Consider the following 48,213-nt stretch of genomic DNA (forward strand, 5'->3'; position numbering starts at 1 on the left):
CCTGGGACAGCAGGGAAATCAATACGTTTCATCAATTACGAAGCACTACACTAGCTTAGGGAAGCGTTTTTGAGGAGATTAACCTGGTCCCGTTCTTGTCGCCGCCTGGTGGTGTGGCGCGTGCTCGTCGAGTCGCGCTGGCGTGACCTTCGCTATCTGAAACCGTGCCAGCCGCTCATCGTAGTCCCAGCGCTCCACCTGGCAGGCGCGTGGTCGGGCAGCGGCGTCGTAACGGATCAGATTGACGGAATTCGGGGCGCCGCGACGTATGCGCGTGGATACGGCGGTGCCCGCCTGGACGGCCCAGGCATTCCTGCTCGATCCGGCGCGGCATTCGCGCAGGGCTTGCACATAGGGCAGGTGGATATGGCCCCCGAGGATCAGATCCATGCCGGCATCAGTCCACTGCGACAGCGCAGCATCGGCGTTATGCAGACGGTTTTCTTCGTCCTCCGGCAAGATCACCCATGCTGGCTGGTGCGTGACCACGACACGAAGCTGATCCGGTCGTGCCTGTCGCAGCCTTGCGGCAACGCGTGCGATCTGTTCCGTATCGACGACACCGTCCTTATGCCGAGAGGGGCGCGTCGTGTTGACCCCGATCAACAGCAGGGAGTCGACATCCAATACCGGCTCCAGTTCTGCACCGAAGGCGGCGCGATAGTTGCCGTACGGGTAAAACAGTCGTGCCACGAGATTGAACAGCGGAATATCATGATTACCGGGCAGAACCAGAACCGGCCGCGGCCGCCAGGTTTCGACGAACGCGCGGGCTGCGTCGAACTGGTCGCGGCGCGCGCGCTGGGTGATGTCGCCGGAGAGCGCTACGGCATCGGGCCGGCATTCCGCAACGAGGGCATGGACGGCGGCAACGCAGGCGGGACGTTCCGTACCGAAATGCAGGTCCGACACGTGCATCAACAGACTCACGGTGCAGATTCCTGGTGTGGAACCAGCAGGCACAACCGTTGTGGTGCGATGCGAAATTCCAACGGCAGCCGTAACTGCGTAATCTCACCATCCATTGCGACCTTGACGCGGCGCCCGCGCGGCAGGCGCAGGGACACGGTCATGCGCTGGAACGGAAACGTCACGACGTTCTCTGCTTCACCGAGGCGTCCGACGGCACCGCGTATCAGCAAACCGAACATTGCCATACGGCTCATTGGCCGCAACGCGATCGCGGCGAGCTGTCCCTGGCGCACGGCTTCCGCCTCGGCAATCCCCACCTGATCCAACTGCAGCGGATTGTTGCCGATGAACAAGGTCGGTGTGCGCAACACCTGCGTCTGGCCGTCATGTTCGATCTGGACGACCCAGCGGCGATGATCACGCAGCAATGCCATGGCGCTTGACCACAGCGCCACGAAACGATTGCGGCCGAACTGCTGCTTGTACGCCTCGCGCTCCTCGAGCACTTTCGGATAGAGACCGAAGCTGGCGTTGACCAGGAAAACGCGATCGTTGACCAGCCCGACCTGGGTCGGTTGGGGCGCTGCCTCGAGCAGAGCCCGCGTGGCCGCCTCGGCATCGGCGGGAATGCCGTGGGCGCGGCCGAAATAGTTGAAGGTGCCCTGCGGCACGACACCGAAACGCAGACCGCTCGGCAACACCTGCTGTGCTACTGCATTCAGCGTACCGTCGCCGCCTGCAGCGACGACAATTCCGCCGGACGATTGCGCCTGCGCCACGGCGGCCGCAGCGATTCGCGGCAGGTCGCCGGGCTTTTCGACGCGAAATACCTGATGCGGGCGGCCTGCTTCCGAAAGCACGCGGCGGATGTCGGCCTCAGCCTGGTTCTTGTCGCCGTGACCGGAACCTGCGTTGAGCACCACGAACACTGTTCCTGATTCCGACATTCCCTGGTTCCTCGGTATCACTGCGTCACCACCATAGACAACGACTCAAAGGATCACTACTGCGCTCCAGCAGACTGCGCGGCCAGGTCCTGCGGCTGTTGCGGACATCCGCGCCGTTCGAGAAAGGCGGGCGCGGCGGTCAGTATGCTGTGAATGCGCGACAGCGGGCGCGTGGAATATCGGGGTCAGGTTGATGTTTTACTCGCTCCATGCGTGTCTGAAGTTAACCCGACCTTTTTTTGCTGACCTTCAGGTCGGCGAGGACTCCACCACGCCTCGATGCCGCCGATTCTGATGGGGTTGCAGACGGCTTGGCTATCGATCCAAGCCGTCGATAAATATGGTGTCCCCGTCGTATTCCACCGCGCCAATATCGCACCGGCGGCCCCATGGTCTCGGAAATCCTCGTTGATCTGCACTGACAAGCTCGCCTGAGAACGTCGCGCAGCTGACGACGTCGATCAAACGACTTCCTGGCATGGGAATCGCTGTCGGCGTGGGACCTCCATGATCCCCGACTGGCGATAGCCTTGCCTCGTTCCGCGAAACGAGCCGGTCTTCGCTCAAACTCGTCGAGCAGGAGCCTGCCTCTGAGTACGCGTTGGCGCCATCGGAAAATAGCTGGGGTGACGTGACGGTCGGCCAGCGTCTCGAAAGGTCGCAATCTGACACCGTGGTACCACGGCCGTTGGTGCTTCCGGCGAATAGATTCTTGCTCAGGAAAGCGGTCGTTGCGGTTGCTTGCGTTCGCAGTTCTATCGCTCCCGATGCGCTAGAGCCGAACATGCCTCCAAATCCGAATTTCGATACATTATCGATAAATGTTGAAAAAGAAATGTGCGCAACGCTGTCGTAGATGTATACGGCACCGCCACGTCCATCTCCTCCTTGTCCCCCGTAAGCCGAACCACCTTCAGCCTGATTGCCGGCGAATGTGGAATTTTCTATGACCAACGATCCGAGGCTGAAAATTGCTCCACCCATTCCAGCGCCGCCCCCTCCACTTGCCGAGGCGGGCCCGTAGATCCATCCACCCTGTCCTCCGCCAAATCCACCCCATCCCGGGGCGCCACCGGCGGCCGCTCCACCGCCGCCAAATCCGCCACCCCCTCCGACACCGGAGTCGCTGGCGCCCCCTGCGCCGCCACCTCCACCAAAGCCACCGCCGGCACCGCATGCTGTGGGGGCATCGATGCCTGAATCGCCTCCACCTCCGCCGATGCCACCGCCACCGCCTCCCGCCAAAGTCCAGAGACCAGCAGCGCCGCCCCCACCGCCAAACTGTCCACCGAATTCACCCGGCCCTCCAGTCCAGAGGCTGTGGCCGCCGCTTCCGCCATCGTTGCCCTCGAGATTGACCCCGCCTGCGCAGTTTCCGCCACTAAATCCAGTGCCTCCTCCGATGTAGTAGTACCCAGCGCTGGCCGCGAACCCAGCACCGCCCCCGCCAATAGACTGTCTGTCTGTCTGATAGCCCGGAATCCCTGACGCGCCACCGTACCATCCGTTGAAAGGCCCCCATCCGCCAAACCCGCCCGCTCGGAAGGTGTCAGCATCAGCGCCCATTCCTCCGCCGCTCCGGATCACGGGATTGCCATGTGCACCAAGACTGGAACCGCCTTGGGCGTGATTCCCAATCACAGCAACGCCATCCAAAGATAATTTGCCAAAGTTAAACATGGCGCCGCCCATCCCAGCTCCACCACCGCCCGAGGCGCTGTCGCCCCCCTTGGCAAGCCCATTGCGCAGAGTGAGGTTGCGCAGGGTGAGGGTGCCGTCTCGCAGGGCGGCCGTTCGAGATTGCTGCGCAATCATGAAAAAGCGAAACGGCGCAGTATCATCCAATGCTGATCGAATCACTGTGGTTCCGTTGCCCTCAATGACGATGTCGGAAGCAATCGGTGGCAATCCATTTGGCCCAAACCACCAGTTGTCTACCTGATTCAACACAATGGTTTCGCGTTCGGGCAAGCGAATGACATTCTTTCCACCTATTCGATTTGCCAGGCATAACGCGTCTCGCAAGGTCAGCGAAACTGATTCGAGAGCGATCGTCGGGCGATTTGAAATGAGTCCAGGAATACAGTCGATCTGCTGGTAGCGAGTCGTACCTGCGACATCGGTCACGAGCAAAGTGCTAGCGCCTGCAATTGGCGCAATGAGCAAAATCGATAAGATGGGGGCGCCATGTATACGTTTCATATTCTGCTGCTTTAATGCTCAGTCGACAGTGTGGGATCACGCTGGTGCTATTCGATCAATCAGACATCGGTAAATAGCATCAAGGAGCGCTAGCAGGCTTTTTGAGAAACCTATCCGCTCATGCAGAATCTAGCTCCATCAGGTCTGGGATCAGTTGCATTCCGAACTGTGGCGCATGGGCTAGTTGGCGCACAACGCGTTCGCTATAGCGTTCCTCGAAATAGTCCTGGCCGCGGTCGGTGTATTCCTCGCCCTTCGTCAGCATCGTAGATCAGTCGGGACAGTTTGTTCGCAGCGGCTAGTCAACGAGGCTGAGATACGCCCGCGCGCACGCTGTGCCTCACAACGCCTCAACCGGACACCCCACCTCAGCCCTTCTGGCACGCACCAACGGCGGCAAACACTCCACCAGGAAATCCGCAACCGCCCGCACCGCCGGCAATCGTCCGCGGCGAGACAGATAGACCAGATGCAGCACCGACTCGCCCGCGTGCCAGTCAGGCAGCACGTGTTCGAGTTTGCCGGCGAGGATATGCGGGCCGCAGACGGATTCGGCCAGCGTGCAGATGCCCTGGCCGGCCAGCGTGGCCTGCAGCAGCACGTTGAATTCGCCGCACAGCAGTCGCGGCTCGACGTCGACCTTTACGCTGTCGGTGCCGCCGGCAACGGATGCGCGCCGGACATAGGTCCAGCTCTGGGTGGTGTCCATTTCGAAATGGCTCAGCATGTCGTGCGCGGCCAGGTCCTGCGGCTGTTGCGGACGCCCGCGGCGTTCGAGGTAGGCGGGTGAGGCGGTCAGGATGCTGTGCATGCGCGACAGCGGGCGCGTGACGAGTTCGGGGTCCATGTCGGGTACGCGGCGCACGCGCAGGGCGATGTCGATGTTTTCGTTGAGCAGGTCGAAGCGGCGGTTGGAGACGAGCAGTTGCACGCGTACGCGCGGGTAGTCGGCGAGGAAGCGTGGCAGGCAGGTGGCGACGAAGTTCTGTGCGATCTCCACCGGTGCGCTCAGTCGCACGATGCCGCGCGGTTCGGCGCGCTGGGTGGCGACGGTGTCTTCGGCGGCGCGGGCTTCGGAGAGCATGGCCTGGCAGTGGGCGAGGAACTGGCGGCCGATTTCGGTGATGGCGAACTGGCGCGTGGAGCGCTGCACCAGTACGACGCCGAGGTCGTCCTCGAGCTGGGCGACGCGCCGGCTCAGGCGCGATTTGGGGATGCCGAGCGCGCGTCCGGCGGCGGCGAAACCGCGGTGTTCGGCCACGGCGGCGAAAAAGGCGAGGTCGTTGAGGTCGCGCATGATCGTTCTGCTGGTAGGACGATGCGTCCGATTCTAGGTGACTACCGGGTCATTGGCATCACCCATAACCTCTTTCGCACGGCATTTGCCGCTTTCGAAGGAGACACCCATGAAACTGCTGCAGCTCGATTCCAGCCCGCTCGCTACCCATTCGGTCACGCGGGAACTGGCTGCTGCGGTCGTGACGCAGTACCGCCGCGATGTGCCGGGCGTCGAGGTGACCTACCGCGACCTGGCCGCCGATGCGCTGCCGCACTGGACGCCGCTGCCGCGCGAGGCGGTCGATGCGCTGGCGCCGGAGATCCGCGCCGAGGTCGAGCGCAACGAAGCGGTGATGCAGGAATTCCTCGCGGCCGACGTGATCGTGATCGGCGCGCCGATGTATAACTTCGGGATTCCCAGCCAGCTCAAAGCCTGGGTCGATCGCATCGCGGTGGCCGGGCGCACGTTCCGCTATACGGCGCAGGGGCCGGAAGGCCTTGCCGGTGGCAAGCGCGTGGTGGTGCTGTCGGGGCGCGGCGGCTTTTATGCGGATACGCCGCTGCAGGGTGCGGATTTCCAGGAAGCGTATCTGCGCCAGGTGTTCGCGTTTCTCGGCGTGAGCGACATCGAATTCATTCGCGCCGAAGGCATCGGCATGGGCGCGGAGCAGCGTGCGGCTTCGCTGGCTGCGGCGCATGCGCGGATCGAGGGCGTGTTGGCCAAGGCGGCCTGAGCTGGACGGGGTTCGCCCGTGTGCCAGTGTCGGGCCGTACGTGGTCGCGTTCGCCGGCGAGGATGCGTGGGTCGCCGACGAAACGGGCAGGGCGTAGATGCCCTGGCCGGCCGGCGTTGCCTGCAGCAGTACATTGAATTCGCCGCAGAGCAGACGGGTTCGGCACTGACGTTGACGCTGTCGGTGCCGGCAGGGTTGTGGCAGGCGGGCTCGCGAAAGCGTGTGCCGGGGCACCGGCCGACCGCAGGGCGGCATACGTCCCGTGCGCGATCGAAGCATTCACGCGTGGGATGCGGCATCCGCCCGATGCCCGGCGCGTAGCGGCGGCGCAGTCTGGAGGCCCCTCGCTGGTGGAATTGCCTTCATGACTACGGCTCGCGTCTATGACCTGCCGACCCGGGTGTTTCACGGGTGTTTCGCCGCGCTTTTCGTTACCGCCTATGCCATCGCGAATCTCGTGGACGACGAATCGTCCCGCTTCGCCTGGCACATGCTCGCGGGCATGACGATGGGCGTGGCCGTGCTGCTCCGCCTGGTCTGGGGGCTGGTAGGCACGCGCCATGCGCGCCTGTCCGATCTGGCGCTTGCTCCGCGTGCGCTGGCGGGTTACCTGAAGGCTGTGGTCGCGGGCGGCGGCCGCCGGTGGGCGGGCCACAATCCCGCATCGAGCTGGGCCGCGCTGTCGATGATGCTGCTGACGCTAGGGCTCGGCGCGAGCGGCCTGGCCATGGCCAGCGGCGTGGCGCCCGAGTGGCTGGAAGAGGTCCATGAGCTGATGGCCAATCTGTTCCTGGCCCTGGTGCTGCTGCATCTGGCGGGGCTCGCCGTGCACGTGCTGCGCTATCGCGACGCGTTGCCGCTGAGCATGCTGCACGGTCGCAAGCGCGATCTGCCGGCGGGCACGCCGGCGGTGCCGGCCCGGGGCGCCGCCGCCGTGCTGATGGTCGCCGTGCTCGCGGGTACGGGCGGGCTGCTGCTGCGCCAGTACGATGCGGTCAGCGGCACACTCGACCTGTTCGGCACGCGCCTGGTGTTGCGCGAGGGCGGACAGGAGCACCGGGGCGGTGCCAATGCGGACAAGGCAGCGGGTGGACACGAGGATGACGATGAGCGCGAGTCGCACTGACACCGAAGAGGCCACGGGTCCGCCGGCCCGCGTGGTGAGCGCGCGCGAGCGCGGCGTCGTGGTTACGGTGCTGTTGCTGATCGCCGTGTTGATCACGTTCGATGTCGCCACCGACCTGCACCAGGGCGCGTCGCTGTGGCACGTCATCGTCGAAACCGTCGCCGGCGCCGCTGCGGCGGCCGGCGCGATCTACCTGCTGCACGGAACCGTGCGCCTGCGACGGCGGCTCGCCCGGCAGGCGAGGGATCTGTCGGCCTACCGCGTCCAGGCGGACGCCTGGCAGGCGCAGGCACGCAAGCAGGTGGAAGGGCTGGCGCGCTCGATCGACCGGCAGCTCGACCACTGGAAGCTGTCGGCCGCCGAGAAGGAAATCGCCTTCCTGTTGTTGAAGGGATTGAGCCTCAAGGCCATCGCCGACTTGCGCGGCACGGGCGAAAAGACCGTGCGCGCGCAGTCGGCGGCCATCTATGCCAAGGCCGGCCTCGCCGGGCGCTCGGAGCTGTCGGCGTTTTTCCTGGAGGATTTGCTGGTGCCGCCGGTGGCGGCAACGCGGGCGGGCTGAGGCCCTTGTCTATGCAGCGGCCGGCCGATGCGGCTGGCGCTGTCTGCGGCACGCGGCGATGACGATGGACGCCATTCCCGTCGTTGGGTCTGCACGGACGTCACGACGGTGCATCGGCGTTGCCGGCGTCCGCAACGGGGCGTTGCCGTTCGAGCAGCAGTCGTTGCGTGGGGTACGCGAACTGGATTCCACGCGCGTCGAACTCGCGGTGCATCTCGAGCAGGATCTTCTGCTGGATGTCCATGTGGCGATTGAAGTCGGCCGACAGCACGTAGTAGACGGTCTCGAACTGCAGCGCGAAATCGCCATGCGCGGAAAAATGGCTGCGGTCGAAACGCACGTCCTCCTGGCGTTCGACGATGGCGCGGATCGCCTGTGGAATGTGCTCTATGTCCGCCGCCGGGGTTTCATAGGTGACGCCGGTCGCGAGTACCACGCGGCGCTGCTGCATCCGCCCGTAGTTGCGTAGGCGCGAGGACAGCAGGTCGGAGTTCGACAGGATGATCTGTTCGCCGCTGAGGCTGCGCAGCCGCGTGCTCTTGATGCCGATGTCTTCGACGGTGCCGAGGAAATCGCCGATGCTGAGAAAGTCGCCGACGACATAGGGGCGGTCCAGCGCGATCGACAACGAGGCAAACAGATCACCGAGTACGTTCTGCACAGCGAGCGCCACGGCGATACCGCCGATGCCCAGGCCCGCCACGAGCGCGGTGACGTCGATGCCGAGGTTGTCCAGCGTCATCAGGGCCACCAGCACCCAGATGACGGCGCTCACGACGACGCCGACGATGCCCAGCGAACCGAGCGACGCGCGATCCGTCGCAATGCTCGTGCGTCGCTTGTGCTGAAACCAGGCCGATGTCGCCGTCGTGGCCCACAGGCCCACCTGCCAGAACAAGGCGATCATCACGATGGAGCCGGCCAGGGCTGCCGTGCGCGTGCCGTGCGCGAGCAACTGCAGGCCGGCGAACAGCCCGAGTGACAGCAGGAATACGAGCGTGGTCCGGCTCAGCGCCAGCACCGGCAGCTCCAGCCACTCGAGGTGTTCGGTGGCCTGCAGGCGCAGCTTGTACCGCCGCATGGTCTGGCGCAGCGCCAGCCCCAGCACGATGGTGCCTGCCGCGAGCACGGCGGCCGCCAGCCAGGCTGTCGGCGGGTTGGTGAACAGCGGCAGTTGGGTCACTGCTTGCGTCGGCATCGTCGGTTTCTCCGTCGTCGTGCGGCGACGGCTACAGCTGCAGCGTGGTCACCGGTGAGGGTTGCTGCGAGTGCCCTGTCCCGCACATACCGTTGAAGGATTCCGGCGCCCTGACCCGGAATTTCTGCAGCGTATTCACGGGACAGGACACTAGTCCTGCGCGCGGCAGCGGCAGGACGCGTAAAGGGCTGGTGTGCCGATGCGCGATGAGCGGCGCGGTGTGGGCCGAGCGTGTCGGACCTGGGAACGGCGCGTGTCGTGGACGGTGTGCCGTGCGTGGCGCGAGTGCTGCGCGCGGCTTCAGGGCCGCTGTCCGGATCCACGGCAGGGAATCGAGGCAGCGGCAAGGCGAGCGGTGTCGCTTCGCGAGGCGGGCGCGGAAACACACGGGAGCGGCGGCTGCGCGAACGCGGGTCTGTCACCGCGTGAAGCGCGTGACGGATGGCACGGACATCGGCCGTAGCTTCACTGCACCACACCATCTGCCGCTACCAGCGACCCGGGAAGATCGAAATGACCGGACGCGCAAAGACGGCCGCGCGCCGGATGTCGCTGCTGAACTCACTCGACACGATGATTCCTGATGCAGAAGCGTTGCGGCGCCCGATGACTCCGGCGATCCGTTGGTAAATGGACGAACACGCATCTTGCCAATCGCAGGGTTATCAGGGCGTCAAACGCGGGGTCGGCAGCGCGTCAAACGCAGGGAATTGCCGTGGTTCCGCCGCGGGTGTACGAGATCGCGCGCGGTGAACGGCTCGCTGTTCCGAATCGAACGACCCTTGCAATGCCGAGACGCAGCATCGTGCGTCGTCGTGCCGGCGACTGCTTATGCGCCTTGGCAAAGCACCTGGGCAAAGCGATAAGCGGAGTGTTTTGGCGCCATTGCGCACAATGCCGCATTGCGACAGTGCGCGCGTGTGGCTTGCATGACGCGGCCAGGAGGGCTATCTACGTCAGGCGCAATGACGCGTGCTGTGAATGCCCTGGAGTTCCGCATGAACTATGTCGATGGATTCGTATTGGCTGTACCGGTCGCCAAGCTCGCCGAGTACAAGAAGATGGCGCGCAAGGCCGGCAAGATCTGGATGGAGCATGGTGCGCTCGCGTACCACGAGTGCGTGGCCGATGACGTCAAGCCCGGCAAGAGCACTTCGTTCCCGCAGGCGGTGAAGCTCAAGGAAGGCGAGGTCGTGGTGTTTTCGTGGGCGGTATACAAGTCGCGCCGCGAGCGCGATCGCGTCATGAAGGCCATCATGGCCGACCCGCGCCTGCAGATGGACCCGAAGAGCATGCCGTTCGACGGCAAGCGCATGTTCTGGGGTGGCTTCAAGGAAATGGTCGTCTATTGATCGTCCCGGCGGCCGCGCGCGTTTCGGCGCGTGGCCGTCCGTCGCTTTTTAGGATCGTCCGGGCGGCGCGCGCGATCCGGCGCGTGGCCGTCCGTCGGTTTTACTGCGCCGTTCGCGCGCGCGGGCCGGCTTCACCGGTGCTATCCCGTGAGACATGCGTGGGCCGGCGTGCGTATGTGCTGGGTACCTGCTGCAACCGGTAACCCGCCATGAAACGCTTTTGCCTGCTTGCCCTGCTGTTACTCCCTGCACTCACACAGGCCGAACACGGCCTGTTCGTCGCCGACTTCGAGCCGGCGCAGACCACGCGCATCGACTGGCTCAGCGACGAATTCGACGAGGCCGACAGCCTGCGCCACTGGACGCGCCACTGGCAGGCCGAAGGCTGGCCGACGGATCAACTGCAATACCTCGCGATCGAACCGCAGACCGGCAGCGGCGTGATGGTCATGCGGCCGCATAGCTCGGGCTGGTGGCAGGACTATCGCGGCGAGCTGACGTTCCAGAACGTGCCCGGCGATTTCGTCGCCACGGTGCAGGTGCGGCCGCGCAACCTCGCCGGCACCGGCGCGCCGGGCAGCACGAGCGGCGGCGGCATCGACAGTGAATATTCCCTCGGCGGCATCATGGCGCGCGCGGCGCGGCCGGATGTCGAGGCCGACAACGCCAACTGGCAGCGCGGCGGCGAGCGCTATGTATTCCTGTCCATGGGCGCGGCCGACGTGCCGGGCAGCTATCAGTTCGAGGACAAGACCACGCGCGCGGCGCTGCCGGGCGAGCCGAACAGCTATTCGGTGCGCCTGATCACCGATGCCCAGGCCAGCCGCGCGAACCTGCGCCTTGCGCGCATCGGCGAACACGTGATCGCGCTGGTGCAGCCGGTCGAACCGCCCGGCGCCTGGCGCGTGCTGCGGCGCTTCCGCCGTGCCGATTTCCCTGAGACGCTGCAGCTGGGCCTGGTCGCGTATACCGACTACGCGATCGTCGCGACCTGTTCCTACGAAGAGCACAACACGCGCGTGCTGCTGAGCGCGTGCAACAACCCGAACGTGCCGGCCGATCCGGATCTTCTGCTACAGGTGGATTTTTTCCGTCTGCGGCGTCCGGCGGTGCCCGGTCCGCTGGCCGGCGCGGATTTGTCGAACCCGGACGCGGTCAGCGACGCGCAGTTGCTGTCGTTCCTTGGCTTCGATGTCTGAGCCGCGCGCGGCGCGCCGGTGATGTGGACTATGCCGCGGTGCGGCGCGTCACGGCCAGCGCGACGGGGGATACTGGGTGAAACGCACGATGGCCGGGGCCGATGCCGTGCTCAATCCCCCGCCTCATGGCGCACTACCTGGAGGTTGGGCTGGTCGGAAACGATGCGCCCGTCGACGAGTTCGATGATGCGGTCGCAGCGTTGGGCGAGGCGCGTGTCGTGGGTGACGATCAGGAACGACGTACCCAGGTGCGAGTTCACTTCGCGCAACAGGTCGAATACGCCATCGGCGGATCGGGTGTCGAGGTTGCCGGTCGGTTCGTCGGCCAGGATCATCGGTGGTTTCATGGCGAGCGCCCGTGCGATCGCGACGCGTTGCTGCTGGCCGCCGGACAGTTCGGTGGCCTTGTGGTCCTTCCAGCGCTCCAGGCCGACGCGACCCAGCAGTTCCAGCGCCGTCGTGCGCATCGCCTCGCTGGGCCAGCCGTGGGTCGCGAGCAGCGGCATCATCACGTTTTCGAGCGCGGTGAATTCCTCCAGCAGATAGCTGTGCTGGAACACGAATCCGATCGAGCGGCCGCGCAGGCGCGTAAGGCTCGTGTCATCGAGCGCGCCGGTCTCCTCGCCGTCGATGAAGAGCTGGCCGCTGCTGGCCCGGTCGAGCAGGCCGATCAGATTCAGCAAGGTGCTCTTGCCCGAACCGGAAGGCCCGATCAATGCGGCGAACTCGCCTTTGCGCAGGACCAGGTCGATGCCGCGCAGGACTTCCTGTTCGACGCGGGTGCCCGTGCCGTACGACTTGTGGACGTTTACCAGTTGCAGCACCGGTTGCGCTGCGGATGCGATGTCAGCCACGGATCGCTACCGCCGGGTCGAGCCGCGCGGCGCGGCGTGCCGGTGCCGCGGCGGACAGCACGCCGATCAGGGTGGCGCCGATGGTGGCAATGACGAACAGCCTCGGCTCGGCCGTGATCGCAAACATCTGCGTGCCATCCGGGTTCTTCGCCACGCCGCGCCAGAAGCTCAGGAACACGGCGCCCAGCGCCGAGCCGAACAGCGAACCGATCATGCCCATGACGCCGCCCTGGATCAGGAACACGCGCAGGATCTGCTGTTGGGTGGTGCCCATCGCGCGCAGGATGCCGATCTCCTTGGACTTCTGCACGACCGAGACGACCAGGACACTGGCGATGCCCAGCGCCGCGGTCAGCCCGACGAAAAAGCGGATGAAGGTGTTCGACATCGTCTGCGCCGACATGGCCGTGAAGAACTGGGCATTCGTCGTGATCCAGCTGTCGACCTGCACGTTCGTCTGGGCGGCGATCTGCTGGGCGGTGGTCTCGGCGAGAAACGGATCGCGCACGTTGAGTTCGATGCTCGATACGCCGCCGGCCAGGTCCAGCATGCTCTGCGCGACGCGCAGCGCCACGTAGACGTTGCGTCCGTTGATGCCCTTGTTGCCGAAATCAAAGATGCCGCTGACGATCAAGGTCTGCATGGCACCACTGGCGGGGCTGAGGCTGAGCTTGTCGCCGACCTTGACGCCGAGGTCGTTCGCGAGCTCGGTGCCGATAATGATCTCGGCGTTGCTCACGCTCAGGTGGCCGGCAACGATCTTGTCGCGCAACGCAATGATGCGCAGGTAGGAGTCGGGCTCGATCCCGGTGATGTTGACGGCCTTGCTCGCATCGCCGCGCGCGGCGAATCCTGGCCCTGATACGACCGGCGTCACCGCGACGACCTCGGGCATCCGTCGGATCAGGTCACGAACCTTTTGCCACTGATCCACCGAACGCAGGCGCTGCGAACGCGGCTGCAGGATGGCGGCCTCGGCGACGGGTCCACCGCCGCGCAACGGACGCGCGACGTCTTCCGGCGGGATGATGACGATCTGCGCCTGGTAGTCGAGCGTGCGCCGGAACAGGTTGGATTGGAGTCCGGTCAGCAGCGCCGACATGAAAACGATCACCGAGACTCCGAGCGCGACGCCGGAGATGATCAGCAGGGTCTGCATCAGGCCGTTGCGCATGAAGCGCGTGGCGGCTATCCACTCGAACGGCAGGTAGCGGTTCACGGCTTCGGCCGTGCGTCGTCCGTCGTGCGCACGCGCTGGCCGATCCTGATCGCCGTGGCGCCGGTCGGGATCAGGCGATCGCCGGCGGCGACGCCGTCGAGCACTTCGACCTGGCCGGTGCCGGTCAATCCCATTGTCACGGCTTGTTTCCGCGCATGCCCGTCGCGGAGGACCATGACCCAGGGCTGGCCCTTGTCGAGGTCGCGCACGGTTGCCGCCGGCACGATGAGGGTCGCGTCGCGGCGCGCGACTTCGATGTCGATCGAGACGGTCATGTCCTGCTTGAGGTAGGCGGGTGGCTCGGCCACGTCGAGTTTCACCTCGACCGCGCCGCGCAGCGGATCGATGCCGGGATTGATGTACGACACGATCGCCGTGAAGCGCTGCTCCGCATACGCGTCGGCCGAACCGACCGCGGCCTCGCCCACGGACAGGTGAGAGAGATTCTTCTCGTCGATCTGGACCACGACCTGGGTGAGCCCGGTGGGCGCGAGCACCATCAGCTCCTTTCCCAGCGTAGCGACATCGCCGCGTTCGATGTTCCGCGCAATCAGGATGCCGTCGGTGGGCGCGACGATGCGGGTCGCCTCGAGCTTCGCCTGCGCCGCCTGGCGAGCGGCCTCCGCCTGTTGCAGCGCCGCTTGCGCCAGCACGTACGCGCTGCCGCCGCTGCGGCTCGCGCGAACCTGGATCTGCGCCGCCTGAACCTGGCTTTGCGCCACGTCGAGATTGCGTTGCGCATCGTCAAGCTGCGACTTCGAGAACGCGCCGCGCGTGGTCATTTCCTGGACGCGTGAGAATTGCTGCTGGGCCTGGGCAAGGTTCGCCCGGGCCTGCCGCAGGCTCTGTTCCGCGGTGGGCAGCGAGACGTCCTGGGTCTGGCGCAGCGTGGCAGTGGCCTGGGCGATGCCCGCTTGCGCCTGCGCCAGCGCGGCGCGTTCGTCGTTGTCGTCGAGCTGAATCAGCAACTGGCCGCGCGTCACGCGCTGGCCTTCCTCGACCGGGATCGCCACGACCCGTCCCGTGAACTCGGTGCTGATGGCGACGCGCTGTGGTGTGGCCACCCGGCCACTGGCGACGATGGTCTGGACCAGGTCACCGCGCACGACCGTAACGGTGGACACGGGCGTTCCGAGCAGAAGGTTGCGCGTCGAATACAGCAATGCGGCGATGGCGAGCGCGACAACGACGAGCCACTTGATCGATCGCCCGAGATTCGGCCAGTGCGCTCGTGGTGGTGACTTGCCGGGGTTCGGTGGCGGGGATGCGGCAGTTCCGTCGGCGGCGGGACCGGGACCCGGCGCCGGACTGGCCCTCGCATCCGGGTTCTCCTGCAGCATCAAGCGAGCGTTCATTGGCGTTCCGTCAGCAAAGCCGGCTCGCCGCGCCCAGTGCCTCCGCGAAAACGAGGTGGGCGTGGACCGGCGCGTCGACAGGAATCCGGGTCCCTTGCACAGCGGCCTCGGGGCATTCGGTGAATACGGGTCGAGTATCGCTGCGTGGAATCGCGAGCCCTTGACCTCGATCAAGTGCGTGGACGGCGCGCGAGATCACAGGCCGACACGCGTCCGGCTCACGCGCCATCGGCGTCGGTGCCCAGTCAGCCGGGTCGATCGACACCGCTGCATCGTGCTGTGCGGGGCGCTCCGGTTATCCGCCGGTACCGAACAGCGCGCCGGCGCCTGCCGTCAATGCCATGGCCAGGCCGCCCCAGAAGGTCATGCGCAGCGTGCCCCGGCCCATCGGCGCTCCACCCACCCGCGCGGCGACGGCACCCAGGATCGCCAGACACACGAGCGAGATCGCAGCAACAACACGGATCAGCAGCGCAGGCGGCGAGAAGGCGACGACCAGCAGGGGCAACACCGCTCCGAGCGCAAAACTCAACGCCGAAGCGATCGCCGCCTGGATCGGCTTCGCCGTGAAATTCTCGGAGATGCCCAGTTCGTCGCGCGCGTGGGCATCCAGGGCGTCATGGGCCATGAGCTGCACGGCGACTTTCTTTGCCAGTTCGGGTTCGAGACCACGGGCCACGTAGATCGAAGCCAGTTCCTTGTGCTCACCCACGTCGTCGGTCTCGAGTTCGCGTCGTTCGCGGTCGAGCTCGGCTTTCTCCGAGTCTGCCTGCGAGGCGACCGAGACGTACTCGCCCGCGGCCATCGACAGGGAGCCGGCGACGAGGCCGGCAACGCCTGCGATCAGCACACTGCCATGGCTGGCATTCGCGGCCGCCACACCGACGATCAGGCTGGCGGTCGATACCAGGCCATCGTTGGCACCGAGCACGCCCGCGCGCAGCCAGCCCATTCGCGAGATGCGGTGCCGTTCCTGATGGCTTCGATACATGTTCAAGACCTCTGTTGGTGAATTGCGCCATGCACCGTCGGGCTCATGGGCGGGAAGGCTCGCGGCTACTCCGGGCGACGCCACCCTGGTGAGGCGCATTCCCGTGCGAGGTCGCACGCGCGCAGTGGCGCAGGATCCCGCGAAGGAACCGCTGCGGTCCAGTGTCGCAGGATCGGGTACCGGAATCGGGGTTCACCCTGAGCGTGCGCCATCACCGGATACGCTGCGATGTCTCGAGTCGTCGGGCGCGCGGCGTCGCGCCGCCGGCGCAGGAGGGCCGGTCGTCGGGTTGCGCCACCAGCATCGTGCGGCGCGTCAGCAGGTCACTTCGCCTTCCATGACGATGCAGCCGCTCTTGCCATCGCTGAAATAGCCCTTGCCGAGCCAGCTGCGCGAATGGCGGCAGGACGCGTCGTTGCAGCCCGACGCGGCGCTGCCACGCGGGCCGTGTCCGTTCGCGCTGGCCAGTGCGTGCAGGTTGCCGAGCATGCCGCCGCCTTCGACGCCGAAGTTGCCGGCCGCGTCGACCCAGTAGCGCCCGGGCAGTACCTGGCCGACGAGCTGGCGCAGGCTGGCGATGTCCTGCGGATGGATTTCGCGGCCGTTGATGAACACACCGCCGTAGCGGCCGTCGCCGCCGCCCGACGCATCGGCGCGCAGCGCGCCACCGAGGTTCAGTCCGGCCGGCAGGAAGCCGGCCGTTGCGCCGCCGAGCGGACCGAACGCGCCGGTGCGCGCGTCGTACCACCACTGGCCGTGCTGCGCGGGAATACCGGCCTGCTGCAGCGCCTGTACGGTCTGCGGCGGCAGGGCGATGCCGTTGACGACGACGTCGGCGCGGGCGTGGGTCGTTGCGGCAGCGAGCAGCAGCAACAGCACGAACAGCAGGCGAGTTTTCATGAAGGGCTCCGGATGTGAGGCACAAAAGCAGGGAGGCACGAGTGAAAAATGAGTTCAGTTGTTGGTCGCCACGAGCGTTCGCAAAATGCCTCGCGCAAAGTGATAGGCCGAGCGCTTTAGCCCTCCCCTTCAAGGGGAGGGCTCCTCAGTGCTTTTCAGGTTGGTTGTTTCTCGGAGGCTCTAGGGCATCGACTCGAAGCCATCGGCGAACACCCGCTCGAAGCGATAGCGGCGGCGGATCTCGGCGAGGTTCCCGGCGCTGTCGCGCACGCGCAGCGTAAACATCGTCGGCGCGGCGACGCGCGCCGGCAGCGTCACGCGGCGTATCGCGCCGTTGTCGGGCAGTACGAGGCCCGCGGCGAGATTCGCGCCGGCGGGCACGCTGCCGATCGCGCGGTCGGCGCTCAATGTCCATTCGCCCGCTGTGCTACGCAGGCCGCTTTCGATATCGAAGGCGGCCACGTCGATCGCGTCGATGTAGCCGGCGGTTTCCGCGGCGTCGGGCGTCGGCCGCAGCACCAGCGTCGGGCGCAGGTCGTCGTCGTCGTAGCCCCAGAGATTCTGTTGCGACGGCGTGTCGGTGGGATCGTTGCGGCCGCGCAGCTCGATGCCGGCGCCGGTATCGACCCAGCGCGCGACGGTGAAGCGTTCCGCATTCGTGAGCCCCGCGATCGGCGGATGGCCGGCAAAGTCGATGTCGTCATTGCGCGTGGCGTTGCTGCGCCCGTCGAGGCGTTCGTTCCACAGTGCCCAGAGCAGCAGCGACTGGCGCGCCTGTAGCGAACGCACATAGCGCGTGGCCTGCACGGCCTGGTCGCCGAGCAGGCGCGTAAACACGGCGCCGCTGACCGGATCGGTGCCGTCGAGCGCGAGCGCGTGATACGCCGCGGGCCAGCCCTGTACGGTCGGCGCGGACGATGCCAGGCGCAGGCCTGGGCCAGGCCCGGCGGGATTGGTCGCGCCATGACACGCGGCGCAGCGCGTGTCGAGGATGGGCGCGATGTCGCGGAAGTATTCGAGGCTGACGCTGCGCGCGGCGCGCGTCTCCAGCGTGTCGGTGCCGCCGGCGTCGCGTGCGAGCAGCGGCGTGACCAGCGCGAGGTCGCGTCGCTGGTAGCCCGGTTGCGCCGCCGCGGTTGTGGAAAAGTCCACGGATTCCTTGGAGTGCGAGTGGCAGCCGCCGCAGTCGTAGCGCGCTTCGCCCGGGCGCACCTGGTGCCAGGTCTGCGCGGTATTCAAGGCCATGCCGCGACGGTCGATGGTCTGGAACATGACCGAGGCATCGGCCGGCACGCGCACGAGGAACGAGGTATCGGCGACGACGCGACCGTCGGGCAGCGCCGTCAGCGGCGTGCCCGGCTTGCCCGACAGCGGGCCGCGTACCGGCACCTCGCCGAGCAGGCGCAGGCGCTCGCGGCCGTGGGTGAGATGCTGCGGACTGTTGTTCGGGTAAGAGAGATCGCTGAGCGGCTCCTGCAGCAGCACGCGCAGCGCGTAGATGTCGTCGTCGGCGTACAGGCCGGCGTCGGTGCCCTGCACGACCCAGCTGTACGAAAAGTCCCAGCTGAAGGGATTGAACGGATCACGATCGGCGAATACGCGCGAGCGTGCCGGACGCGTATCGCGCCAGATCAGCGAGCTGGATCCGAGCAGTCCGAACGGTTCGCCAGGGACGAGGTTCTCGGCCTGGATCTGCGCGTCGCTGAGCGGTGCGGGGCCAGCCGGCGCGGCGATGCCGTAGAGCTGCGCGAACGGCACGAGCGGCCGCGGCCACTGCAGGTTGTAACCGTCTTCGGCGAGCACGCGCACGATCTGCGGCGGCAGTCCCGCCGTGCAGCCCGCGCCGGGGCCGTTGGCGCACGCGGCGGGAATCGGCACCGTCTCGCCGTCGGGCAGCAGCACGATTTCACCGTGATACCACGGCAGGCCCGGATTGCCGGCGCCGAAGCTGCGGTGGTTCGCACCGCCAGGCGTGTAGACCGCGAGCAGTTCGGCCGCCGCGCCGCCGCGACCCGGCACCGGCGGTGTCGCTTGCGGATGCGTGAACTTGCCGCGGCGCTGCGCCGGTGTGCACGGATACGGCGCGAAGGCCGAGCCGGCCGGATCACGTTCGAAGCCGGGGCAGGGCGCGGCATAGTCCAGATGCGTCGTGAACGGCGTGATGTCGCGACGCAGGTTGCCGGGCTGCAGCGGATCGCGGCGCTCGTGCGGTGTGATGCCGCTGTCCGGATCCGGATCGTCGCTGAGGAAATCCACGCCGGGAGGATCGAGCGGATAGCGCAGCAGGCTGCCGAAGCCGTTGTTGTTGAGGTTGTAGTAGCGCGTGACGACGATGTCGCCGTCGGGCATCTGCGTGGCGAAGTGATGCACGAACGGATGGTCGGCATAGCCGGACAGGCTGTTCCAGTTGCGCCCGTCGGCATCGATGATCCACAGCGCGAACGCGCGCACGTCGCGCAGGCCCTGCATTTCCCAGCTGGAAAACAGGATGCGTCCGTCGCGCAGCACCTGCGGATGCAGCGCCATGCCGAGGTTCAGATGACCGATCTGCTCGACGTTCGCGCCGTCCCCGTCCATCGCGAAGAGCTGCAGCACGCGCTGTCCCGCACTGGCCTGCTTGGGCGGCAGCAGGTTGTTGCGCGAGGACGTGAACACGATGCGGCCGCGCGGCGCATAGGTCGGCCCGGTGTTGAACACGCCGATCTGTGGGTGATTGTTGCCAGCGGAAAAGTCGGCGCCATTGCCGGTGTTCGGCGTGAATTCCTGGCGCGTGAGCCGGCGCAGTGCGCGCGTGGCGACGTCGATCTCGTAAAGGTCGGCGCCAGCGCGGCTCAGGCCGCCGCGCTGGCCGTTGCGCACCTCGGGCGACAGGTCGTGGTACCAGGCGAACACGACGCGGCGGCCATCGAAGGACACGTTCGGGTCGGCTACCGCACCCACGCTCACGGGTTTGCCGGCCGGCGTGTCGAGCAGGGCACGGTGCTGTTCGAGCGGAAACAGCAGCTCGCGCTGGCCGTTGCTGCGCAGAAGCATCAAGGTCGCGCCGGGATCGGGCGTCAGCGGCCGCACGGTGTCGGGCCAGACGCTGTTGCCGTCGTTGGGCAATGCGGCGTTGTAGTCGGCACCGAAATACGGCGCGCGCACATAGACGAGATCGTAAGGCAGTGGATTGACGACGTCGGCGCGCGCGAACGCGGCCGTCACGAACAGCAGGAGCAACAGCACCGGACGCAGCAACATGGAAGCGACTCCGCGGGAACTGCGGGTAGGACGCAGCCGGCTGCGGCTTCCTCTCACGCCGACGGACGGCGTCGATGCGGTTGCGCCATGCGTGGATCGTCCGTGTGCGGCTGCGACATACTCGGTGCCGCCGGCGCAATGCCGGCGCCTACCGGGGGAAGGGCGATGCTTGCGCATCAGGCGGGGAGAGCGATGCCGGGGCATCAGGCAGCGCGGGTGGGAACGCATGCGCATGGATGACGCCGCTGTCGCGCGCCTGCAGCAGTTGCTGGCCGAATACGGCACGCGCCTGCGGGCGATCGTGCGCGCGCGCTGTCCGCAGGCGCTGGGCGTGGATCCGGATGAGGTCGAACAGGATGTGCGGGTACGCGTCTGGCAGGCGCTGACGCGCGAGAAGACCATCGGGCAGCCTGCGTCTTACCTGTACCAGACCGCGATGTCGGTGATCGTCGACCATATCCGCCGGCGCCAGGCGCGTCCGGATCTGGCCGCGAATGACGAAACGGAACTTGCCGGCGTCGCTGACGCAGCCGATCCGCAGCGCGCTGCGGCCGGCGAACAGTTCGGCCAGGCGCTGCATCGCGTGCTCGACGAACTGCCGCTGCGCCGGCGCCGGCCGGTGCAGTTGCACCTGCAGGGCTTCGGTACGGCGGAGATCGGCCGGCTGCTGCAGATGACCGAGGCGACGGCGCGCAACCTGGTCTATCGCGGTCTGGACGAATTGCGCGAACGATTGAAAACGGAGGGGTGGAACCATGAATGAGCCGCGGCAATGGAGCGAGGCCTATGCACAGGCCGCGGACGGCGCGCACGACTGCCTGCCGCCCGAGGAACTGCTCGCGGCGCTGGCCGGCACGCTGGACGCACCGCGCGCCGAGCGTGCCCTGCAGGCGCTGGCGGAATGTCCGCGCTGCGCCGCGGTCGCGCGGATCGCGCAGGACTTGCAGGCGAATCTCGAGGCCGACGCGCAGGCGTTCGCGGCACTGGGAGGCGGTGAGGCGGCGGGCAGGGCGGACGCGGTCGATACGGCAAATGCGATAAATGTAATAAATGGTGCAAATGTTTCCTGCGCGGCTGGGACGGCTGGTACGGAAAATGTGGTGTCACGCGCTCGCGCCGGAAGGCGGAGCGGACTGCCGCGCTGGGCGCTCGCGGCTGCAGCGGTGCTGGTCGTGGGACTGGGCACGGTCCTGCTGTTGCCGCGCGAACCGGTCCCGCCGGTCGTGCGCGGTAGCCCCGCCGCGGCCGTCGAACCGGCCAGCGGCAGCGCATTGCATGCCGCGCCGGCAGAGCTGAGCTGGGCGGCGATCGGCAGCGCGACAGCGTATCGCGTCGAGCTGTACGACGAGCGCGCCGAATCGCTGTGGCGCAGCGAGCGCGTCGCCGCGACGCGCGTTGCGTTGCCTGAGGATCTACGCGCGCGGCTTGCACGCGGCACGTTTCTCTGGCGCGTGCGTGCCGAGGGCAGCGATATCGAGATCGGGCCGTTTTATTTTCGGGTGGAGCCTTAATGGCACTCAGCACCATGCTCACTAAACGAGGTGGAAGCGACGTAGCGTGCTTGAAGCCCTCCCCTTCAAGGGGGTTGGAGCCGGTGGCTCAGAACCGGAAGATTCTCACCGACTTCAACGCCCAACGGGCCGGAGGGTTGGGTGGGGATGGTGTCAGGCGCGGCCTATGGAGTAACGCCGAAAATCTTATGCACGCTGCTGGAGAGACGTTTTCTCCCGAACAACAAGGCAAACTTCAACACCATCCCCACCCAACCCTCCCCTTGAAGGGGAGGGCTTGTTCAAAGCCTTCCTGATGCGCCGGGGCGCGCTCATTGTTCTATTCCTTACCCTGCCGCTCTGCGGCGTGGCCGCCGTGCAAGTCCGCGACCCCGGCCCCGCACTGCTAGGCCTCGGCATCGACGTGCAGACCGGCGACACGCTGCTGGCCTGGCGCGACGCGCAGGCGCGGTGGCACGACGGTGCCGATGCGCTGGATTGGTGGCAAAAGGAACTTGTTCACGCACCGCTGGGGCCGCTGTCCGTGCGTCTGAAGCGCAGCGACGGGACGCGTGAGATCGAATTGCCCGGCAGCCGCTGGGACTGGCAACTGCAGGACACCGGCGATGACAGCCGCCGGGCGCAGGCCTGGACCCAGCTGCGCCTCGCGGCCGATCACGCCGCAGCACGGCGATGGGCCGAAGTCCCGGCGCACTGCGATGCCGCGGTCGCGCTTGCCGGGCCTGCCGCCGACGCGGTGCTTGAATATTGCTGGCAGCTCGCCGAAGCGAATCCGGACCGCCAGGTCGGTGTGGTGCTCGCGCAGGCACTGATCGCGCATCGCGGCGCTGATGCGGGCTCGCTGTTGCGCGCGCGGGCGCAGCTCGCGCTCGCGCGCAGCGCTTTCACCGTGCGTGACTACGCGACCGCGGCGCGTGCAGCCGCCGAGGCGCTGACCTTGGCCCAGGCCGAATCCGGCCCGAATACGATCGCCGCCGCGGCGCTGCAGGTGCAGGGTTTCGTCGACTATCGCCAGGGCCGGCTCGACGCCGCGATGACGCGCTATGCCGACGCCGAGCGCACCGTGCGGGCGCTCGCGCCCGACAGCCTGCAGCACGCCGGCCTGCGCGGCGCGATCGCAACCGTGCATGGCTCTCGCGGCGATCTCGACACCGCCGTGAGCGAGGCCGAAGCAGCGCTGCGGCAGATGGCGCGCATCGCGCCGGGACAGATGAGCCTGGGCCGGCTGCAGTACAACGCCGGCCTCATGGCGTTCGAGCGCGGCCGCCTCGATGTGGCGGAACGGCATCTCGCGCAGGCCATGGCGACATTTGCGCTTGCCTCGCCGGCGGGTTCCGAAGCGGCGATGAGCCGCGCGCAACTCGCGCAGACGCTGGAGCGGCGCGGTGAATCGGCGCGGGCCGAAGCCTTGCTGCGCGATGCCGTCGCCGCGGGCCTGCAGATCGACGCGACGGCCTACGAAACCCTGAGCATGCGTCTGCAGCTCGCGCTCGCGCTGGCCGGACAGGCGCGTCGCGCCGAGGCCTTGCGGGAAGCCGACGCGGTCGCGCTGGCCACGACCGGCGAGCGCAGCGACACCTTGCATGCCGACGCGCTGTCGCTGCGCGCGCAACTGCGCCTGGACTCCGGCGAGGTCGAGGCCGCGCTGGCCGATGCGGACGCGGCCGCGGCACTGCTGCGCGCGCGCGAACGGCGCATCCAGCTCGCGCCGGTGCTGGTGCAGCGGGCCGAAGCGCTGCGCCGGCTCGCGCGCTACGACGAATCGGCGGCCAGCGTCGGCGAAGCGCTGGAACTGCGCCGCCGCTATGCGCCGCAGACCGTGCTCGAAGCCGAAACCCTGCTGGCCCGCGCGCGCCTGTCGCGCGACCGCGGCGATGCGGACGCTGCGCTGGCCGATTTCGCGAGCGCGCTCGATGCGCTCGAAGCGCAGCGCGATCTGCTCGGCGGCAACGAGGAAACGCGCGCGCGCTGGGCCGCGCGGTCGGCGCCGTTCTACCGCGAAATGCTTGCGCATTTGCTGGCGATGGTGCGCACCGACGCGGCCTGGCTGCTGCTCGACCGCTATCGCGCGCGCGAATTCCTCGCCACGCTGGGGCAACGGCGCGAGGCCTTGCTGGCCCACGTCGATGCGGCGCTGCGCGACGAGGAGCGGGCGATCGCGGAGGACTACCTGCGCGCGCAGAAGCAGGCGCAGGCCGGCAGCGTGCTGGATGCGCAGACCTTTTCCCGGCTGCGGCAGCGCGGCGCGGCATTGCAGCAGCGTCTCGTCGCGGCGGATGCGCGCCTGGCCGGACTGGCGCTGCCGCGTGCGGCACAGGCCGCCGAGGTCGCCGCGGCACTGCCGGCGGATGCGGCACTGGTGTCCTATGCCGTGCTGCCCGAGCGCAGCTGGGCCTTCGTACTGCGCCGCGACCGGCCGCAAGTGCAGGCATTCGCGCTGGATCTTGATGCGGCGTCGCTGGAACGCGAGGTCGACGCGCTGCGCCTGCTGATCACGCTGCCGACGGCCGGAAGCGCGAGCCGCGAGGCGCTGCTGCAGCGCGCCGCCGCGCTGCATGCGCGCCTGATCGCGCCGCTCGCGCCGGCGATCGGCGATGCGGCGCGGCTGTACCTGGTACCCGATGGTCCGCTGCATCGTCTGCCGTTCGCGGTATTGCGCGAGGAGGGTGCCGACGGCCTGTTCCTGGCGCAGCGTCATGTGCTTGGCCTGCTGGTTTCGGCCAGTGCCTATCTCGGCCGGCCGCCGCCGCTGTGGCCGGCCGATCAGGCGCGCGTCGCGATCCTTGCCGCGCCCCGTGCCAACGGCGACGGTGACCTGCCCGCCGCGCAGCGCGAGTCAGAGGCGATCGCAGCCCTGTTCGGTGCGCGCGCACAGTTGCATGCGGGTACGGCGGCGAGTCCGGCGCAGGCACTGGCTGCGCTGCGCGAGGCGGACATCGTCCATTTCGCCAGCCACGCCGTGGTCGATCCGGCCTATCCGCTGGATTCGTTCCTGCGCCTGGGCGGGGAAGCCCGGCTGAGCGCCTGGGATGTCATGCGTGCGGCGCCGCTGCGTGCCGGGCTGGTCACCTTGTCGGCCTGCGACAGCGCGCTGGGCTTCAATGCCGGCGGTGAAGGACTGGTCGGGCTGACGCGTGCATTCCAGTTTGCCGGTGCCGGCTCCGTGGTCGCGACCCTGTGGCGCGTCGCCGACGCGCCGACCGAGCAGCTCATGCGCGCGTTCTACACCGAACTCGCGCGCGGCACGCCGGCGGATCTCGCGCTCGCGCTGGCCCAGCGCCAGCTACTCGCCAGCGACCGACCCGCCTGGCAGCGCTGGATAGGCTGGGGCGAGGACTTCAGCCATCCGTACTACTGGGCCGCCTTCGTCATCAGCGGCGTGCGCTGAGACGGCGCTGCGGCAGTCCGTTTCGCACCACGTTCCGCTCTGCGTGATCAAAGAGGGGAGCGAGGAACGAGGGAAGAGAGAAGTGGGAAACGAGGAGTTCGTCGAGCCGCTGCCGCTCACTCGTTTCTCACTTCTCTCTTCTCGATTCTCAGTCAGGGCGAGCCACCGCCGCTGACTCGTTTCTCGCTCCTCTTCCCTTGTTCCTCAGTCAGGGCGAGCCATTGCCGCTCGCTCGTTTCTCGCCTCCCACGTCTCGTTCCTCGCAACAGGCGCGTCGCCGGGCGCACGCCGTCATCCGCGCTGCAAGACCTTTTCACTACGCGCGCCTGCGCGTTGCATCGGGCGTGCCGGTCAAAGTTTTGTTTTCTACAACAGTAACGAAAAGCGTTGTTCAAAAAACAACTCACAAAAACCCGGTTTTGACGATATTTCGGCCGAAATAAGCGATTTTTCTGCGGGTTGCATGTCGTGCGTGTAAAGAATGCTGTAGGGTCTACACGCAGAAATCATTCGGCGATGATTGATCGGTCAGTTATGGCAAGAGAGGAATTGGCATGGCGCGGTATCTCGGAATTTTCCGAGGCACAGCAGCCGGCAAGTCGCATGTCGGCAGCTACGTTTTCGGTCAAGAATTTGCCCATGGCGTTGCGCGAGATCACGCGCGGCGATGCGGCACGCCGCATGGGTGCGACCAGCGCAACGACGTATTGCGGCAAAAGACCCCGGCGTGTTCGGGAACCTGTGGGTTGGCACACCAGGCAAATGGCGGCGGGCTGTGCAGGCAGCGCGCTGCCAGTGCAGATCGGTCACAGGGATTTGCGACCGAGCGGTTTTCGTATCCCGGCAAAGGATGGCAGTCACAATGGATCGATTCGATAGCCTGCGTCTGTTCACGCGCATCGTGGAGTTTGGCAGCTTCACCCGCGCGGCTGCCGAACTCGGTATTCCCCGCGCCACCGCGACCCACGCCATCAAGGCGCTTGAACACCGCCTCGGCACCCGCCTGCTCGAACGCACGACACGGCAGGTTCACGTCACGCCGGACGGGCGGGCGTATTACGATTTCTGCGCACACCTGCTTATCGAGCTGGAGCAGATCGAGAGCAGCCTGTCCCGTGTGGCGAGCGAGCCGCGCGGCGTGTTGCGCGTGGACCTGCGCGGCAGTGTCGCGACGCAACTGCTGCTGCCGTGGATCGACGAGTTTTGCCGGCAGCATCCGCAGATCGAGCTGGTGATCAGCAACGGCGAGCGCCTTGCCGACCTGCTGCGCGACGGCATCGACTGCCTCGTGCGCACGGACACTCCCTGCGAATCGTCGATGGCCACGCATGGGCTGGCCGTCCTGCCGCAACTGCTCTGCGCCAGCCCCGCATATCTGCAGCGCTACGGCGAACCGCTGTGCCCGGACGACCTGACCGCGCACGTCGGCATCGGCTGGCTGCAGCGGCAGCGCGAAACCGAAGCGCGCATCCGCCTGCGCGGCGGCGACGCGCAGCACGAGTATCGGCTGCGCAAGAGCATTTCCGTCAGCGACAGCGAGAGCTATCTGATCTGCGCCTTGCGCGGCTGCGGTCTCGCGCAGCTGCCGCGCGCGCATGTCGAGGCGCATCTGCGCGACGGCAGTCTGGTCGAGGTGCTCGCGGCATACGCGTCGCCGCCGCTGCACGTGTCGCTGCTGCACCCGGCGCCGCGCCGGCTTGCGCCGGCCGCACAGGCTTTCGTCGACTGGGCCATGGCCAGCTGCGCGGCACGGTTCGGCCTCGTGGACGGCGTTGCCGATTTCGCCGTGGCGGACGGCTAGCCGTGATCGCTGCGCAGGTCGCGCCTGCGGGCTGGTCGCGGAAGGGTGGTGCGGTCACCCTGGAGACGTTTTTGCAAGAAATCACAACGTTTCTTTTGCGGTGCCTGCCGTATGCCGCGACTCCCGGTTCATCCCGTGCCGTCGGGCGACGCTGCGGCCTTCGGCGGCGCTGGGCGAAGAAGGCCCGGACCGGTGCACGGAATCACTTTTTCTGTCGCGGTGCGCGCACGCGGGGCGGTAGTGAAGCGGCGGGAGCGGCACCTGCGCCGAAATGTATACGCGCCGTGTGCTCGAACATCTGCTGCAGGCAACCTGGCCGTCGCAGGCGTTCGATCCACCAGGCGAGGGCGGCGCCGTCCTCGTCGGAGCGCCAGGCGAGATGCAGTTCCTCGTCGGGCCGCTGTTCCTCGACCTGCATGTGCACCAGGCGACCGGCATCGATCGCCGGACGCGCGTACACCTCGGGCAGGTAGCCGAAACCAAAGCCGGCGATCTGGTACGCGTACTTGCTGAAGCTGTCGGGCACCGTGAGCGTGTCCTGACCGAACAGCAGGCCGACCGTGCGCGGCATCAGGCGCCGCGCCGAGTCGGCGACGGCTACCGCGCGGTGCGCGCGCAGCGATGCCTTGTCGAGCGGCTGCTTTGCTTTGGCCAGCGGATGGTCGGGCGCCACGGCGAAGACGAACGGCACGGAACCCAGCCGTTCCGTGACGTAGCCGCCGCCCGACGGGCCGTCGCCCGCGGCGGCGATCACGAGATCCACGCGCCGATCCAGCAGCGCTTCCCATGATCCTGACAGTGAGTCCTGCGAGATGCGCAGCCGCGTGCGGTCGGCGATGCGATAGAACGCGCGGACGTCGTCGGCGAGCACCGACGGCGGCAGCAGCGATTCGAGTCCGATGGCGAACTGGGTTTCCCAGCCCGAGGCGACGCGGCGCACCCGGTGTTCGAGATCCTGCGCCGCCTTGAGCAGGTAGCGGCCTTCCTTGAGCAGCTCCGAGCCCGCGGCGGTCAGGCTGACGCGTGGTCCGGCACGCTCGAAGATCGCGACCCCGAGGTCCTGTTCGAGTTTGGACACGGTGTAGGAGATCGTCGACGGCACGCGGTGCAGCTCGGTGGCCGCGCCAGCGAACGACCCGCGCCGGTCGATCGCGTCGAGCACCTGAAGTCCGTCGAGGCTGATTTTCAACATTCGAAAGAATCGATGATAGACGGGCAAACTATCCGTTTTTCTTCGTGCCGCATCGTACCCATACTGCTCCCCGACGAGGAAAACGCGCACTGTTGCGCTCGGATTCGATCATCGAACGATTCGCTGGTCAACCGCCACTTTCTCGAAATTCAGGAGCATGACCATGAACGTCGTACTGTTTGGCGCCACCGGCAAGACCGGCAGTCGCCTGCTGCAGGAACTGGTTACCCGCGGCCACACCGTGACCGCGTCGGCGCGGGACGTGAGCAAGCTGTCGGCATCGTCGGCGCACGACGTCCGGCAGGATGATCTCAGCGATGCAGGCCGCATCGCCGAGACGATCCGGGGCGCCGGTGCGGTGATCAGCGCGTATGCGCCGCCGGCCGACGACACCGATCAGCTCGTTGGCGTCACGCAGCGCCAGGTGGATGCCGTGCGCCGTGCCGGCGTGGCTCGCCTGCTGGTCGTCGGTGGCGCGGGCGGACTGAACGTGGCGCCTGGCGTGTCGTTGATCGACTCGGGTCATCTGCCGGCACCGTACCTGCCGATCGCGAGGTCGCATGTGAAGGCACTCGACGTGCTGCGCACGTCCAACGTCGACTGGACTTACCTGGCCCCGGCGGCATTCTTCGAGCCGGGCGAGCGCAAGGGCCGCTTCCGTCTCGGCACGGATGAACTCATCACCGATGCCAACGGTGAAAGCCGCATTTCGATGGAGGACTACGCCATCGCGCTGGTCGACGAACTCGAACAAGGCGCACATCGCAAGCAGCGCTTCTCGATCGGTTACTGACGATGCATGGGCGGCCGGCCTCGACGCAGGCCCGGCCGCCCGGCCATCGTCACGATCGGCGTGCAGCGGGTTCCGCGATGCGTTGAGCGGCCGGTGCCGGCATGCCGTCGAAGCAGCCCAGGCCGTCCAGCGTCGCCATGACCGCATCGTCGAGCGGCGTGTGTGGCTCGTGGCCGAGTACGTCCAGCAGGCGTGCATGGCTCATGCGCACCGGCTCGCGCCACAGGTAGCGCATCTGCCGCAGTTCGCGCAGCGTCTCGACGAACGGCGACGCGAGCGTGATCAGCCACCACGGAAACCGGCGTCGTTCCGGCGCAGCGCCGCCGCGGCGCTGCACGGCCCGCGCGATCGCGTCGGCCATCTGCTGGCCGTCGGCGTCCCAGTGGCCGGCCATGTGGAACGTCGCAAAACGATCGAGACGCTCGCTGCGCTCGAGCAGCGCGACCATCGTGCGCGCCACGTCCGGCAGGTAGGACCACTGATGCCCGATGCCGGGGGTGCCTGGCAGGCTGATCGTCGTCACCGGTCGTCCCGGCTTGACCAGCCCCTGCGAGAACCAGTTGTTGCCGACCTTCGGACCGAAGAAGTCGCCGGCGCGCACGATGAGCACGCGGCATCCATGTTCGGTCGCGGCGCGCAGTCGTTGCTCCATCTCGACGCGGATCTTTCCCTTGCGGGTCGGCGCGTGCTGCGGCGCGTCTTCGTGCACGAGGGGAAACGCGTCGGGACCGTAGTTGTAGACCGTGCCGGGCAGAACGATCGTGGCCTGTTCGGCGATGGCCGCGGCGATAGTGTTGTCCAGCATCGGCAGCACGAGTTCGGCCCAGCGGCGGTAGCCCGGCGGGTTCACCGCGTGAACGATCACCGCGCAGCCCTTTGCGGCGCGCAGGACGTCTTCGCGGTTCATCGCATCGCCCGGCAGCCATTCGATGCCGTCGCGCGTTTGCGGGGACCCGTCGCGCTTCATCGCGCGTACCGTCCAGCCCGCATCGCGCAACTGGTTGGCGACCTCGCCACCGATGCCGCCGGTGGCGCCCAGGACGAGAGCAATCTTCGAAGGGTTCATGGCAATACCTCGGTGCGGTGGGGTTGGCGGCATCTTCGGCGTCCGTACGCACCAATGGAATTGCCTGATCTGTACGTGCTGCTATACATTTCTGTATGGATAACGACGCCAACTGGGAGCTCTACCGGACCTTTCTCGGCGTACTCGAGCACGCTTCGCTATCCGGTGCCGGCAGGGCGCTCGGCCTGGCCCAGCCGACGGTGGGGCGCCATATCGCCGCGCTGGAGCAGGAACTGGGCCTTGCGCTGTTCACCCGCTCGCCAGCGGGCCTGACGCCTACGGATGCCGCCCTGGGCCTGCGCGTCTACGTCGAGGCAATGCGCAGCAACGCGGCGGCGCTGCGCCGTGCCGTCGGCAGCCACGGTGACGGCGTGCGCGGCACCGTGCGGATCTCGGCCAGCGACATGATCGGCGTCGAAGTGCTCCCGCCTGTGCTGGCCGGCCTGGGCGCCCAGTATCCGGAACTGCGGATCGAACTCGTGCTGAGCAACCGCGTGCACGATCTGTTGCGGCGCGAAGCGGACATCGCCGTGCGCATGACCCAACCACGGCAGGACCTGCTGATCGCGCGCCGCGTCGGCACGGTCGAACTGGGTCTGTTCGCGCACGCCGACTATCTGGCGCGCCGGGGCGTGCCGACCAGGCCGGCGGAACTGGCTTCGCATGCGCTGATCGGCTTCGACGAGGAAACGCCGTTCCTGCGTGCAGCGAAGAAATGGCTGCCGGGCTGGCAGCGGGAGAACTTTGCGCAGCGCACCGACAGTGACGTCGCGCAGCTCGCACTGATACGCGCCGGTGCGGGCATCGGCATCTGCCAGGTGGCCATAGCCGCGCGCGATCCACAGCTGGTGCGGGTGCTCGCGAACGACGTGACGATCCCGCTGGAGACTTGGCTCGTGATGCACGAGGACCTGCGCAACAGCGCGCGCTGCCGCGTCGCGTTCGACGCGCTGGTAGAGGGGCTGCTGCGGCATGCGGCGTGAGTGCGGCGCGGTGCACCGGTGCACGGACGGCGCAACGTCAATCCCTGCTCACCCAACCCTGCAGCCTGCACGCCCTGGAAGGGGAAGGGCGCAATGGCCTCGGCTCGCACTCAGGCTCTGGCGTCGGGTCAGGTAGTTCTTACTGCACCGCTGAAGAGGCGCGACGCCGACGCGCCGGAGCGATCAGCGCGCGCACGGCGCGTTCTTCCCAGCTCAGTCCGCGCACCGGCCGCTGGTACTGGGTATCGGGCGGCTGCCAGGCGCCGGATTGCAGGGCTTCCATCACGCGCGGGTCGAGATACGAATTGCGGCAGACCGTGGCGGTATTGCCCAGACGCGCCGCGACGCTCGCGATGCAGGCCTTCATGCGTGCCCCTGCCGGCAGCTCGGCGTCCTGGTCCAGCGACGCCTGCCAGGCGCGTACGAGCGACGCCGTCGCGCCCCAGGTGCGGAAGGTGCGCGCGGTCAGCGCGAGCCCGCTCAGTTGCGCAAGAAACGCGTTGACGTCGGTCGAGCGCAGCGGGTGTGGCCGCCCGTCCGCGCCGATGTACTGGAACAGCAGCTGGCCCGGCAGCTCCTGGCAGCGTCGCACGATGCGCGCGAGGCGTGCGTCGGACAGCGTGATGCGCAGCGGCTTGCCGGTCTTGCCGCGAAAGCTCAGCTCGATGCGGCGCGAGCCGATCCGCGCATGGCGGTCGCGCAGCGTGGTCAGACCGTAGGAACTGTTGCTGCGCGCGTATTCCTCGTTGCCGACACGGATCAGGGTCTGGTCGAGCAGGCTGACGACGGCCGCGAGCACTTTATCGCGCGTCAGTGCCGGCGCCTTGAGCAGCACCTGCAGACGTCGGCGCAAACGCGGCAGCGCCGCACTGAAATCGTCGAGCAGCGCGTACTTGCGATCGTCGCGGAACGCGCGGAAACCCGCGTGATAGCGATACTGCTTGCGTCCGCGCGCATCGCGGCCGGTGGCCTGCAGATGACCGTCGGGGTGCAGGCAGATCCAGACGTCGTCATAGGCCGGCGGTATGGCGAGTTTGCGGATCCTCGCGAGCACGCGCTCGTCGGCAATGCGGCGGCCGCTGGGATGCAGGTAGACGAAGGCTTTGCCGTGACGCTGGCGGCGAATGCCGGGTGCAGCGTCGCTGACATGACGCAGGTGGGCGGGCAGGCGGCGCGAGGGCGCGGGCATGCGGTTCTCCGTCGGGCTCTGGCGGCGTACTGCAGCGATCGGGCCAGCGTTCCGGTCGCTTGCGCGGTCCTGTTGAAGCGGCCAATCCGGGCAGTCTGCAAGCCTGGGGCGCGGCCCGGCATGCAATCGGCGCGGCGTGCCCCGCGGCCAGGCCATCCAGTTTCAAGGCGTTGCGCGTGGCAAGCGTCGGCACGGGTTCTGCGAAGGCTCGCGTATGCAGGCAGCGCGTCGTTCCACACCACCGTTTACCGATCGCTCATTCATTCGCTCATTCCCTCCTTCCCACTTCCCACGCTTCTCACGTTCACTCATCCGCAGGGAGCCACTCATGTACAAGCACGCGATCACGAGGCTCACCGTGCAGGCCACGCGCGGCGAGACGCGCGAGCTGGACGTGTTCTGCGAAGCGCGCCTGTCCGACGCGCCGACCGGCGATGCCGAGCCGTTGCGCTGGGCGCGCGACGCGCAAGGGCGCTGGTACTCGTTCAGTACGATGGATGCGCGTGCGCTCGTGGAGTCCAGTTCGGGCGACTGGTTCTCGATCCTCGCCTGAAGCGATGCAGCAGCGACGCCGTCGTGGTGCCGCGCGCGTGTCGCGGCGTATCGGGCTGCGCTGCGCTTCGTGCGATCATCCGCGCCGCAGCGGTCGCCGCCACGGCGGCACTGATTGTTCTGCCGCCTCATTTCCGCCACGAACTGGCCTGCGCGAAGCCCTGTCGCGACCGCAGGCTGAGCCGTCACTGATTGCCCCTCGGCGGGGCGCGCATCCATCGGCGATGGCGCTCGCGTTCCGCCTTCATCGATTCGGACCCGTATGACCTTCGACGAACTCGTAGCCGCCATCCGTCGTTATCCCATCGTCACCGACGACACGCGCGAGCTTGTCGCCGGCGGTGTCTTCGTCTACGGCAGCGGCCGTGCGCACAAGGACGAATTCCTGGATCGCGCGCTCGCCGCCGGCGCGGCGCTGGTCGTCAGCGAGACGGATCTGCCGCAGCTCGCGCCGGAGCGCGTGGTGCGCGTGAGCAACCGGCGGGCCGCCTCGGCCGAGCTGGCGCGTGCGTTCTACGGCGATCCCAGCGCGCGGCTGCTGATGGCTGCCGTCACCGGCACCTGCGGCAAGACCACGACGACCTATCTGCTCGAAAGCCTGCTGCGTGCCGGCGGCCATTCGGTCGGCGTGATCGGCACCGAGAACATGCGCTACGCCGGCCATGTCCTGCCGTCGCCGAACACGACACCGAGCACCTTCGTCCTCAACCGCATCCTGCGCGACATGGCCGATGCGGGCTGCAGCGCGGTCGCGATGGAAGTGTCCTCGCACGCGCTGGAGCAGGAGCGCACGCTCGCCGTCGCCTTCGACGGCATGGTGTTCACCAACCTGTCGGTCGAACACCTCGACCTGCACGAAACCATGGACAACTATTTCGCGGCCAAGGCGCGGCTGTTCACCGACTACGTCGCTCACGCGCGGCGCCACGGCAAGTCGCCACGCGCGGCCATCCACGTCGGCGATGCCTACGGCGCGCGGCTGTACGCGCAGTTGTGCGGATCCGACGGGTTTGCCGAGCACGCGCCGGTCGCCTTCAGCCTGCAGCCGCCCGCGCAGGGACTGGACGGATCGGGACTGCGCATTTCGGCCGCGGGCATTGCCGGCGACATCGTGCAGACCGGTGCCATGGCGCCCGCGATCACCGTGGACTCGGCGCTGATCGGCCGCTTCAACGCGGAAAACATTCTCGGCGCGGTCGCGCTCGCGCGCGAACTCGGCGTGCCGCCGGAGGCGCTGGCGCGTGGACTGCGCGAGATGACGCCTGTCCCGGGTCGCATGGAGCGCGTCGTGCACCGCGGCGAGGTCTCGGTCGTGGTCGACTTCGCGCACAAGCCCGGCGCGCTCGAGGTCGTGCTCGACACTTTGCGTCCGCTGACGCCGGGACGACTGATCTGCGTGTTCGGCTGCGGCGGCCGGCGCGACGCGACCAAGCGACCCGTCATGGGGCAGATCGCCGGGCAGCGCGCGGATATCGTCATTGTCACGCCCGACAATTTCCGCGGCGAGGCATTCGACGGTATTGCCGCCGCGATACTTGCCGGCGTCGATGCGCAGGACCGCGCCAAGGTGCATGTCGTCGACGAGCGCCGTGCTGCGATCGGCCACGCGCTGTCGCTGGCCCAGGCCGGCGATACGGTGCTGATCGCCGGACGTGGCGCGGAGACCGTGCTCAGCGTCGATACCGGTGGCGCAGAGCGCCGCATCGACTTCGACGATCGCGTCGTTGCGGCGGAACTTGCGGCTCAGGCGCTCGTCTAGCGCGCTTCAGGACCCTCTCGCCCCACCGCGGAACGCGCTGGCGGCGAAAGGGTAGGGTAAGCGCCAAAGCCGTTGGGTGAGGGAGCTATCGCGATCAGGACGCGCGCTGCCTTGCGGGCTTCGCGGTCTTCTTCGCCGCGGTTTTCTTGCGTGCCGCCGGTTTCTTGGCTGCGCGCTTGGGCGCGCTTTTCGTACTGGCTTTCGCGTCGGCCTTGGTGCTCGTCGTCGGACCTGTGCGCCGACCGCTTGCCAGGCTCTTTTCCAGCAGCGACATGAAGTCGACCACGTTCGTCGACGTCTCGGTGTCGGCTTCGATCGGCTCGAGTTTCGGCGCGGCGCGGCCACGGCCTTTTCTGATGCTCGCCTCGACGATCTTGCGCAGCTTGTCGCGGAAGTCGTCCTTGTAGTCCGTGGGCTTCCAGTCCGCGCTCATCGACTCGACGAGCTTGGCCGCCATGTCCAGTTCGCGCGCCGAGATGCGTTCGCCCGCAGCGCCGCTCTTGGGCAGGTCGTAGTCGGCGGTGTCGATGATTTCCTGCGGAAAGCGCAGCAGGATCAGCACCAACGCGCGATCGTGCGGCTTGAGCATGGCCAGGTACTGGCGCGTGCGGATCACGAGTTTCGCGATGCCGACCTTGCGCGTCTTCTTCAGGGTCTCGCGCAGCAGCACATAGCCCTTGCTCGCGCGCTTGCCGGGTACTAGCACATAGGGTTTCTCGAAATAGCGCTCGTCGATCGCATCGGCGTCGACGAAGGCTTCGATGTCCACGGTTTCGGTTGATTCGGGCGCGGCGCGCTTGAGCTCCTTTTCGTCGATGACCGCATAGCTGCCCTTGGCGTATTCGTAGGCCTTGACGATCTCCTTCCATGGCACCTCCTCGCCGGTCTCGGCGTTGACGCGCTCGTAGCGGATCGGCGACTTGTTACGTCCGTCCAGCATGCGGAAATGCAGGTCGGTACTGCGCTCGCCGGGCATCAGCTGCACGGGAACCTGCAGCAAGCCGAAGGAGATGGTTCCGTTCCAGATGGGACGTGGCATGGCGAGGCCTTGAGGACGACGCGTGAACCTGGCCCTCCCCTTGAAGGGGAGGGTTGGGTGGGGATGGGGTGTGTCGCTTGGACAACAAAAGCAACTGCATTACGGTGAATACGGCGTTTCGCGCTACGACCCTCTGCCGTGCGAACACCATCCCCACCCAATCCTCCGGCCCGTCGGGCGTTGAAGCCGGTGATAACCTTTCGGTTCTGAGCCGCCGGCTCCAACCCCCTTGAAGGGGAGGGCTTCTACGGCATTGGCGGGTTCGCTCGGCATGTTGTCAGACGCGCTTAGTTTCTTTTCTCCCGCGGTACCGCAGGTACGAACGGGGAAATAGGGTCGCTAGCGGGAAAGGTTTCGTTCAACGCCTTGTCCAGATTGTCGTCGGCGTGGGCTTTGCGTTGCTTCTTCTGCGTGCGAGGCTCGGCGATCGTGGTGCTGCCCGGCGACGGCGGATCTTTCGCATCGCGGGCGCGTGAGGGCTTGGTGGGCGGGTTCGACATGAGGTTGACCTCGAAGGGGAACGGACAAGCGGCTGCAGTCATCGTGCCAGTGCCGATGTGGACGGTACGAGCCGGTTCAGCGTGCCGGTACGTGGCGACAGGTTCAGCGCACGGCGCAACGCACCCCAGGCGCTGTGCAGGGATTCGGTGCGGCGCGCCTGGTCGAGTTCGCGCACCGCATGCCAGGACTGCAGCAGGCGCAGCAAGTGGCGGCGCACGCGCGGTTCGACGGGCTCGCTCGCATTCGGGCAGGTGGTGAAGTAGCCGGAGAGCAAGGCTTCGCGTGCCTGCGCGTGGAAGGCCTGGCTGAACTCGAGTGCGACCCGGTCTTCCGCATCGAATTCCCCGGCGACCACGGCACCGGCGTGATCGATCGCGTGCAGCAGCGCGGCCACATCGGCGAGACGGCAGCCCCGCGTCGTTCCGGTCTGAGCCAGCACGGTGGCCGGGTTGGCGAAATCGACGAAGCACACGTCGCCGGCGGTCAGCAGTACCTGCGCGAGCGACAGATCGCCGTGCACGCGCTGCGCCGTTCCGGCGTTGGCGTCGGCCAGCGAATCGTCGAGGCTGCGGATGCGTCGCGCGGCGGCTTGCACGAGTTCGGCCGGCAGCCGCAGTTCGTCCTTGAGCGCGCCGGCCTGCGCACGGAAGCTGCGCAGCGTGTCGCTGAGCACATCGCGCAGCCAGGCGTTGCCGAGCACAACGCCGGTACCCAGCGTCGCGAGCGCGCAATGCAGTTCGCCCAGGCGCGTTCCGAGGCGCTGCGCCAGCGGCCGGCAGGCCTGCACGAGCTGGCGCTGACGATCGGCACCGGTGGCGCGGTATTCGTGCAGGCTGCGGCGCAGGAAGCTCAGCGTCCAGTCTTGTGCATTGCCCTGGTTGGCCGGCCATTCGTGCGCGAGCGCGAAGAGTTGTGCCGCGTTCTCGTCGACGATTTCCGCCGTGCCGATCAGCGGCGCGACGCCGCCGTAGCCTGCGTGGTGCAGGCCCGTGGCAATCTGCAGCGGCCCGTCGAGACTGCGCGCAGTACCGCGCGCGAGACTGATCGCGAACGAGGCGTCGAGCCGCGCGCGCTGGATGCCGTGGCCCTGCTCACCGAGGCTGATCTCGCGATTGCGCGGCGGTGGCAGTTCCTTCGTCGCGTCGCTGCGGCGGAAGCGCAGCGCAATGCCGCCGCTGTGCCATTCGCTCTGCGCCTGCCAGGCATCGCGCCACGCGTCGAGCAGCTCGCGAACGGCGAGACCGTCGCTGAGCAAGCCGACGCGCGCGCCGCGACGCACGCGGGCGAGCGCATGCGGCAGTGTGCCCGATGCAGCTTCCTGGCCTTCCCACGCGATCGCGAGCGGCAGCAGTTCGCGTCGCTCGCCGTGGCCGAGCTGCAGCAGGACCGCGTCCGCGCTGCCGGGCGCGGCGGGATAGATGCCTTCGATCGCGCCGGCATTCCAGTCGCGCCGCTGCAGCCAGGGCGGCAGGAGTTCGTCGCGCAGCCGCGCGGCGTATTTCTCCGCGACGTCGTCGGCCAGCGCGTGGCGCAGGACGAGCGTCTGCAGCTCCGGCAGCGGTTCGGGTTCAGGCCGGTACCAGTCGGGCAGGCGCTCGCGTCCGGCCAGCTCCAGCGCGACGAAGCCGTATGACGGCAAGGTCAGCAGATACGGTGCGCGGCCGATCGTCGGCAGCGCCGATGCACCGACGATGTCGACCGGCACGCGGCCGTCGAACTCGGACAGGTCCAGTTCGACCGCCTGCAGGGTGCGCGCGAAGTTGACGACGCAGAGCACGTGCACGCCGTGCCATTCGCGCAGGTAGGCGAGCACCTTGCGGTTGCGCGGATAGATGAAGCGCAGCTCGCCGCGACCGAACAGCGGGCCGTAGCGCCGCCGCACCGCGACCACGCGCCGCGTCCAGTGCAGCAGCGAATGCGGATCGGACTCCTGCGCCTCGACATTGACCGCGGCGAAGCCGTAGACCGGATCGGCGATCGGCGGCAGTACGAGCGACTGCGTGTCGGCGCGGGAGAAGCCACCGTTGCGGTCGGGCGACCATTGCATCGGCGTACGCACGCCGTCGCGGTCGCCCAGATGCACGTTGTCGCCCATGCCGATCTCGTCGCCGTAATACAGCACCGGCGTGCCGGGCAGGGTCAGCAGCAAGGCAGTCATGAGTTCGATGCGGCGGCGGTCGCGCTGCAGCAGCGGGGCGAGGCGCCGGCGGATGCCGAGGTTGATGCGCGCGCGTGGATCGGCCGCGTAGGTTTCCCATAGATAGTCACGCTCGGCGTCGGTGACCATTTCGAGCGTGAGCTCGTCATGGTTGCGCAGGAAGATCGCCCACTGCGACAGCGGCGGAGTGGGTGGCGTCTGGCGCAGGATGTCGCTGATCGGGAAGCGGTCCTCCTGCGCGATCGCCATGTACATGCGCGGCATGAGCGGGAAGTGGAACGCCATGTGGCATTCGTCGTCCTTGCCGAAATATTCGAGCATGTCCTCGGGCCACTGGTTGGCCTCGGCCAGCAGCATGCGGTCGGGATAGTGCGCGTCGATCTCCGCGCGCAGCCGGCGTAGGACCTCGTGCGTGCCCGGCAGGTTCTCGTTGCTCGTGCCTTCGCGCTCGACGAGATAGGCGACCGCGTCCAGGCGGAAGCCGTCGACACCCAGGTCCAGCCAGAAGCGCAGCACCTCGAGCATCGCCTCCAGCACCAGCGGGTTGTCGAAATTCAGGTCCGGCTGGTGTGCGTAGAAGCGGTGGAAGTAATAGCGTCCGGCTACCGGATCCCAGCTCCAGTTGGATTTCTCCACATCCGGAAAAATGATGCGGGTGCCGGCATAGGCCTGGTCGGTGTCGGACCAGACATAGAACTCGTGTTCGGGCGTACCGCGCGCGGCACGCCGCGCACGGTCGAACCACGGATGGTCCGACGAGGTGTGGTTGAGGACGAGGTCGCCGATCACGCGCAGGCCGCGCGCATGGGCCGCATCGAGGAAGTGCTTCAGATCATCCAGCGTGCCGTAGTCCGGATGCACGTTGAAGTAATCGGCCACGTCGTAACCGTCGTCGCGCCGCGGCGACGGGTAGTAGGGTAGTAGCCACAGCGTGTCGACGCCGAGCGAGACGATGTAGTCGAGCCGGGACAGCAGTCCCGCAAAATCGCCGATACCGTCGCCGTTGCCGTCGAGGAAAGACTTGACGTGGTAGATCACGGCGTCCTTGTACCAGTCGACCTGGCTGCGATCGATCGCCGCCGTCCGGGGCAGGCTGGCGGTCGGGCCGGCGCTGCCGGCTGCGTCGGCCCTCATGCGGCCACCATGGCGGCGCAGCGCGGCAGGCGCGGCTGGTCCAGCGCGGCGAGGAAATTCTCGCTCCAGCGCCGTACGTTTCCGTCTTCCAGGATCCGCATCGCGGCATGCCAGCGGCGCAGGCGCTCCTCCAGCGGCATGGTCAGCGCGCGTGCCATCGCGCGCGAGCAGCCTTCGATGTCGTACGGGTTCACGATCAGCGCGCAGTCGCCCAGTTCGGCGGCGGCGCCGGCGAACTCGGAGAGCACGAGCACGCCGGGATCCTCGGGATTCTGGCAGGCGAGGTATTCCTTCGCGACGAGGTTCATGCCGTCGCGCAGCGGCGTCACGACGCAGACGCGGGCGAGGCGATAGAAGCCGGCCAGCGTCGCGTGCGAATAGCCCCGATTGACGTAGCGCACCGGCGTCCAGGCCGGCGCGGCAAAGTGGCCGTTGATGTCGCCGACGAGGCGCTGCACCTCGCGGCTGAGCTGGCGGTATTCGCTGATGTCGCGACGCGATTCGGGCGTGACCTGCAGGTAGGTCGCGCGGCCGGCGAGCGAGGGGTTGTTGCCGAGCAGATGGCGGAATGCGCGCAGCCGTTGCGGCAGGCCTTTGGAGTAGTCGAGGCGGTCGACGCCGATCACGAGGCTGCTGCGTCCCAGGCTACCGCGCAGTTGCTGGATCTCCGGCAACCGTTCGGCCTCGTGCGCGAGCGCGGCCATGCCGGCCGGGTCGATGCCGATCGGGAACGCCCGCACGCGCGTGCATTCGCCACTGGGCAGCTGCAGCACGCCATCGCCCTCGGTCGCGCCGAGTTCGGCCACGAGATAGTTCGTCATTGCGCGCGCGTCGTTCGCGGTCTGCAGGCCGATCACGTCGCAGGCCGCGAGCAGGCCGAGCATCGCACGATGCTGCGGCAGCGTGACCAGCGTGCGCGGCGCGGGCAGTGGCGTATGCAGGAAAAAGCCGATGCGGTTCGTGAGGCCGCGTGCGCGCAGCAGCGAGGCCAGCGGCATCAGGTGATAGTCGTGGATCCAGATGACGTCGTGCGGGCCGGCCTCGTTGGCGACGAACTCGGCGAAGCGCTCGTTGACGCGCAGGTAGCCCTGCAGGTGCGTGCGGTCGAACGCCATGAGATCGGTGCGGCCGTGCAGCAGTGGCCACAGTGTACGATTGGAATATTCCGCATAGAAATCGTCGAACTCACCGCGCGGAAGATCCCAGGTCACGTAGCGGATGCGACCCTGCTGCTGCACGGTGGGCACGACCTCGGGGGCAGTGCCGCCGCTCCAGCCCATCCAGCTGCCGCCGCGATGCTGCAGCAGCGTGAGCACGGCCTGCGCAAGTCCGCCGGCCTGTGTCGTGCCGGGCAGCATCACGCGATTGGACACGACGATCAGGCGTCCTTCCCCGATCGCTGCCTCGCGACCGGTCGGCGTTGCCGCGTCGTTGTCGGGGTCGTGCGTAGTCACATCCATTAGCCTTCCTTGAGCCGAAGTCGACAGTAGCGGAGCAATAGACATGCCATGCGGACGCGTGGCACAGCTTCTGCAGAACGGCTGCAGCGCCGTGCGCCGCTGCAAGGCGGGGCGCGCTGAAGTTTTCACGCGAAGGACTCGCCGCATGTCTTCCATTGATTCGTCATTCGAACCCATCCTCGCCCATCGCTCATCCACCCGGAGCCCTCGCCACTACCCGCCGACGCGGCTGCCCGAGGCAACGCGCTGGGCACTTTTCCTCGACCTCGACGGCACCCTCTGCGACTACCGCGACAACCCCGCAGACGTTGCCCTGTCCCCGGTGTTGCGCAGCGTGCTGAGCCTGCTCGCAACACGTCTCGACGGCGCAGTCTGCGTACTCAGCGGTCGCAGTGCGGCGGACCTCGATCGCATCCTGGGCCCGCTCAAGCTGCCGCGTATTGCCGAACACGGCGGGGCCGGCGCCGCGCTGTACGACCAGGTCTACAAGGAGCAACTGCTCGAGATCCAGGCAGCGCTCGGAAAGATTTCCGCGGACAACCCGGGCACCTGGGTCGAACGCAAACCGAGTTCGTGCGTGTTGCATTACCGGCATGCGCCAGAGCGTGCAGAAAGCCTGAGAAGCGCGCTGTTGCCGCTGCTGCCTCGGCATGACCGCCTGCGCCTGCTCGATGGGGTCTGCGTGTTCGAGTTCGCGGCGCGCGACCACGACAAGGGCACGGCCTTGTTTGGACAGATGCAGGTGCCGCCATTCGCCGGACGATTGCCCGTCGTCGTCGGCGACGACGTCACCGACGAAGACGCCTTCGTCGCGGCGATCGCACTCGGCGGCTTCGGTATCGGCGTGGGCACGCGCACGTCGCTCGCGGCGAAATTTCATCTCGATGACTACGCGGCGGTCGGCGTGTGGCTGGCGGGACTCGCGGGAGGTGACGATGCGGCGCGGTGAAGGCCGGCTGCTGGTGCTGGCATTTTTTGTATTCGCCGCAGCAGCGGTGGCGCAGGTTCCGGCGCCGGTCAACGACAGTGCCGAAGCAGTGCTGCAGCAGGTGGAGGGTCTCGAACGCGTGCAGCCGCGCCGCTTCGGCAAGGTGCTGATTCTCGAAGGCCGCGTCGTCCGCGAGGCGGACAAGGAACTTGCCGAAAAGATTGCCCAGGCCAACAACGGCGGCGGCCAGGTCGTCAATCGCATCGAAGTGGCCACGGGCACACTCGAGCGCATCGTACCGTCGCTGCGCATCAGCGCGCAGAAGCTGCTGCGATTGCTGGGCTCAGTGCCGCTCTTGCTGGTCGCGGTCGGCGTGATCTGGTTGTTCTGGCGCGCTGGACGCTGGGTGTCACGGCGTACCTGGGTAGGCCGTGCCGCGGGCGCCAATCCCTTTGTCAGCGAACTGATGCGCCAGGCTATCCGTGTCGTCGCGGCGATACTCGGCCTGCTGTTCGCACTCGAAATCCTCGACGCAACCACGTTCGCTGCGGCACTGCTCGGTTCGGCCGGTGTCGCCGGCATCGCGCTGGGTTTTGCGTTTCGCGATCTGCTGGAGAACTATATCGCCGGAATCCTGCTGAGCCTGCGCCGGCCTTTTGCGCCCGACGATTCGGTTTCGATCGATTCGCACCAGGGCGTCGTCGTCGGCATGAACTCGCGCGCGACGATACTGATGACGTTCGACGGCAACCAGCTCAGTTTGCCCAATGCACTCGTGTTCAAGGCCGTGCTGGTGAATTTCAGCAGCAACGGCAAGCGCCGCTTCGATTTCAGCCTGGCTATCGAGCCGAGCGCCGATGTCGCCGCGGTCATGCGCGAAGGGTTACAGGCCGTATGCGAAACCGCCGACGTGCTGAATGAGCCGGAACCATCGGTGCAGATGGCCGAGGTCACGCGCGAAGGGATGCGCGTGCAGTTCTTTGCCTGGGTCGATCAGCGCAACGGCGATTTTGGACGCGCGCGCAGCGAGGCGTTGCGCGCGGTCCGTGCGCGATTGCAGGCTCTAGGCGTTGACTTCGGACCACCGCAGATGCGCTTGGTCGCCAGCAATGACGCGGCGGAAACGGTGCGCGAGCCGCGCAATGCGAGGACACGGCGCGCTGCGTCCGGAGAACCGGCGGAGCCGATGGAACCCATGGAACGGTCGAAGCCCCACGCCGACGTCATCGTCGAGGCCGTGCGCGATGCGCGTCGCGAACTGGGCTCGCAGGATCTGCTGCGTGAGCGCCGTCATGACTAAGGTCGTTGCGATGGCCGACGCATGCCGCGATGCACCGCAGCGCCAGCCCGTGGCGCAGGCGCAGTCGAACGCGGTACGCGTGCTTACAATCAACACGCACAAGGGGCTGGCGCCCTGGAACCGCCGGTTCATGCTCGGCGAACTGCGCGATGCAGTTCGCAGCAGCGGTGCGGATGTGGTGTTCCTGCAGGAAGTCAGCGGTGAGGAACAGCGCGCATCGCGCGGCGCCGGCAGCGTGTCCGGGCCGCACTACGAATTCCTCGCCGACCAGCTGTGGCCGCAGTTCGCCTACGGACGCAACGCCGTGTATCCGCACGGCCATCACGGCAACGCGCTTCTGTCGCGGTTTCCGATCGTCAGCGAGCGCAATCACGACATTTCGGTGAACGGTCCCGAGCCGCGCGGTCTGCTGCATTGCGTGCTCGACGTGCCGCAGGTCGGCGAACTGCATGCGATCTGCGTGCACCTGGGCCTGCGCGAGGCCCATCGCCAGCGCCAGCTGCTGCTGCTCAAGGCACTGGTCGAGGCGCAGATCGCGCCTGATACGCCGCTGGTTGTGGCTGGCGATTTCAACGACTGGCGCGGTCGCGCCGACACCATCCTGCACGGTGCCGGGGGCCTGCATTCGGCCTTCGCGCGCGCCGGCGTCGCGCAGCCGCGCACCTTTCCGGCGCGCTGGCCGCTGCTGGCGCTCGATCGCATCTACGTGAGCAACCTGCGCGTGCAATCTGCCTGTGTACTGTCGGCCCTGCCGTGGCCGCACCTCTCCGACCATCTACCCTTGCTTGCGGAACTGTGCCCATGAAACCGCTGTGGCGTGACGGCAACTGTGTGAACCTCCTCGAGAACGGCGAGGAATTCTTCCCGCGCGTGTTCGAGGCGATCCGGCAGGCGCAGGTGCGCGTGTATATCGAGACCTTCATCCTCGCCGACGACAGTGTCGGCAACGGCCTGCTGGACGCGCTGCGCGAGGCCACAGCGCGCGGCGTCGAGGTCGACGTGCTGGCCGACGGCTTCGGGTCGGAGCCGCTCGGCGAGGACTATCGCGCGCGCATGGCCGCCGCTGGCGTGCGCCTGCATATCTACGAGCCGCGGCGGCGCCTGTTCGGTGTACGCACGAACCTGTTCCGCCGCCTGCATCGCAAGATCGTGCTCATCGACGGCGTGCTTGCGTTCGTTGGCGGCATCAATTTCTGTCGCGACCAGCTGCTCGAATCCGGGCCAAAAGCATTGCAGGACTATGCGGTGGAGCTGCGCGGCGCCGTCGTCGCGGACATCGAGGATTTCGTGATCCGTTCGCGCACGGCCGCTACGCTGCCGCAGAGCCGGCGCGACGTGCAGTCACATGCCGAGGCACTGGCCGACGGTGCCGCCCGCGTGCGCTTCGTCACACGCGACAATCACCGCCATCCCACCGACATCGAACGCGAGTACCGCGTCGCCATCCGCGCGGCCCAGCGCGAGATCATCATCGCCAATGCGTATTTCTTTCCGGGCTACCGGCTGCTGCGCGATCTGCGCAATGCGGCCCGGCGCGGCGTCAATGTCAGCCTGGTCGTGCAGGGCAATCCCGACATGCCCATCGTCACGATCGTCGCGCGCTGGCTCTATCACTATCTCGTGCCGGCCGGCGTGCGCGTCTACGAATTCTGCGCGCGGCCCATGCATGCGAAGGTCGCGGTGGTCGACGGACGCTGGGCCACGGTCGGATCCAGCAACCTCGATCCGCTGAGCCTGTCGCTGAACCTCGAGGCGAACGTCATCATCGATGATGCCGCTTTCAGCGAGGAACTCGGCTCACGGTTGCGTGCCCTGCTCGAAAAGAGCTGCCAGCCGGTCACCGCCGCACGTGTGCCGCGGCGCACCTGGTGGCGTACCTTCAGCAGCGTGTTCGTGTTCCATTTCCTGCGCCATTACCCGCGCTGGGCGCAGCGCATTCCCACGGCACGCCCGCACATCGAACGCATGGTGCCGGAAGCCGATGGCGGCCACTGAGGCGGTAGCGGAAGCGAGTGCCACGCCGGCCTGGCGCCGCCATGGCCTGCGTGCGCTCGGCGTGGTGCTGATCGTCTTCACGCTGTGGCTGGTCACGCAGATCGTGCGCGAAACGGACTGGCCGGCTGTCGGCGCTGCCTTGCGTTCGCGGTCGCTCGCGACACTCGCGTTCATTGCCGTCGCGGCGCTGGCCAGCCACGCGCTGTACGGCATGCTCGACGTGCTCGGTGCGCGCGCGCTGAAACTCCGGCTGGCCCGCCATCGGGTCTGGCTCACGGCGACGAGCAGCTATGCGTGCAACCTCAACCTCGGCAGCCTCGTCGGCGCGGCGGCCCTGCGGTACAAGCTCTACGGTCGCCAGGGCGTCGCCGTGGCCGACATCTCACGCCTGCTCGCGCTGAGCATGGCGTCGAACTGGCTGGGCTATCTGATCCTGCTCGCGAGCCTGCCGCTATGGGCCTCGACGCAGGCGCTGGCGCGCTGGACCGGTGTGCCGGGCGCCATCGCGATCAGCGTCGCGGCGGCGATCGCGGTGGCGCTGTACCTGTACGCCTGTGTAAAACAGAGCACCTGGACAGTGCGCGGCCACGCGTTCCACTTTCCGCCGTGGCAGCTGGCGCTGGCACAGATCGGCGTGGGTGCGGCGAACTGGGCGCTGATCGGCGCCGTGCTGATGCTGTGCCTTGGCGACGGCGTCGCCTATGCGTCGGCGCTGACCTCGCTGCTGGTTGCTGCTGTCGCGGGCGCTGTCACGCATGTGCCGGGCGGCTGGGGCGTGCTCGACTACGTGATCCTCAAGAGCCTCGCCGGCAGCATCGATGCGCATCGTATCGTAGCCGGCGTGCTGGTCTATCGGGCCGCGTATTACCTGTTGCCGCTGATGCTGGCGCCCTTGAGCATCGGGTGGTTGCTGCGCAGTAGCGGTGGATCGCCGCAAGCAATGGACGCACGATCGTCGCCGAGTGAGGAAACCCTGATCGAGGACGTGAAGCATCGCCGAAACGCGTGACAGGTTCCGATGACCCACCTCATCTGGAAGGAGCCCGGAAGACGGTAGCGATCGCGTCTTCCGGGCTGAAATGTCAGGGGACCAGAACGACCTTGCGGCAATCCTCTTCCTTGTCGTTGAAAATTTCGTATCCCCGCGCCGCGTCGTCCAGATTCATGCGATGGGTGATGATGACTTCGGGCTGCAGGTCGCCGTTCTCGATGTGCTCGAGGAGTTCCGGCAGCAGGCGATGGACGTGCGTCTGCCCCATGCGGAACGTCAGTCCTTTTTCGAATGCATCACCGAACAGGAATCCGTGCAGCCAGCCCGCGTATACACCAGGAACGCTGACGATGCCGCCACGTCGCGTTGCGGCGATGCACTGACGAAGAACAAATCCGCTGCCGCCCTCCGCCTTGATGGTCGCGAGCACGGTCTCGGTGGTGCTGCCCTTTGCCTCGAAGCCCACGGCATCGATCGAAACGTCCACCCCACGATAGGCGGTCTGCGCAACGATCGACTCGGCCGGATCGTCAATCTCGTCGAAGTTGATGGGAATGACTCCATACGTCGTTCGCGCGAACTCCAGCCGATAGGGATGGTGATCGATCATGAATATCTTCTCGGCACCCAACATGCGCGCGCAGGCCGCTGCCATCAACCCGACGGGACCGGCGCCAAAAATCGCGACGGTTGAGCCTTGCTTGACTTCCCCATTCAGGACAGCTTGATAGCCCGTTGGAAGGATGTCGCTCAGGAACAGGACCTGCTCGTCGGACAAGCTGCCGGGAACCGCGAACGGACCCACGTTCGCCTTGGGTACGCGCACGAACTCGGCTTGGCCTCCCGGCACACCGCCGTAAAGATGGCTGTATCCGAACAGGGCCGGCGGGGAGGAGATGTTCTTGCGGTTGAGCGCAGCACCGGGGTTGGGTCCCGTGGCTTCGCAGCATGCAAATTGCGTGAGTTCGCAGAAAAAGCAATGGCCACATGCAATGACGAAAGGAATGACGACGCGGTCGCCCTTCTTCACCGCCGACACGCCGGAACCGGTGTCTTCGACGATGCCCATGAACTCATGACCGAGTATGTCGCCCGATTCCATGCCCGGCATCTTGCCGCGGAACAGGTGGAGGTCCGAGCCGCAGATGGCCGTGGCCGTGACTCGCAGAATGATGTCGTCGTCCTCGATCAGTACCGGATCGGGCATGTTTTCAACACGTACATCCTTGGCGCCGTGATAGGTCAGGGCTCTCATAGCGATGTCTCCTCAATGGTTGGCGCTGCCGGGCTTGGCTGCCTTGGCGTGTTGAGCTGCAAGCGTTTCGCCGGGCGTCACATTGCCGAGCGCCACCATGAGTTTGTTTCGCCACCCGGCGACGACATCGGCCTCGCCCTCCTTCATCGCGTCGAAGCCGATTTTTGCGACCTCGGCCGGATCCATCTTCTTGCTGGCGCCCACTTTGGTATCGAGCATGTCAGCGCGCTCGAAGAACTCGGTATCCGTGGCGCCCGGCATCAGGCATGACACCGTGACGCCGGTTTCCTTGAGCTCGTCGCGCAGCGCCAGCGCAAAGGAATCGATGAACGCCTTGGTGCCGTTGTAGACGGCCTGATAGCTGCCTGGCTGGAACCCTGCGATGGAGCCGGTGATCAGAATCCTTCCGGTCCCTTGAGCGCGCATGCGTTGGCCGACCGCATGAAGCAGGGCCACCGTTCCGCTGATATTGGTGTCGATCACATGCTGAAATTCTTTCGGATCCTGGTCGAGGAACGCGCCGCCAAGACCGTGCCCGGCATTTGCAAACAGAACGGAAACAGGACGATCGCGGACGACTGACAGAAGCTCGCGGATGCCTTCGGGGACGGCGAGATCGGCTTCAACCGCAATCACGGCAGCGCCCAGTGCCTCGAGGGTCTGGGTCGCATCCGCCAACGGGCGATCAGCGGCAATGACAAGATCGTAGCCTTCGTGAGCAGCGAGCCGGGCAAGTTCGAGGCCGATGCCTGATGAAGCACCGGTCGCAATGGCGAGGGGACGAGGTTGCGCGGACATGGAATCTCCTTTCAGACGGTGACAAGAGTTGAGCTATTTGAAGGCTCGTTGTTATCCCTGAGTCATCAGGTGGGGCAATTGGCATGCCAGCCATACGACGTTGCTGTCCATGCGCACGGAGACGAGGTCTGCCGCGATGACAAATTCGTGGGCGACGTGAGTCGTAGGTCCAACGATTCATCAGCGCCGATCGCAGTAGCCGCCGCTTCGTCTGTTTGAGTTGCCCCTGCCGCCAGTCGTGTGACATGAGAAGAAGACGGGGCGGATCGACAGACGCGGACGGTGTCCATGCAAAATGGGTCTTCGCGGATCAGTGTGGGTGTAGCCGAGCGTTTTCAGGCAGTGCGGGCA

The 48,213-nt window shown here is 67.0% G+C and carries 39 protein-coding genes; 18 read left to right on the forward strand and 21 right to left on the reverse strand.

What is annotated here, in order from left to right; translation table 11 throughout:
* Positions 1-78 precede the first annotated feature (78 nt).
* The 5 genes from RUU78_RS14260 to RUU78_RS14280 form a co-directional block, all read right to left on the reverse strand.
* On the reverse strand, positions 79-918 hold the full coding sequence (locus RUU78_RS14260; protein WP_313917703.1) for a metallophosphoesterase: 840 nt from the start codon (positions 916-918) through the stop codon (positions 79-81).
* An 8-nt stretch (positions 919-926) separates the two neighbouring features.
* Complete coding sequence (locus RUU78_RS14265; protein WP_313917705.1) at positions 927-1,859, reverse strand: diacylglycerol kinase family protein; 933 nt, start codon at positions 1,857-1,859, stop codon at positions 927-929.
* Between the two features lie 315 nt (positions 1,860-2,174).
* On the reverse strand, positions 2,175-4,061 hold the full coding sequence (locus RUU78_RS14270; RefSeq protein WP_313917707.1) for a choice-of-anchor Q domain-containing protein: 1,887 nt from the start codon (positions 4,059-4,061) through the stop codon (positions 2,175-2,177).
* Between the two features lie 118 nt (positions 4,062-4,179).
* A complete protein-coding gene (locus tag RUU78_RS14275; protein ID WP_313917709.1) occupies positions 4,180-4,326 on the reverse strand; it encodes a hypothetical protein in 147 nt (48 codons plus the stop codon).
* Between the two features lie 75 nt (positions 4,327-4,401).
* A complete protein-coding gene (locus RUU78_RS14280; RefSeq protein ID WP_313917711.1) occupies positions 4,402-5,358 on the reverse strand; it encodes a LysR substrate-binding domain-containing protein in 957 nt (318 codons plus the stop codon).
* A 109-nt stretch (positions 5,359-5,467) separates the two neighbouring features.
* Here RUU78_RS14280 and RUU78_RS14285 point away from each other — a divergent pair, with 109 nt between their 5' ends.
* The 3 genes from RUU78_RS14285 (at position 5,468) to RUU78_RS14295 (ending at position 7,761) form a co-directional block, all read left to right on the forward strand.
* Positions 5,468-6,073, forward strand: a complete 606-nt coding sequence (locus RUU78_RS14285; protein WP_313917713.1) for an NAD(P)H-dependent oxidoreductase — start codon at positions 5,468-5,470, stop codon at positions 6,071-6,073.
* 364 nt (positions 6,074-6,437) lie between these two features.
* A complete protein-coding gene (locus RUU78_RS14290) occupies positions 6,438-7,199 on the forward strand; it encodes a cytochrome b/b6 domain-containing protein (protein WP_313917715.1) in 762 nt (253 codons plus the stop codon).
* On the forward strand, positions 7,174-7,761 hold the full coding sequence (locus tag RUU78_RS14295; protein WP_313917717.1) for a hypothetical protein: 588 nt from the start codon (positions 7,174-7,176) through the stop codon (positions 7,759-7,761). The genes RUU78_RS14290 and RUU78_RS14295 overlap by 26 nt, the downstream gene beginning before the upstream one ends.
* A gap of 100 nt (positions 7,762-7,861) precedes the next feature.
* Here RUU78_RS14295 and RUU78_RS14300 read toward each other — a convergent pair whose 3' ends face one another.
* The gene (locus RUU78_RS14300) at positions 7,862-8,959 is read right to left on the reverse strand and encodes a mechanosensitive ion channel family protein (protein WP_313917718.1); all 1,098 of its coding nucleotides are present in this window, start codon (positions 8,957-8,959) and stop codon (positions 7,862-7,864) included.
* 998 nt (positions 8,960-9,957) lie between these two features.
* Here RUU78_RS14300 and RUU78_RS14305 point away from each other — a divergent pair.
* The gene (locus RUU78_RS14305) at positions 9,958-10,311 is read left to right on the forward strand and encodes a DUF1428 domain-containing protein (RefSeq protein WP_313917719.1); all 354 of its coding nucleotides are present in this window, start codon (positions 9,958-9,960) and stop codon (positions 10,309-10,311) included.
* Positions 10,312-10,520: 209 nt separating this feature from the next.
* Positions 10,521-11,510, forward strand: coding sequence for a hypothetical protein (locus tag RUU78_RS14310; protein WP_313917721.1), 990 nt, complete (start codon positions 10,521-10,523; stop codon positions 11,508-11,510).
* A 110-nt stretch (positions 11,511-11,620) separates the two neighbouring features.
* Here the strand turns inward: RUU78_RS14310 and RUU78_RS14315 are convergent, their stop codons facing one another.
* The 6 genes from RUU78_RS14315 to RUU78_RS14340 all read right to left on the reverse strand — a co-directional run bounded on the left by RUU78_RS14315 (position 11,621) and on the right by RUU78_RS14340 (position 20,069).
* Positions 11,621-12,364, reverse strand: a complete 744-nt coding sequence (locus tag RUU78_RS14315) for an ABC transporter ATP-binding protein (protein ID WP_313917722.1) — start codon at positions 12,362-12,364, stop codon at positions 11,621-11,623.
* A complete protein-coding gene (locus RUU78_RS14320) occupies positions 12,357-13,583 on the reverse strand; it encodes an ABC transporter permease (RefSeq protein WP_313917724.1) in 1,227 nt (408 codons plus the stop codon). The genes RUU78_RS14315 and RUU78_RS14320 overlap by 8 nt, the downstream gene beginning before the upstream one ends.
* Positions 13,580-14,938, reverse strand: a complete 1,359-nt coding sequence (locus RUU78_RS14325) for an efflux RND transporter periplasmic adaptor subunit (RefSeq protein ID WP_313917726.1) — start codon at positions 14,936-14,938, stop codon at positions 13,580-13,582. Before RUU78_RS14325 ends, RUU78_RS14320 begins: the two co-directional genes overlap by 4 nt.
* Positions 14,939-15,233: 295 nt before the next feature.
* Positions 15,234-15,929, reverse strand: coding sequence for a VIT family protein (locus tag RUU78_RS14330; protein ID WP_313917760.1), 696 nt, complete (start codon positions 15,927-15,929; stop codon positions 15,234-15,236).
* A gap of 315 nt (positions 15,930-16,244) precedes the next feature.
* Entirely contained in the window at positions 16,245-16,829 is a 585-nt protein-coding gene (locus RUU78_RS14335) for a hypothetical protein (protein ID WP_313917728.1), read from the reverse strand.
* Between the two features lie 180 nt (positions 16,830-17,009).
* The gene (locus tag RUU78_RS14340; protein WP_313917731.1) at positions 17,010-20,069 is read right to left on the reverse strand and encodes a hypothetical protein; all 3,060 of its coding nucleotides are present in this window, start codon (positions 20,067-20,069) and stop codon (positions 17,010-17,012) included.
* A 232-nt stretch (positions 20,070-20,301) separates the two neighbouring features.
* Between RUU78_RS14340 and RUU78_RS14345 the strand changes: the two genes are divergently transcribed.
* The 4 genes from RUU78_RS14345 (at position 20,302) to RUU78_RS14360 (ending at position 26,769) form a co-directional block, all read left to right on the forward strand.
* A complete protein-coding gene (locus RUU78_RS14345) occupies positions 20,302-20,832 on the forward strand; it encodes an RNA polymerase sigma factor (RefSeq protein WP_313917733.1) in 531 nt (176 codons plus the stop codon).
* The gene (locus RUU78_RS14350; protein ID WP_313917735.1) at positions 20,825-21,580 is read left to right on the forward strand and encodes a hypothetical protein; all 756 of its coding nucleotides are present in this window, start codon (positions 20,825-20,827) and stop codon (positions 21,578-21,580) included. The genes RUU78_RS14345 and RUU78_RS14350 overlap by 8 nt, the downstream gene beginning before the upstream one ends.
* A gap of 277 nt (positions 21,581-21,857) precedes the next feature.
* Positions 21,858-24,968 (forward strand): CHAT domain-containing protein, encoded by a 3,111-nt coding sequence (locus RUU78_RS14355; RefSeq protein ID WP_313917736.1) that lies wholly within the window; start codon positions 21,858-21,860, stop codon positions 24,966-24,968.
* A gap of 862 nt (positions 24,969-25,830) precedes the next feature.
* The gene (locus RUU78_RS14360; RefSeq protein WP_313917738.1) at positions 25,831-26,769 is read left to right on the forward strand and encodes a LysR family transcriptional regulator; all 939 of its coding nucleotides are present in this window, start codon (positions 25,831-25,833) and stop codon (positions 26,767-26,769) included.
* Positions 26,770-26,971: 202 nt separating this feature from the next.
* Here the strand turns inward: RUU78_RS14360 and RUU78_RS14365 are convergent, their stop codons facing one another.
* Complete coding sequence (locus RUU78_RS14365; RefSeq protein WP_313917762.1) at positions 26,972-27,958, reverse strand: LysR substrate-binding domain-containing protein; 987 nt, start codon at positions 27,956-27,958, stop codon at positions 26,972-26,974.
* Between the two features lie 166 nt (positions 27,959-28,124).
* Here RUU78_RS14365 and RUU78_RS14370 point away from each other — a divergent pair, with 166 nt between their 5' ends.
* Positions 28,125-28,754 carry an NAD(P)-dependent oxidoreductase gene (locus RUU78_RS14370; RefSeq protein WP_313917740.1) on the forward strand — a complete coding sequence of 210 codons (630 nt, stop codon included), beginning with the start codon at positions 28,125-28,127 and terminating at the stop codon, positions 28,752-28,754.
* A 49-nt stretch (positions 28,755-28,803) separates the two neighbouring features.
* Here RUU78_RS14370 and RUU78_RS14375 read toward each other — a convergent pair whose 3' ends face one another.
* Positions 28,804-29,820, reverse strand: coding sequence for an SDR family oxidoreductase (locus RUU78_RS14375; protein ID WP_313917742.1), 1,017 nt, complete (start codon positions 29,818-29,820; stop codon positions 28,804-28,806).
* Between the two features lie 95 nt (positions 29,821-29,915).
* Here RUU78_RS14375 and RUU78_RS14380 point away from each other — a divergent pair, with 95 nt between their 5' ends.
* Entirely contained in the window at positions 29,916-30,803 is an 888-nt protein-coding gene (locus RUU78_RS14380; protein ID WP_313917743.1) for a LysR family transcriptional regulator, read from the forward strand.
* Positions 30,804-30,942: 139 nt separating this feature from the next.
* Here the strand turns inward: RUU78_RS14380 and RUU78_RS14385 are convergent, their stop codons facing one another.
* Entirely contained in the window at positions 30,943-31,992 is a 1,050-nt protein-coding gene (locus tag RUU78_RS14385) for a DNA topoisomerase IB (RefSeq protein WP_313917745.1), read from the reverse strand.
* A gap of 328 nt (positions 31,993-32,320) precedes the next feature.
* Here RUU78_RS14385 and RUU78_RS14390 point away from each other — a divergent pair, with 328 nt between their 5' ends.
* Positions 32,321-32,545, forward strand: coding sequence for a hypothetical protein (locus tag RUU78_RS14390; RefSeq protein WP_313917747.1), 225 nt, complete (start codon positions 32,321-32,323; stop codon positions 32,543-32,545).
* A gap of 261 nt (positions 32,546-32,806) precedes the next feature.
* Positions 32,807-34,303 carry a UDP-N-acetylmuramoyl-L-alanyl-D-glutamate--2,6-diaminopimelate ligase gene (locus RUU78_RS14395; RefSeq protein ID WP_313917748.1) on the forward strand — a complete coding sequence of 499 codons (1,497 nt, stop codon included), beginning with the start codon at positions 32,807-32,809 and terminating at the stop codon, positions 34,301-34,303.
* A 94-nt stretch (positions 34,304-34,397) separates the two neighbouring features.
* Here the strand turns inward: RUU78_RS14395 and RUU78_RS14400 are convergent, their stop codons facing one another.
* The 4 genes from RUU78_RS14400 to RUU78_RS14415 form a co-directional block, all read right to left on the reverse strand.
* Positions 34,398-35,342: a Ku protein gene (locus tag RUU78_RS14400; RefSeq protein ID WP_313917751.1), complete on the reverse strand. Its 945-nt coding sequence runs from the start codon at positions 35,340-35,342 to the stop codon at positions 34,398-34,400.
* Between the two features lie 287 nt (positions 35,343-35,629).
* Positions 35,630-35,884: a hypothetical protein gene (locus RUU78_RS14405; protein WP_313917752.1), complete on the reverse strand. Its 255-nt coding sequence runs from the start codon at positions 35,882-35,884 to the stop codon at positions 35,630-35,632.
* Positions 35,881-39,135 carry a maltose alpha-D-glucosyltransferase gene (gene treS, locus RUU78_RS14410; RefSeq protein ID WP_313917753.1) on the reverse strand — a complete coding sequence of 1,085 codons (3,255 nt, stop codon included), beginning with the start codon at positions 39,133-39,135 and terminating at the stop codon, positions 35,881-35,883. Before treS ends, RUU78_RS14405 begins: the two co-directional genes overlap by 4 nt.
* The gene (locus RUU78_RS14415) at positions 39,132-40,493 is read right to left on the reverse strand and encodes a trehalose-6-phosphate synthase (protein ID WP_313917764.1); all 1,362 of its coding nucleotides are present in this window, start codon (positions 40,491-40,493) and stop codon (positions 39,132-39,134) included. Before RUU78_RS14415 ends, treS begins: the two co-directional genes overlap by 4 nt.
* Positions 40,494-40,740: 247 nt before the next feature.
* Here RUU78_RS14415 and otsB point away from each other — a divergent pair, with 247 nt between their 5' ends.
* Genes otsB through RUU78_RS14440 form a run of 5 tightly spaced genes read left to right on the forward strand, consistent with a single transcriptional unit; the run spans position 40,741 to position 45,827 of the window.
* Positions 40,741-41,544: a trehalose-phosphatase gene (gene otsB / locus RUU78_RS14420; RefSeq protein ID WP_313917754.1), complete on the forward strand. Its 804-nt coding sequence runs from the start codon at positions 40,741-40,743 to the stop codon at positions 41,542-41,544.
* Positions 41,531-42,823: a mechanosensitive ion channel domain-containing protein gene (locus tag RUU78_RS14425; RefSeq protein WP_313917755.1), complete on the forward strand. Its 1,293-nt coding sequence runs from the start codon at positions 41,531-41,533 to the stop codon at positions 42,821-42,823. The genes otsB and RUU78_RS14425 overlap by 14 nt, the downstream gene beginning before the upstream one ends.
* Positions 42,816-43,628: an endonuclease/exonuclease/phosphatase family protein gene (locus RUU78_RS14430; protein ID WP_343232316.1), complete on the forward strand. Its 813-nt coding sequence runs from the start codon at positions 42,816-42,818 to the stop codon at positions 43,626-43,628. The genes RUU78_RS14425 and RUU78_RS14430 overlap by 8 nt, the downstream gene beginning before the upstream one ends.
* The gene (gene clsB / locus RUU78_RS14435; protein ID WP_313917756.1) at positions 43,625-44,818 is read left to right on the forward strand and encodes a cardiolipin synthase ClsB; all 1,194 of its coding nucleotides are present in this window, start codon (positions 43,625-43,627) and stop codon (positions 44,816-44,818) included. The genes RUU78_RS14430 and clsB overlap by 4 nt, the downstream gene beginning before the upstream one ends.
* A complete protein-coding gene (locus RUU78_RS14440) occupies positions 44,805-45,827 on the forward strand; it encodes a YbhN family protein (RefSeq protein ID WP_313917757.1) in 1,023 nt (340 codons plus the stop codon). The genes clsB and RUU78_RS14440 overlap by 14 nt, the downstream gene beginning before the upstream one ends.
* 73 nt (positions 45,828-45,900) lie before the next feature.
* Here RUU78_RS14440 and RUU78_RS14445 read toward each other — a convergent pair whose 3' ends face one another.
* Entirely contained in the window at positions 45,901-47,064 is a 1,164-nt protein-coding gene (locus tag RUU78_RS14445; RefSeq protein ID WP_313917758.1) for a zinc-dependent alcohol dehydrogenase, read from the reverse strand.
* A 12-nt stretch (positions 47,065-47,076) separates the two neighbouring features.
* Complete coding sequence (locus RUU78_RS14450) at positions 47,077-47,862, reverse strand: SDR family NAD(P)-dependent oxidoreductase (protein WP_313917759.1); 786 nt, start codon at positions 47,860-47,862, stop codon at positions 47,077-47,079.
* Positions 47,863-48,213: the final 351 nt, after the last annotated feature.

The sequence above is a fragment of the Tahibacter sp. genome (genome assembly GCF_032229445.1).
In the GTDB taxonomy this organism is placed as follows: domain Bacteria; phylum Pseudomonadota; class Gammaproteobacteria; order Xanthomonadales; family Rhodanobacteraceae; genus Tahibacter.

Coding starts and splice junctions, on each gene's coding strand:
- RUU78_RS14340 (WP_313917731.1), bottom strand. CDS start 20,069: ATGTTGCTGCGTCCGGTGCTGTTGCTCCTGCTGTTCGTGACGGCCGCG.
- RUU78_RS14440 (WP_313917757.1), top strand. CDS start 44,805: ATGGCGGCCACTGAGGCGGTAGCGGAAGCGAGTGCCACGCCGGCCTGG.
- RUU78_RS14400 (WP_313917751.1), bottom strand. CDS start 35,342: ATGCCACGTCCCATCTGGAACGGAACCATCTCCTTCGGCTTGCTGCAG.
- RUU78_RS14360 (WP_313917738.1), top strand. CDS start 25,831: ATGGATCGATTCGATAGCCTGCGTCTGTTCACGCGCATCGTGGAGTTT.
- RUU78_RS14380 (WP_313917743.1), top strand. CDS start 29,916: ATGGATAACGACGCCAACTGGGAGCTCTACCGGACCTTTCTCGGCGTA.
- RUU78_RS14265 (WP_313917705.1), bottom strand. CDS start 1,859: ATGTCGGAATCAGGAACAGTGTTCGTGGTGCTCAACGCAGGTTCCGGT.
- RUU78_RS14425 (WP_313917755.1), top strand. CDS start 41,531: ATGCGGCGCGGTGAAGGCCGGCTGCTGGTGCTGGCATTTTTTGTATTC.
- RUU78_RS14445 (WP_313917758.1), bottom strand. CDS start 47,064: ATGAGAGCCCTGACCTATCACGGCGCCAAGGATGTACGTGTTGAAAAC.
- RUU78_RS14345 (WP_313917733.1), top strand. CDS start 20,302: ATGGATGACGCCGCTGTCGCGCGCCTGCAGCAGTTGCTGGCCGAATAC.
- RUU78_RS14310 (WP_313917721.1), top strand. CDS start 10,521: ATGAAACGCTTTTGCCTGCTTGCCCTGCTGTTACTCCCTGCACTCACA.
- RUU78_RS14390 (WP_313917747.1), top strand. CDS start 32,321: ATGTACAAGCACGCGATCACGAGGCTCACCGTGCAGGCCACGCGCGGC.
- RUU78_RS14405 (WP_313917752.1), bottom strand. CDS start 35,884: ATGACTGCAGCCGCTTGTCCGTTCCCCTTCGAGGTCAACCTCATGTCG.
- treS (WP_313917753.1), bottom strand. CDS start 39,135: ATGAGGGCCGACGCAGCCGGCAGCGCCGGCCCGACCGCCAGCCTGCCC.
- RUU78_RS14300 (WP_313917718.1), bottom strand. CDS start 8,959: ATGCCGACGCAAGCAGTGACCCAACTGCCGCTGTTCACCAACCCGCCG.
- RUU78_RS14350 (WP_313917735.1), top strand. CDS start 20,825: ATGAATGAGCCGCGGCAATGGAGCGAGGCCTATGCACAGGCCGCGGAC.
- RUU78_RS14375 (WP_313917742.1), bottom strand. CDS start 29,820: ATGAACCCTTCGAAGATTGCTCTCGTCCTGGGCGCCACCGGCGGCATC.
- RUU78_RS14335 (WP_313917728.1), bottom strand. CDS start 16,829: ATGAAAACTCGCCTGCTGTTCGTGCTGTTGCTGCTGCTCGCTGCCGCA.
- RUU78_RS14295 (WP_313917717.1), top strand. CDS start 7,174: ATGACGATGAGCGCGAGTCGCACTGACACCGAAGAGGCCACGGGTCCG.
- RUU78_RS14290 (WP_313917715.1), top strand. CDS start 6,438: ATGACTACGGCTCGCGTCTATGACCTGCCGACCCGGGTGTTTCACGGG.
- RUU78_RS14370 (WP_313917740.1), top strand. CDS start 28,125: ATGAACGTCGTACTGTTTGGCGCCACCGGCAAGACCGGCAGTCGCCTG.
- RUU78_RS14285 (WP_313917713.1), top strand. CDS start 5,468: ATGAAACTGCTGCAGCTCGATTCCAGCCCGCTCGCTACCCATTCGGTC.
- RUU78_RS14415 (WP_313917764.1), bottom strand. CDS start 40,493: ATGCTGCCCGGCACGACACAGGCCGGCGGACTTGCGCAGGCCGTGCTC.
- RUU78_RS14270 (WP_313917707.1), bottom strand. CDS start 4,061: ATGAAACGTATACATGGCGCCCCCATCTTATCGATTTTGCTCATTGCG.
- RUU78_RS14450 (WP_313917759.1), bottom strand. CDS start 47,862: ATGTCCGCGCAACCTCGTCCCCTCGCCATTGCGACCGGTGCTTCATCA.
- otsB (WP_313917754.1), top strand. CDS start 40,741: ATGTCTTCCATTGATTCGTCATTCGAACCCATCCTCGCCCATCGCTCA.
- RUU78_RS14305 (WP_313917719.1), top strand. CDS start 9,958: ATGAACTATGTCGATGGATTCGTATTGGCTGTACCGGTCGCCAAGCTC.
- RUU78_RS14325 (WP_313917726.1), bottom strand. CDS start 14,938: ATGAACGCTCGCTTGATGCTGCAGGAGAACCCGGATGCGAGGGCCAGT.
- RUU78_RS14330 (WP_313917760.1), bottom strand. CDS start 15,929: ATGTATCGAAGCCATCAGGAACGGCACCGCATCTCGCGAATGGGCTGG.
- RUU78_RS14385 (WP_313917745.1), bottom strand. CDS start 31,992: ATGCCCGCGCCCTCGCGCCGCCTGCCCGCCCACCTGCGTCATGTCAGC.
- RUU78_RS14395 (WP_313917748.1), top strand. CDS start 32,807: ATGACCTTCGACGAACTCGTAGCCGCCATCCGTCGTTATCCCATCGTC.
- clsB (WP_313917756.1), top strand. CDS start 43,625: ATGAAACCGCTGTGGCGTGACGGCAACTGTGTGAACCTCCTCGAGAAC.
- RUU78_RS14280 (WP_313917711.1), bottom strand. CDS start 5,358: ATGCGCGACCTCAACGACCTCGCCTTTTTCGCCGCCGTGGCCGAACAC.
- RUU78_RS14430 (WP_343232316.1), top strand. CDS start 42,816: ATGACTAAGGTCGTTGCGATGGCCGACGCATGCCGCGATGCACCGCAG.
- RUU78_RS14275 (WP_313917709.1), bottom strand. CDS start 4,326: ATGCTGACGAAGGGCGAGGAATACACCGACCGCGGCCAGGACTATTTC.
- RUU78_RS14260 (WP_313917703.1), bottom strand. CDS start 918: ATGCACGTGTCGGACCTGCATTTCGGTACGGAACGTCCCGCCTGCGTT.